A 57,671-nucleotide genomic window follows, 5' to 3' on the forward strand; every position below is an offset into this window, starting at 1 on the left:
CTGGTTCCACTGCGGGACCTCGCGGCCCTCGGCGCGTACGGAGACGCCCACCACCTCGAAGTAGCGGCCCTGCTCGTGCGCGATCGACCAGCGGTCGCGGTGCCAGCCGGTGACGGTCGCCAGCGGGGTCAGCTCGGCCCGTACGTCGCGCAGCGCGCGTTCCTCGGTGAACCAGGAACGGACCTCCGTGTCGGCGTGCAGGGCCGAGGCGGACTCCGGGGCGAAGGGGAGGCAGGCGATGACGGAGCGGGAGTCCATGTTGACCACGTCGTCGTGGCGCAGGAGTTCGCCGAGCTGGCCGAGCGTGAGCCAGAAGTACCCCTCGCGGAGCGGGACGTCGGTGCCGGCGGGCACCTCGACGACCATGTTGCGGTTGGTCTTGTGGAAGAACCAGGAGCCGTGTTCCGACTGGAGCACGTCGGCCAGGACGCGGCCGCGCGAAGGCCCCCTGAAGTGCTCCAGGTAGGCGACGTCACGGCCCCGGTGCACCTTGGTGTAGTTGCTCCGGGTGGCCTGCACCGTGGGGGAGAGCTGCACAAGGCCCGCGTTGCCCGGCTCCATCTTGGCCTGCATCAGGAAGTGCAGCACCCCGTCGGACTCCCGGGCGAGCAGGCCCAGGATGCCCACCTCGGGCTGGTGGATGACGGGCTGCTCCCAGCCGTGCGGCGCCGCCCCGCCGACCTCGGCGCGCAGGCCCGCCACGGAGAAGAAGCGGCCGCTGTCGTGCGCGAGGTCGCCGGTGCCGGGCGCGAACGACCAGCCGGACAGGTCGTCGAGCGGGACCCGGTCCACGACGTAGCCGCCGGAGCGGGCCCGCGCGGCCAGCAGGTCGGGCACCCGGGCCGTACGGACCCCGGAGCCGGTGCCCTCGCGGGCGAGGACGGAGAGGGCCAGGCGGTCGGCGAGGGAGGCGTTCGCGCGGGGGCGCAGGACGGGTGCGGGCGCGGCCTCGGCAGGCGGCAGCACCTGCGGTGCGGACGTCATGCGTGCCCTCCTCGGCCCGGCAGGCCCTCGTCCGTCGACTCGCCGCGCACGTAACGGTCGAGGAGTTCGTCAGGGTAGTCCGGGCCCAGGCCGAACCCCGCCGCCTCGGGGACGAGCGAGCACATCAGACGGGTGGAGATCCGCAGCGTCTCGGGCGGTACGTCGTGGAAGCGCCGGCGCGCCCTGCGGCCGAGCCGTGCCTCGACCCCGGCGACGAGCCGCTCGGCGGGCACGGCGGTCCCCGATGCCACGTTGACGACGCGGCCGTGCACGCCGAGCGTGAGCAACCGGTCCAGTACGACGAGGAAGTGGCGCACGTCGAGGAGGTCGCGGCAGGCGCCCCGGTGCACGGCGACCTCGCCCGACCTGATCTGGCGCACCAGCGACGGCACCAGCTGTCTGGAGTTCTGCTGGGTGCCGACGAGATGGCTCAGCCGCAGCGTCAGCCAGCGGGCACCCGAGTCGGCGACGACCCGCTCCATGGCGAGCTTGTGCCTGCCGTACGCCGAGAACGGCGCGGGCGGTCCTTCCTCGCGGCCCTCGCCCTCCCTGCCGTACAGGCCGCCCGCCGCTGAGGACAGGAACACCAGGAGCCGGTCGTCCTCTTGGCACCGCCGCGCCGTACGCCGGATCAGGAGTTCCTCGCGGTGGAAGCACTCCGGCGAGGTCTCCGAGGTGTCCGACACCCCGGCCGCTACCAGCGTCGCGCACGGGGCGTCGGGGCGGGCGCCGAAGTGCAGGACCGCCTGCCGGGCGACGAAGCCGCCGCCGATGACTTCCACGCTCAGGTCGGACGGCCCGGACAGCCCGGACGTGAGGTTCTCGCTCCTCTCGCGGACGTCGTTCACACCGTGCACTCCACGCGGGCCGTTCATGCCGTTCGCGTCGATCACTTCCGCCTTCATGACGTCGCGAGCCCGCGTTCCACCGCGTCGGCCGCGGCTTCCGCGCCGCGGAATCCCCGTATCTCCTCGCGCACCGCCCCGACCCGGGCGCGGACGCCCGCGTCGGAGTGCAGCCGCGCCACCGCGGCGCGCACCGCGTCGGGGGAGACCGCGCGCAGCGGGAGCGCCCCGCCGAGGCCGAGCTCCGCCAACCGCCTCGCGTTGCCTGCCTGTTCGCGGAGCCGGGGCACGACCAGCGAGGTCACGCCGTGGTGGAGGCACTCCATCACCGTGGCCATGCCGCCGTGGTGGACGGCCAGCGATGCGCGGTCCAGGACGGCCCGTTGCGGGACCCACCGGTGTGCCGTCACGCCGTCCGGCAGCGGCCCGAGTTCCGCCGGGTCGATCCGGTCGCCGACGGCCAGCACCGCCCGCCACTCCGTACCGGCGAACCCCTCGGCCACGGTCTTGAAGAACTCCGGGTGCGCGGTGTCGATCGAGCCGAGGGTGACCAGGGCGAGCGGGCGGCCGTCGGCGGGGGGCGGTGACCAGCCGTCCGGCGCCGGCGTCGGGAGCGGGGGGAGCGCAGGGCCCGCGAAGGTGAAGTCGGGGCCCAACTCGGCGCCGCCCGGCTGGAACAGCCTCGGCGTCAGGACGAGGCCGCCCGCGAGCCGGGCGGACAGATGGGCGCGCGCGCCACCGCGCACACCGTGCTCCGCGAGGAACGCGTCGAGCCCGGCGAGGAATTCGCCGCCCACCGGGTTGGCGCCGGGCGAGCCCGGCTCGGCGAGCGACCAGTGGGTGGGCGAGGCGGTGTACGTCCACACCTGCGTGACGGGGATGTGCCACGCCGCGGCGAGCACGCTGCCCGCGCCCGCCGGGTCCTCGGTGAGGACGAGGTCGGGACGGTCCCCTTCGAGGCTCCTGGCCAGCTCGGGGAGCGTGGTGCGGGCGTCGTCGAGGTAGAGCAGGGGCAGCCGGTGCACCTCGCGCGGCCAGTCGGCCGGGTCGGTGGGCAGCGAGGAGTGGAGGAGGACGGGCGTGGCGCCCGCGGAGCGCACCAGCGGGGCGAACTCCTCCGTGGTGACGTAGCTGACCCGGTGCCCGCGGCGCGTCAACTCCGTGACCACGCCGAGGAGCGGGCTGATGTGGCTGTGCGCGGCGGCGGTGCAGACCGCCACGTGCGCCGCCGCCCGGCTAGACCCGGCCACTGCTCTCCAGGGGGTCGGCGGGGTGGGCGGGCGCGGTGGGGCCGGGCGCTTCGGCGGGCGCGGGGGCCTCATCGGCACCGGGGGCACCGGCAGGACCCGCGTCCTGCCCCGCCATCCGTACGCGCAGCTCCTCCAGGCTCCCGAGGAGGCGCGGCAGCTGCACCGGCTGGTTGCCGTCGCGCTTGCCCGTGGTCATGCTCAGGCCGGTGACCGGCGGTACGACCACCACGTTGGAGCGTTCGGCGAGCGCGGCGCGGTGGCCGCGCATCGCGGCGCTCTCCCAGCCGCCGGGCGGCAGCGCGGCGGCGAGCGCGATGGGCGCCTCGGTGCACTGGAGGGCCATCACGGCCGGGGTGTCGGCGAGGCCGAGGGCGAGGCGCGCGATGAAGTGCATTCCGGCGGGATACACCGCCACCGCGTCGGGCCAGTTCGCCAGTTCCACATGGAGTTTCCGCGCCTGCGGCTCCTCGGACCAGGCGTCCTCGAATACGACACGATTGGTGAGCACGGAAAGGCCTTCGCGCGTGACGAAGCGCTGCGCGGACCGGGTGAGGACGATCCGCAATTCCGTCTTCGGGTAACTCACCTGGAACCAGTTGATCCAGAGCGGCAGGAAACTCGCATTGGAGGATCCGGTGCCGACGAGAAGGAGTCTCTTGATTCCCGTCTCGGGCGCCTGGGTGCCGGGCATTCCCCAGTCTTCTTCACGTGGCATGCCGTACTCCGGATCTCGGGAAGGAAGGGGCGAATGCCGCCCGGGGGGACCCGGGCGGCACACGCGGATGGACCTGCGTCAGCAGCCGCACCACGAGCAGCAGCAGGAGCAGAGGATGGCCTGCGCCTCGTTGTTGTCCGTGTCGTCCTTGAGGAGCTCGTCCTCGGTCAGGGCGTCCACGTCGAGCAGGTCATCGGCGAGCAGGTCAGCGATCGGCACGACTGTCTCCTTCACTGTGCAATGAGAACCGGGGAGCGGGACAGCTCACCGGGGCCACCGCGGTAGCCGGGTGGCCGCCCTCATGATGTCCGTGGCGAATTGTGAATTCTTCAGCCGCTCACCTGGTTTCTCGGACCCCGTTCAGGTGGGAGTCCCGCCGGGACCTCCTACTCAGGTGGGAGGCCGGGAACTCAACCCCTGGATGGGGTACGGGAAAAGGTGTACGGAGCAGTCGAACCGGCCTACCAGTACGGATAATTCCTTTGCTACGGTGCGGTTCTGAATTCCCCGCAAGTGTGGCTGCGAGCACTGTCCGTCCGGAGATAGCAGGTGGAACGATGTCCCATATCGCCTTCTTCAACATTCCTGGGGCCGGTCATGTCAATCCGACCGTAGGAATCGTCGAGGAGCTCGTGGCGCGAGGGCACCGCGTCAGCTATGCCGTGACGGCGAGCCAGGGCGCGGAGGTCGCCAAGGCGGGCGCCACGCTGGTGCCGTACGAGACGACGATGAAGCGCTTCCGGGCCACCATGACCAAGCTGGAGGACAACGACCGCTTCACGACGGGCGACTTCGTCCAGGTGCTGCGCGGTCTGCTCCAGGAGACCGAGGCGCTGCACCCGGCCCTCGACCGCGCCTTCGCCGACGACCGCCCGGACCTGCTGGTCTACGACGGCCTGTCCGGCTGGACCGGCCGGCTGCTCGCGGAGAGCTGGGGCATCCCCTCGCTGCGCAGCATCCCGACGCTCGCGACGAACGAGCACTGGTCGCTCGCGAGCGACGGCGAGTACGCGTCGTTCGACGGCGAGCACGCCGGGCTCAACGAGCTGTACCGGGACATCGGCGCGATGCTGGAGCGGCTCGGCGGGGGCCTCTCCACGCAGGAGTTCTTCGCCTCCAACGACCGTGGCCCCGCGCTGGTGTTCATCCCCAAGGAGTTCCAGTACCGGTCCGAGACGTTCGCCGACGACTTCCACTTCGTGGGGCCCGGCTGGAACGAGCGCAAGCTCGACGGTGACTGGCAGCGCCGTGGGGACGGTGAACGGCCCCTGGTCATGGTCTCGTTGGGGACGATCCACAACGACGACGTGGCGTTCTTCCAGGGCTGTGTGGACGCGTTCGCCGATGCCGAGTGGGACGTGGTGATGGCGGTGGGCGGTCAGGTGGACGTGGACCGTCTGGAGCGGGTGCCCGCGCACGTCGAGGTACGGCGCCACGTGCCGCTGCTCCAAGTGCTGCGCGAGGCAGATCTGTTCGTGACGCATGCGGGGATGGGCAGCGTGATGGAGGCGCTGTCGTTCGGTGTGCCGATCGTGACGGTGCCGCAGATGGCGGAGCAGCGGGCCAACGCGGACCGCGTCGTCGAGCTGGGCGCGGGCGTGCGGTTGCGCCGCGACGAGGCGTCGGCGGGGACGCTCCGGCGCGCGGCGGAGTCGGTGATGGGTGACGCGGGGTACGCCGAGCGGGCCGGGGTGCTGCGCGGGCACATCGAGCGGTCGGGCGGGGCGACGGAGGCGGTGGACGTGATCGAGTCGCTGCTCGGTACGGGAGGCACGGGCGGTGCGGATGCCGGTGCGGATGCCGGTACCCGTGCCGAGGCCGAGGCCAAGCCCGTGCAGGCCGGAGCCGGGCGATGAGTGAGGGGCGGCGCGCGGCGCACATAGCCTTCTTCTCGCTGCCCGGCAGCGGGCACGTGAATCCCACCCTCGGCGTCGTCGAGGAGCTGGTCGCGCGCGGCCACCGCGTGAGCTTCGCGGTGACCGAGCGGTTCGCGGGCGCCGTCGAGGAGGCGGGCGCCCGGCTCGTCCCGTACGAGTCGACGATGGACGGGCTCCCCGCCAAGGACGACCCCGCCGACCGCGCGGAGCGCTTCGGCAGCGGCGACCTGGTCAGGGTCCTGCACGACCTACTGCGCGAAACCCTGGCCGTACTGGGCCCGTTGGACCGCTTCTGCGCCGAGGAACGCCCCGATCTGATCGTGTACGACGACCCGTCGGGCTGGGGCGCCCGGATCGTCGCCGCGCGCCGCGGCATCCCCGCCCTGCCGTACCGGACCACGTTCGCCGCGGGCGAGGAGTGGTCGCTGGCGCAGCGGCACACGGACGTCGACGTGACCGACCCCGAGATCATGCGGATCTACCGGGGCATCGCCAAGCTGCTCGCGCGCGTCGGCGTCGAACTCCAGCCGCAGCAGCTGATGGCGGGCAGCGACAAGGGTCCGGCGCTGGTGTTCGTGCCCCGGGAGTTCCAGTACCGGGCCGAGACCTTCGGCGACGACTTCCACTTCGTCGGGCCGTGCCTCGCCCGGCGCGACTCCGAGGGCGGCTGGCGCCGTGAGTCCTCCGAACGCCCCCTCGTGTACGTCTCGTTGGGGACCATCCACAACGGTGACCTCGCCTTTTACCAACGGTGCGTGGACGCGTTCGCCGATGCCGAGTGGGACGTGGTGATGGCGGTGGGCGGTCAGGTGGACGTGGACCGCTTGGAGCGGGTGCCCGCGCACGTGGAGGTGCGGCGCCACGCGCCCCAGCTCCAAGTGCTGCGCGAGGCGGACCTGTTCGTGACGCACGCGGGGATGGGCAGCGTGATGGAGGCGCTGTCGTTCGGTGTGCCGATGGTGACGGTGCCGCAGATGGCGGAGCAGCGGGCCAACGCGGACCGCGTCGTGGAGCTGGGGGCGGGCGTGCTGCTGGGCCGGGACGAGGTGTCGGCCGACGCGCTGCGCGCCGCCGCGCGATCGGTTCTCGACGACGCCGGGTTCGCCGAGCGGGCCGGGGCGATGCGGGGGCACATCGAGCGGTCGGGCGGCGCGGGGGCGGCGGCCGCCGTGATCGAGTCACTGCTCGCCGCCGGGCCCGTCGGGAGCGGAGCAGCCACGGCCGCTGTCGGAGCCGGGACCGCAGCTGAGACCGCAGCCCGGACCGGAGCCGGTTCCGCAGCTGGTACCGGAGCTGGGGCCGCAGCTGAGACCGGAGCCGAGACCGCAGTCGGGGCCGCAGTTGGTACCGGAGCCGGGGCCGCAGCCCGAACCGCGGCCGGAGCCACAGCCGGTTCCGCAGCCCGGACCGGAGCCGGGCGATGACCGCTCCCGCCCGGATCGACCACCCCGCCTTCTTCGGCGACCAGCACGCCTACTACGAGCAAGTCCGCGACGGCGCCCCCGGACCCCGGCTGGTCCGCAACCCGCACGGACTCGAATACTGGCTGGTCACCCGGCACGCCGACGCCAAGGCCGTGCTGCTCGACGCGCGGTTCTCCAAGGAGCCCCGGCGGGCCGCGCGCGCCCTGAGCGAGGCGGGCTATCCGGACCAGGGGCCCGGCAGCTTCTTCCTGCCCCTGGTCAACAGCGACCCGCCGGACCACACCCGGCTCCGCGCGCTCGTCTCCGGCGCGTTCACCCCGCGCCGCGTCGCCGAACTGGCCCCGCGCGTCGAGGAGATCACCCATCAGCTCCTCGACGAGATCGGCCAACCAGCCGTATCCGAAGGGGAGTCAGGGGCCGTCGACCTCATGTCGGCCTTCGCCTTCCCGCTCCCCGTGCTCGTGATCAGCGAGCTCGTCGGCGTGCCGCACCGCAGCAGGGCCGCCCTGATCGGCTGGGCCACGCGGATGCTCACCGTCTCGGGGGCCGCGGGCGGCGGGCCGGGGGAGCGGACCCGGCGGCTGAGCCTCTGGTTCGCCTCGCTGGTCGCCGCGCGGCGGCCCGGCGTCCGCACGGACGTGCCGCCGGAGGAGCAGCCGGACCTGCTGAGCGCGCTGATCGCGGCGCACCACCAGGACGAGCGGCTCTCCGACGAGGAGCTCGTCAGCCTGCTCGTGCTGCTCCTGGTGGCCGGGCACGAGACGACCACCGGCATGATCGGCAACGCGGTCGACGCCCTGCTGCGCCACCCCGGCCAGCTCGCCCGGCTGCGCGCCGAGCCCGCGCTGCTGCCGGGTGCCGTCGAGGAACTCCTGCGCTACGAGACCTCGTTGGCGCGTACGACACTGCGCGTGGCCCGCGAGGACGTCGCGGTGGCGGGCGCCGTCATCCCGGCGGGCGCCATCGTCAGCGTGTCGCTCGCCGCCGCCAACCGCGACCCGGCCGTCTGCCCCGAGCCGGGGCGCCTCGACGTCACCAGGGAGCGCGCGCCGCACCTGTCCTTCGGCCACGGCATCCACTTCTGCCTGGGCGCGCCGCTGGCCAGGCTTCAGGTGGGCACGGCGCTCGGCGCGCTCCTCGACCGCTTTCCCGGAATCGCCCTCGCCGATCCTGACCAGCCGCAGCACTGGCGGCCCGTCGGCGACATGCGCGGGCTGCTCACGCTGCCGGTGCGGCTCGCCGCGGGGACCTCCGGAGCGAGCGCATGACCGAGCCCACCGGAGCGGCCGCATGATCGAAGTACGGTCCCTGCACAAGCGGTTCGGCGCGACGCCCGCGCTCGGCGGCGTCGACCTGAGCGTCGCGCCCGGCACCGTGTGCGGCCTGCTCGGGCCCAACGGCGTGGGCAAGACGACGCTGGTGCGGATCCTGGCCACCCTCGCGCGGCCGGACGCCGGCGGCGCGCGCGTCGCCGGGCACGACGTGGTGACCGAGGCCGCCGCCGTGCGCTGCCGGATCGGGCTCACCGGGCAGTACGCGTCGGTCGACGAACTCCTCAGCGGGCGCGACAACCTGGAGATGTTCGCCCGGATGTACCGGATGCGCGGCGCCGCCGTGCGCGGGCGCGCCACCGAACTCCTCGAACGCTTCGGGCTCCAGGACGCGGCCCGGCGCCCCGTGCGCACCTACTCCGGCGGCATGCGGCGCAGGCTCGACCTCGCGGTCAGCCTGATCGTCTCGCCCGCCGTGGTCTTCCTCGACGAGCCGACCACCGGCCTGGACCCGGAGAGCCGCGGTGAACTCTGGGACAGCGTGCGGGACATGGTGCGCGGCGGCACCACCGTGCTGCTCACCACGCAGTATCTGGAGGAGGCCGACCACCTCGCCGACCGCATCGCCGTGCTCGCCAACCCCGACGGGGGAGGCGGCCGGGTCGTCGCCGACGGCACGCCCGACGAGCTGAAGGCGTCGCTGGGCACCGAGCACATCGACCTGACGGTCCGCGACGCCCGCCAACTGGAGCTCGCGGCAGGCGTGTTGGAGCGAGCGGGCGGCGGCCGGCGCGCCGAGCTCAGGACCGAACTGCGCAGGGTGACCGTCGCCGCGGGCACCGGCGACGCCCCGGGGCGCGGCACCGCCGTGCTCGCCGCGGCGCTGCACGACCTCGCGGCCGCGGGCGTCGAGGTCGAGGACCTCGCGCTGCGCCGTCCCACCCTCGACGAGGTCTTCCTGCGGCTGCTCGGCGACGCGCGCCGCACCCAGGAGGTGGCACGGTGAACCGCACCGCAGTCGACGACCGGGCGCCCGCCGCGCCGCGCCCCGCGCTCGCCCCGCCACCCCCGGCCATCAGCGCCGACGAACCTTGGTACGTCCGGCTCCGCTGGTGCGCGGGCGACGCCGCGACCGTCACCCGGCGCTATCTCATCCAGCTGCGCGGCGCCCCCGAGCGCGCCGTCATGGCGCTGCTCCTGCCGCTCGTCTTCACCGTGCTGTTCGTGTACGTGCTCGGCAGCAACATGCAGTCCCCGGGCGGGAGTTCGTACGTCGACTTCCTGCTGCCCGGCATGCTCGCGCAGATGACCGTCTTCGGTGTCTCCGCGAGCGCGGGCGTCGTGGTCGAGGACAAGGAGAAGGGGGTCATCGACCGCTTCCACTCGCTGCCGATGAGCCGCGCCGGCGTACCCGTGGGGCAGTCGGTCGCCGAGATCATCGGCGGCGCGATCAGCCTGCTCGTCATGGCGGGCTGCGGACTCCTCGTCGGCTGGCGCCCCGACGGCTCGGCGGCCGGGATCACCGGGGGCTTCCTGCTCCTGGTCCTCGCCCGCTACGCCTTCAGCTGGCTGGGCATCTGGCTGGGCCTGGTGGTCCGCTCCCGCGCGGTCACCGACCTCATCGGCATGCTGACGTTCCCGCTCACCATGGTCTCCAACATCTTCGTACCGGCCGACGGGATGACGCCCGCGCTGCGCCTGGTCGCCGAGTGGAACCCGGTGAGCGCGATCGTCTCCGCGGCCAGGGGACTCTTCGGCGACCCCATGGCCGTGCCGCCCGACGCCGCCTGGCCGACCGCCCACCCCGTCGCCGCCGCGCTCGGCTGGTGCGCGGTGCTGCTCGCCGTCTTCGGGCCGCTCGCGGTGCGCGCCTTCCACACCCCGCGGTACTGAACGGAGCACGTCATGGCACACATCGGCTTCTTCAACATCCCCGGCTTCGGGCACGTCAACGTCACCCAGGGCCTGGTGGCCGAACTCGTCGCCCGCGGGCACCGGGTGAGCTACGCCGTGCCCGCCGCGTACGGGGCCGAGATCGAGCGCGCGGGCGCCCGCCTGGTGCCGTACGAGACCACGCTCACCGATCCCCGGGCCACCCTCGCGGCGACCGCGGACCCGGACCGGCTCACCACCGTCGACTACGTCCACAACCTGCGCGGACTGACCCGCGAGACCCGCGCGATCGTGCCGCCGCTGCGCGCCGCGTTCCGCGCCGATCCGCCCGACCTGATGCTCTACGACGGGGTCCTCGGCTGGGCGGGACGCGTCCTTGCCGACGGGCTCGGGGTGCCCGCGATCCGCTGCGTGCCGACGATGGCGGTCAACGAGCACTGGTCCCTCGCCGCTGCCGGGTACGCCCGGTTTGATCCCTCGGACCCCGAACTCGCCGCCGTCTTCCGGGAGATGGGCGCCCTCTTCACGGAACTCGACGCGATGGGGGCGGCGCGGGACTTCTTCGGGGGAGGCGACGGGGAAGCGCCGGGACCCCGCGCCGAGACCCTGGTGTTCCTGCCGCGCGCCCTCCAGTGCGCCGGAGACACCTTCGACACGAGCCACCACTTCGTAGGACCCTGCGCCGCGCCCCGCACCCTCGACGGCGACTGGACGCCGCCCGGCGACGGACGCCCCGTCGTCCTCGTGTCGCTCGGCACCGTGCAGAGCGGCAGGCCCGGCTTCTTCCGCGACTGCGTCGAGGCGCTGCGCGACACCGACTGGCACGTGGTGATGGCCGTCGGCGCGCACGACCCGGACGGGCTCGGGCCCCTTCCGCCGCACATCGAGGCGCACGTCCACGTGCCCCAGCAGGCGGTCCTGCGGCACGCCGACGCGTTCGTCACGCACGCCGGGATGGGCAGCGTCCTGGAGGCGCTGAGCAGTGCGGTGCCCATGGTCACCGTCCCGCAGATGGGGGAGCAGCGGGCCAACGCGGACCGCCTCGCGGAGCTCGGCATCGGCGTCCCGCTGCACCGTGACGCGCTCGACCCCGCCGTACTGCGCGACGCGGTCGCCAGGCTGCTCGGCGACCCGGTGGCGCAGGAGCGCGCCCGCGCCATGCGCGAGCAGATCCGCGCCGCCGGGGGCCCCGCGCGGGCCGCGGACATCGTGGAACGCCGACTGCCCGTCGCGCACACCGCACACGCCGCGCCCGTCGCGCACACCGCGCCCGCCCGTACGCGAACGGAAGGAGAGTCGTGAAAGCGCTCGTACTGGCGGGAGGCGCGGGGACGCGGCTGCGGCCGATTACCCACACCTCCGCCAAACAGCTGGTGCCCATCGCCAACAAGCCCGTGCTCCACTACGGCCTCGAAGCCATCGCGGACGCCGGGATCAAGGAGGTCGGCATCGTCGTCGGCGACACCGCCGCCGAGATCGAACGGGCCGTCGGCGACGGCTCCGCCTTCGGCCTCGACGTGACGTACCTGCCGCAGGAGAGCCCGCTCGGCCTCGCGCACGCGGTGCTTATCGCCCGGGACTTCCTCGGCGACGACGACTTCCTGATGTACCTCGGGGACAACTTCATCCTCGGCGGCATCACCCCGCTCGTGGACGGCTTCCGCGCCGAGCGGCCCGACGCGCAGATCCTCCTGACCCGGGTGGCCGACCCCAGCGCGTACGGCGTCGTCACGCTCTCGGAGACCGGCCGGGTCACCGGCCTAGAGGAGAAGCCGGAGCGGCCCAAGAGCGATCTGGCGATCGTCGGTGTCTACCTCTTCACCCCGCTCGTCCACCGCGCCGTACGCGCCATCGCCCCCTCGGAACGCGGCGAGCTGGAGATCACCGACGCCATCGAGTGGCTGATCGACGAGGGCAGGGACGTGCGCCCCGCCATGATCAGCGGCTACTGGAAGGACACCGGCAGCGCCGCCGACATGCTGGAGGCCAACCGGCAGGTCCTCGAACAGCTGGAGCCGTGCGTCGAGGGCGTGGTGAGCGACGACAGCGAACTCATCGGCCGGGTACGGATCGGTCCCGGCGCCGAGGTGCGCGGCTCGCGCATCGTCGGACCCGCCCTGATCGGCGCCGGGTCCCGCGTCGTCAACTCCTATGTGGGGCCCTCGACCTCCATCGCCGAGAACTGCCGCATCGAGGACAGCGAGATCGAGTTCTCCATCGTCCTCGGCGACTCCTCGATCACCGGGGTGCGCCGCATCGACGCCTCGCTGATCGGCTGCCACGTCGAAGTCGCCCCCGCCCCACGCCGCCCCGCAGCCCACCGCTTCATGCTGGGTGATCACAGCAAGGTGCACATCACGTCATGACCGTTCCGTACCTCGTCACCGGCGCCGCCGGATTCATCGGCTCGCACTTCGTCCACGACCTGCTCGGCCCCGGCTCGCCCGCCGACGCCGACGTGACCGTCCTCGACGCGCTGACCTACGCGGGCGACCGGGCCCGCCTCGGTGCGCTCGCCGACGACCCCCGGCTGCGCTTCGTGCACGGCGACATCACCGACGCGGCGCTCGTACGACGGCTGATCGGGCCCGGCACGGTGATCGTCAACTTCGCCGCGGAGACCCACGTCGACCGGTCGATCGCCGACTCGGGCGCGTTCGTGCGCAGCAACGTGCTCGGCACCCACACCCTCCTGGAGGCGGCGCGCGCGGCGGGGGCGGGCACCTTCCTGCACGTGTCCACGGACGAGGTGTACGGCTCCATCGACCACGGCGCCTGGACCGAGCAGTCGCCGCCCGACCCGAACTCGCCGTACGCCGCGTCCAAGGCCTCCGCCGACCTGCTGGCCCTCTCCTACGCGCGTACCCACGGCCTCGACGTCCGCATCACCCGGTGCAGCAACAACTACGGCTCGCGCCAGCACCCGGAGAAGCTCATCCCGCACTTCGTGACGACGCTGCTCGACGGCGGCTCAGTGCCGCTGTACGGGGACGGCGGCAACATCCGCGACTGGCTGCACGTCAGCGACCACTGCCGGGCGATCCGCCTGGTCGTCGAGCGCGGCGCGCCCGGCGAGGTCTACAACGTCGGCGGCGGCACCCAGCTCACCAACCGCGAGCTCACCGGCATGCTGCTCGACGCGTGCGGCGCCGACTGGAGCGCGGTGCGCCGCGTCGAGGACCGCAAGGCCCACGACCGCCGCTACTGCGTGGACGACACCAAGCTGCGCGGCCTCGGCTACCGCCCCCGCGTCCCCTTCGCGCAGGGCCTGGCCGAGACCATCGACTGGTACCGGGCGCGGCACGCCACCGCGCGGGCGGCCGACGCGTTCGACCCGGCCGACGCCCTCGACGCGGCGGGCGCACGATGAACGCGGAGAGCGCGCTGACCTCGCCGCAGCTCGGCGAGCGGCGCCTGGTGGAGGACGACTGCGACGCGGTCGGGGCCCGTTACGACGGGCGGCTCACCGGCACCTTCGGCGCGCTGTCCACCGTCAGCTTCTACCCGGCCCACCACCTCGCGATGGGGGAGGGCGGCCGCGTCCTCACCTCCGACCTCCAGGCGGCGCTCGGCCTCTCCCAACTCGCCGAGCCGGACGCCTTCGTGGCCGCCCGCAGGCGCAACTGGACGCGGCTGCGGCAGAGCCTGGACGGCGCGCCGCACCGGATCTCCGGCGGGCTCACCCACAGCGACATCGTCACGTCCGGGACCTTCTGGGCCGGCGTCTACCCGGGCCTGACCGACGAGATGCCCGACCACACCGCCGCCACCTTCAAGGAATTCCTCGCCGCCCGGGGCTGACCCGCCCCGCACCCCGGGCTGTCCGGCCCAGAAAGGAGCGCGTCCATGCGTGTCCTGTTCGTCGTCTTCCCCGCCACCGCGCACACCTTCCCCGTCGTCCCGCTCGCCTGGGCGCTGCAGAACGCGGGCCACGAGGTGCGCGTCGCCACCCATCCCGACATGACGCGCCCCGTCACGGAGGCCGGACTCGCCGCGGTGCCGCTCGGCCGGGGCGACGACCTCGACGAGATCGTCGCGTACAGCCGTGACCCCGCCCTCCTCGACGGCCTCTCCGGCGACCTCGCCGCCGACCCCAAGGACTGCCCGGACTGGGGCGAGAAGTGGTTCAGGCTGACCCGCCTCTTCGCCCGGCTCCGCCCGCTCCTCGAAGACCTCGCGGGCACCGCGGTGCGCTGGCGGCCCGACCTCGTCCTGTGGGACCCGTTCTGTCTGCCCGCGGCCGTCGCGGCCCGGCTCAGCGGCGCCGCGCACGCCCGGCTCCTGTGGGGCCAGGACACCATCGGCTGGCTCCGCGGGCGCTCGGTGCGCTACCGCACGGACCAGCACACCGCGGCCGCCTGGCCCGAGCCGCTCGAAGAGGTCATGCAGCAGCTCCTCGAACCGTACGGCCTGCCCTACGAGGAGGAACTGCTCCTCGGCCAGTGGAGCATCGACCCGATGCCGCCGGGCCTGCGCCCCTCGGTCGCCTCGGACCACCACTACGAGAGCATGCGCTGGATCCCCTACAGCGGCGGCGCGCAGGTGCCCGACTGGCTGCACGCGCGCCCCTCGCGGCCGCGGGTCTGTCTGACGCTCGGCGTCGGCGGCAGGGGACGGCAGTTGTTCCGGGAGAGCGGCGTGCCGGTCTCCGACGTCCTCGCCGCCACCGAGGGCCTCGGCGTCGAACTCGTCGCCACGCTCACCCCCGACCAGACCGAGGGCGCGGCGATCCCCGACCACGTGCGGGTCGTCGACTACCTGCCGCTCAGCCAGCTCCTTCCGGGGTGCGCGGCCGTCGTCCACCACGGCGGCGAGGGCACGTTCTCCACCGCCGCCGCGCTCGGCGTGCCCCAGCTGATCGTGCCGATGCCGTACTGGGGCGAGCGCGCCGCGGCCCGCTACGCCACCGAGCGGTACGCCGGACTCACCCTGGAACCCGCCGAGTTCAGCCCCGAGGCGCTGCGCGAGGCGCTGGGCAGGCTCGTCTCGGAGCCCCTGTTCCACAACGGCGCCGCGGTGCTGCGCCAGGAGCTCGCCGCGCTGCCGGGACCCGCCGACCTGGTGCCCGTCCTGACCGATCTGACCCGCAGGCACGCGCGTACCTCCTGACCTCGCGGCCGGGGGAAGTGAGGCGGAAACCCCCACCCGAGTCGGAGCCGGGACCGGAACTCCGTCCGCCGGGCGGACCCGAGAAAGCAGTCCAGGGACGGACGACCTGAGCACCGCCCGCTGGCACGATCACGAACACCGAGAAGAGGAGCGAGCCGTCATGCGGAGCGATGTCGCGGCCATGTGCCCGCGGATGAGGGCCGGGGTGTTCTTCACCCCGACCCCCGAGGGCGACGGGGTCCTGCTGACCAACGGCAGTGACGTCGTCACCTTCCAAGGGGCCTCCACCTACACCTGGCTGGAGAAGCTCTCCCCCCATCTGAACGGCGGCCACAGCGTCGGCGACCTCACATCGGGACTGCCGGCCCCCAAGCGCCAGATGGTCGAGCGGCTCGTCGGCGCGCTGCACGAGGCGGGCCTCGTCCGCGACGTGGGCGCGGACGAGCCGCACACGCTCTCCGAGGAGGCCGTCTCGGCGTACGCCTCGCAGATCGCGTTCGTCGAGGCGTTCCGCACCTCGCCCGGCCGCCGCTTCCAGCGCTACCGCGAGAGCGGCATCCGGGTGGTCGGCGCGGGCGCGGTGTTCACCGGGCTCGTCGAGGCGGTGCTGCTCTCCGGCGCGGCCCGGGTGACGGCACTGCCCACGACGGCGGACGCCGGGGACCGCGCGCGGCTCGACGCGCTCGCCGCGACGGCGGGGGACCGCGACTCCGGCCAGAGCCTGGCCGTGGAGCCGTTCGCCGGACCGGGCGGGTTCGATACGGCGGCCGCGGTCCGCGCGGCCGAGGGCGCCGACGTCCTGCTGGCCGCGACGGACCACGCGGACCCCGCCCTGTTCGCCGCCCTGGACGCGGCGTGCGCGGCGGCCGGGACGATGCTGATCACGGCGACGGTCATCGGCGACGAGGCGTGGATCGGCCCGGTCCGCGCACCGGACAGCGCGCCCGGCTCCGCCCGCTGGGGCAGCCTGTGGCGCCGGGTGGGCGCGGGCGACGCCACGGGCCGCTTCCTCACCGGGCCCGTGCCCGGCATCATCGCCAACCACTTGGCGTTCCGCGCCTTCGAGTACGTCACGGGGGTCGCCGACGACGCGGAGGACACCTCGGCTTCGGCCCGGGTGGTCCACCTCGACCTGGAGACCCTCCAGACGCGCACGCACACGCTGTCCCCGCACCCGGCCGAGGCAGCGTCCGGAGCCGTTGTTCCAACTCCCTTTGCTGATGAGGCAGTTGACGCGGCGGAGCTCGCGGAGCGGGTCGTCGCCGTGACCGACACCCGGCTCGGTGTGCTCGCGCCGGTGACCGAGGAGCACCTCGACCAGTTCCCGCTGCGCGTCGTACGGCTCGCCGTCGACGACCCGGGAAGGCCGGGCGGGCCCTTCGACGTCTGGGGCGCGGGAACGGACTTCGACGCGGCCAGGGACGCCGCCCTGCGGCACGGCCTCGCGGCGTACGCGGCGCGGGCCTCGGCCCCCGGGCCCACGCACGGCATCGCTCTCACCGACGGCGAGGGCCGGCAGGTGCCGACCCGGGACGAGTCGGGTGCCGTCGGCGTCGCGGCCGGGGTCACCTGGGCCGACGCCGTGGAACAGGGCCTGCTCGACCACGTCCTGCGCGGCGTCCCTGTCGGTACCGTCCCGGATTCGGCGGCCGAGCTCGACCCCGCCGGACTTCAACTCACCGACACCGCACAGCGGTTCCTCGGTCTGCTCACCGCGACCGGCGGCGACCTGCGCGTGTACGCGGTGGACGCCCCGGACGGCGCGTTCGTCCGCGCCGCGGCGCTGGACGGCCAACTCGTCACCCACGGCGCCGGGTTCACCGCCGACGAGGCCGTCGAGTCGACGCTCGGGCACCTGCTCCTGAGCCACCAGGCGGCCGCCGCCGACCAGCCCCAGTACGCCCCGTCGCCCGCGGTGCGCCTGCGGACCGGCGCCCGTGAACCGGGCGAGGGACGCTACGGCACCCTGGTCGAAACCCTGCGCGCGCGGGGCCAGGAGCCGGTCGCCGTCCCGCTGCACGGCGACGCCGCCGTCACCCGCGTACTCCCGCACCTGCTCAAGGTGGTGCTGCTCGATGACTGAGCCCATCCCGTCGACGCCCATCCCGTCGACGACTGAGCCCACTGCGCCCCGCCCCACCGTCGCCCTGGTCGGCGACGGGGGCCTCCTGGACGAGGCGGTCGCCTCCGTCGCAGCCCGCGTCTTCGACGTCGTACGCCCCGACGGCGCCGCCCCGGCCCTGCGCGGCCGCGCCGCGGTCCTCGTCGTCGGCGACGCGCCCCGTCCCGCGACCGTCGCGCGGGTGCGCGAGGCGGCCGGGTTCGCCGGGATCCCCTGGCTGCCCGTGTTCGCCGCCGCGGACGCCGTGCACGTCGGGCCGCTCGCCGGGACGCCCGACGGCGGCTGCCCGGAGTGCGCCGACTGGCGGCGCAGGCTCGCCCGCGACAAGGCGAGGGAGTACGAGGCGCTGCGCGAGCGGCACGGCACGGCGCTGACCGGGCGTCCTTCCGCGCTGCGCACCAGGGCCGCCGCCGCGGTGGCCGCCGAGCTCGCCGTCGACCTGCTCGCCAGGTCCCTCGCGGGTGAACAGGTCGTCACCGGACGGGAGTTCGCGGGCCGCAGGCCGGGCGACCGGTTCCTGCGCGTGGACCTCGCCTCGCTCGCGGTGGACGCGCACCGCTATCTGCCGCACGCGCCGTGCGAGGTGTGCGGCGGCCTGCCGCAGGACGCCCCGGACGACGCCGTGGTCACCCCGGCCGCGCGGCCCAAGCCCGCCCCCGACGTGTTCCGCGTGCAGGACGTGCTGGCCCGCGCGGAGGAGCTGTACGACCTGTACGTGGACGACGCGGCGGGCGTCGTGCCGTCCGTCGACGACGAGCGTTCCGGGCCGCTGCCGCGCGCCGTCGCGCCGCTGAGCTCGCTGCGCGGCAACAGCTCGCAGCACGGCTGGGGCCGCACCCTGGACTACCGCTCCTCGCGGATCACCGCCGTCCTGGAGGCACTTGAGCGCTTCGGCGGCGAGCAGCCGCGCGGCCGGCGCACCGCGGTCACCGCGAGCCACCGCGAACTGGGCGAACGGGCCGTGGATCCGCGTGCGTTCGGCCTCTACCCGGACGAGCGCCACGACCTGCCCGGCTTCCCCTACGTACGCTACGACGACGACCTGGTGATGCCCTGGGTCTGGGGCTACTCCTTCGGCCGCGGCGAGCCCGTCCTGGTGCCCGAGCGGTACGCGTACTACGCGGCGCACAGCCACGAGGAGCCGCGCTTCGTCTACGAGATATCCAACGGCTGCGCCCTCGGCGGCTGTCTGGAGGAGGCGATCCTGTGCGGCCTCCTCGAAGTCGCCGAGCGGGACGCCTTCCTGATGACCTGGTACGGCCGCATGCCGATCCCGCGGGTCGACCCGGACTCGGCGCGCGACCGCCGCATCCCGATGCTCATCGAGCACCTGCGCCAGCGCACCGGATACGGCATCCAGCTCTACTCCGCCACCCTCGAACAGGGCGTGCCGTGCTTCTGGGCGGTCGGCCTCGACGCGCTCCAAGAACCGGGCAGGCCGAAGGCGCTCTGCGCCGGAGGTTCCGGGCTCACCGCGGAGAAGGCCGTCCTCAACGTCCTGCACGAGATGGCGCACCTCCTCGAACACGCCAAGATCTACGACGCCGAGGAGCGCGAGCGGGCGGCCGCGATGGTGCGGGACCCCTCCCTGGTCAAGATCATGGGTGACCACTCGGTGCTCTACAGCCACGAGGACGCCTTCGACCGCTTCGACTTCCTGCTCTCGCCGCGCCCCGCCCGGCCGTTCGCCGACTTCGAAGCGGCCTGGAAGTGGCCCGAGCACACCGACCTGCGCGACGACCTGGCCGAGCTGGTGCGCCGCTACGCGGACCACGGCATGGACGTCCTCGTCGTCGACCAGACCACCCCCGAGCACCGGGCGGGCGGCTTCGCCTGCGTCAAGGTGATGGTCCCCGGCACGCTCCCGATGACCTTCGGCCACCGCAACCGCCGCGTCGACGGCCTGCCCCGGCTCCTCAACACGCCGTACGAACTGGGTTACGCCGAGCGCCCGTTGACCCCCGCCGACATCAACCCGCACCCGCACCCGTTCCCGTGAGGAGTCCCGCGATGACCCTCACCCAGGCGGCCGGGGGAGCCCCGCAGGGCGCCGCCCGCACCGTGGCCGCGTCACCCGGCGAGCGCTTCTGGCGGCGTTCGCTGTACGACTACGCGGCCATGACCGCCGAGGCGCCGGGCGGGAGGGAGGGCGGACCCGACGAACCCGAGCGGTTCCGGCGGTTCGGGTCGCTGCCCCGATTCCCGCTGCCCGCGCCTCCGGCGGCCCTGGCCCCGGCGGCCCCGGACCAGGCGGAGGGGCCGGGGAGCGTGCCGAGCGCGGCCTTCCACTCGGCGCTGCTGCACTACACCAACGGCGTGCTGCGCACGGAGTTCGGCCCGACCGCCCGCTGGCCCTACCACCGGGCCACCCCGTCGGCCCGCTGCTTCGCACCCGTCGACATCCACCTGTGGACACCGGGACACGCCGGGCTGCCCGCGGGGTTCTACTCCCACGACCCGGCCCACCACGCGCTGGTCCAGGTCAGGGCCGGTGACCACGGGGACGTCCTGGGCAGGGCGCTCGGCGCGCACCTCGACGGGGCCGTCGGCGTGCTGCTGCTCTCCACGGTGTTCTGGCGGACCGCCTTCCGCTACGGCAGTTACGCGTACCGGCTGTGCGCGCAGGAGACCGGACTCGTCGCGGGGAACGCGCTGCTCGTCGCCGACGCGCTCGGCGTACGGGGGCAGGTGCACCACCAGTTCGTCGACGGCGCCGTCGAACGGCTCATCGGCGCCCGCCCGCCGCAGGAGAGCGTCGCCCTCGCGCTGGCGCTGTACCCGGGGGCGGACGCCCGGCACCGTCCGGTACGCCGCAGGTCCACACCGGTCACCGAGGCCGAACTCGACACCGGGGCGCAGCTCGACACCGGCACCGTCGCCGCGCCGGACGGGCTCGAACTCTGCACGGAACTGGTCGAGTTGGACCGCTCGGCGCGCCTGACCGACACGGCGGCGTTCGGCGAGCTGCCCGCGGCGGAGCACCCGGACACGGCGCAGGCAGCCCCGCTGCCCGGCCTCGCCGAGGCGCTGCGCGACCGCACGTCGGGCAGCCTGGTGTTCCGCGCGCAGGGGCCGCCGGTCCCGGCCGCGACGGTGCGCGGGATCGCCGACCGGCTGCCGTACGCGTACGCCTCGGACGCACGGGCGCACGGCACGCCACCGCCGATCACCGCCCACCTGTGGGCGTCCCGCGTCGACGGCATGGCGGCCGGTGTGCACGAGCTGACGCCGCACGGGCTCGTGCACCGCGGGGCCGTGCCGCTGTCCCGGCTCGGGGTCGCCGCGCCCAACATCGACTACCGGTCCGTGCACGCGGTCCTCTTCCTCTCGGGCCCGCGCGAGGACGCCCAACGAGCCTTCGGCGACCGGGGGTTCAGGGTCCTGCACCACGAGGCGGGCGTGCTCGCGCAGCGCCTGTGCGTGCTGAGCGCGGCCGAGGGGCTCGCCGCCCGCGTCCACAACGGCTACGACGCGGCCGTCCTGTCCCGCGCCCTGTCCCTGCCCGCGGGCCACGAGCCGCTGTTCCAGATCGCGCTCGGCACCCCCGGGCCCGACGAACGCTGCCTGCTGCCCGTCCCCGGCCGGACGCCCACGGGGAGCCCGCACCCGGAAGGGGCCCACCAGTGACCGCATCCGTCACGGCCGCGCACGCCACCGGCGCCGCCGCGCTCCACTTCCTCACCACCGGGCACCTGCCGCCCGACGCCCTGCCCACCGCCGACACGGGCCTCCTGCCGCCGCTCTACAAGAGCTACCCGGCCGCCCAGCGCCACCCCCTGACCAGCCAGGGCGAGACGCCCGGAGCCACCTCGGGGGAGCGGCTCTCCTGGCTCCTGCGGCAGGCCAACGGGCTGACCCGGATGCGGTGGATGAGCGGCATCATGCCGACCGGACTCGCCACCGCCGCCACGGAGGCGGCACGCGAACGCCGGGTGATCCTCGCCCCCGGCCGCCCCGGCGCCGCCTCCGGATCCCGCTATCCCGTCGAGGTGTACGTCGCGCACGCCGACGTGGACGGCACGGCCCCGGGACTCTCCCACTACGACCCCGCGCACCACGCGCTGGAGCGGCTCAGGGACGGGGACGGGAGGGAACTGCTCCTCGCCGATCTCGCCGAACCCCCTTCCGCACCAACCGAGTTCGTCCTCCTCCTCAGCAGCGTGCTGTGGCGCAACTCCGCCAAGTACGGGTCGTTCGGCTACCGCCTCCAGAGCCTGGACTGCGGTGTCGCGGTCGCCCAGGCGGTGGCCGCCGCCGAGAGCGCGGGGCTGCGCGCCGAGGTCCATCTGCGCTTCGACGACCGGGAGTTGGACCGGCACATCGGTCTGGACGCGGCGGCGGAGAGCGTGTTCGCCGTGGTCACCGTGCACCGGCCCACGGACGGCGCCCGCCGGCCGGGACCGCCTGTGCCGGCCGCGTCCTGGTGGCGGTCCGACGTGCCCGCCGAGCGCCCCGCGCCCCGGCCGCTGACCGGCATCCCCGCCGTCGCGGACGCCGCCGCGCTGCATCAGGCCATCCTCGACGGACCCCGGGACGGCACCGGGGGCGGCACTGGGGAAGCGCCCGAATCCGGGCCCGCCGACCCGGCCCCCGAAGCCGCCTCCGCCATCAACCTGCCCGCCGTACACCCGGACCCCGCACGGGGATTCACCCGGCGCCGCACCGTCTACGGCTACCGGCCCGCGCCGGTCCCCCCGGAGGTCCTCGCCTCGCTGCTCGCCACGGCCACCGTGCCCGTACGCTCCGATCTGCCGCCCGCGCCGTCCGGCGCGGGGGAGCCGGTGCGGATCGCCGGGGTGGTGCGCGGCGTGCCGAGCGTGCCCACCGGGGCGTACCTCTACGACCGCGGGCCGCACGCGCTGCTGCCCACCCGGGGCGCCGACGCGGCGCGGGCCGTGCTGCACGCGGCCAAGAGCCCGATGCTGGCCGACGAGTGCCGCACCGCGACCGCGACCCTGGTGGTCTGCGGCGATCCGCACGGCGGGGTCCTCGCGCACGGCGACCGCTGGTACCGCATGCTCACCATCGCCGCGGGCACCGCCGTGCAGCGCGTCGCCCTCGCGGCGGCCGCCGCCGGTCTCGACAGCCATGTGCACTGCGACTTCGACCTGACGGGCACCGCGGACGCCCTCGGCCTGCCCGCGCCGCTCCGGCCGCTCGTCCTGGTGACGGTGGGGCGCGCGGCCCCCGACAGGACCGACCCGCAGCTGCCTCTGCGGGGCACGATCACGACCGAGAGGGACAGCGACTGATGGAGTCTTACGACGTGGTGGTCGTGGGCGCGCGGAGCGCGGGCGCCGCGACGGCGATGCTCCTCGCCAGGGCGGGGCACCGCGTGCTGCTGCTCGACCGCACCCGGTTCCCTGCCGACACGCTCTCCACCCAGCACATCCACCGCCCTGGGCTGCGGCTGCTCGACCGGTGGGGTCTCCTCGAACCGCTGAAGGCCGGGGGCTGCCCGCCGGTGCGCCACATCTCGTACGCGCTGGAGGGCGAGCTCAGGCTCGAAGGGCCCGTCCCGGTGGAGGAGCGCATCGACGCCGTGTACGCGCCGCGCCGCTACGTCCTGGACAGCCTGGTCGCCGACGCGGCCGTCGAGGCGGGCGCCGAGTTCAGGGACGGCTGCACGGTCACCGGGATACTGACCGGCGAAGGAGGCCGCGTCACCGGGGTCACCTGCCGGACCGACGGCGGTGCGACCCAGGAGGTCCGCGCCCGCCTGGTGGTCGGCGCGGACGGGATGCGCTCCACGGTGGCCCGCCTGGTCGGCGCCCGAACGGAGCGCGAGGACGCCCCGATGACCTGCGTGTACTACGGCTACTGGGCGGGACTCCCGGCGGAGTTCGAGGTCCATGAGCGCACCGGGCGGCTGATCGGCGTGGTGCCGACGCACGACGGACTCACGCTGGTCGCCGCCTACTTCCCGCAGGAGGAGTTCCCCGCCGTACGCCGGGATCCGGCCCTTGCGTACGAGGAGGCCCTGCGCAGCACGGCGCCGGACCTGGCCGAACGGGCCGCCGGCGCGCGCCGCGTGGAGCGGCTGCGCGGCACCGGCAGCCAGTTCAACTTCTTCCGGCAGGCCACGGGGCCCGGCTGGGTGCTCGTGGGCGACGCGGGCTGCCACAAGGACTCGATCACCGGCACCGGTATCAGCGACGCTTTCGAGCAGGCGGCGGCCCTCGCCGATGCGGTGGCCGAAGGGGCAGAGGCAGGAGTAGGGGCAGGGGCGGGAACGGAATCGGGGCCGGGCTTCGCCGACGAGGCGGCGCTCGACGCGGCGCTGCACGGCTACGCGGCGGCCCGCGACCGGCTGATGGAGCCCCGCTACCAGATGGCTCTGGACAGCGCGGGGCTCCAAGTGACCGACGAGAGAAGGGGGTTCCTGCGGTGGATCGCGAGCGACCCGGGGTCCACGCGGGCGTTCCTCTCGGTGGCCGTGAGTCATGTCGACGCGGCCCAGTTCTCCCCGGCGTGAACGGGCCCCGAGTGGTCGGGTCAGGCCGCGGGGCAGGCCCGGACGAGCCCCGTCTCGTAGGCGAGGATGACGGCCTGGGCGCGGTCGCGCAGGCCGAGCTTCTGGCAGAGGTGGTAGAGGTGCGACTTGACGGTCGCTTCGCTGAGGGACAGCTTCTGGGCGATCTCGCAGTTGGAGTGGCCGTTGGCCACCAGGGACAGGACGTCGCGTTCGCGGTGGGTGAGCCTGGACAGATGGGACCCGGGCACCACGGTGACCCCCGGCGACCGGCTGACCAGACGGTTGATGAGGCCCACGGCCGTCGGCGACTTGAGGAGCATGGCGCCCGCGGCGATCTCGCGGATGGCGGCGGCGAGCGTCAACGGGTCGCCGTTCACCGGAAGCACCCCGCGCACCCCGCCCCGGAGCGCCGAGAGCAGTTCGTCGTGTTCCAGGGAGTCGCAGAGCATCAGGACGCCCGCGCCCGAGGACGCCAACTCGGGGCAGGAGCCGAGGGCTTCGGCCACCGCGATGCCGTCCATGACGAGTGGATCATGGCTGACGACCACCACGTCGGGCCGTTCCGTACGCAAGGTCTGTGCCACGTCCGCCGCGTCCCAGACCTCCGCCACCACGGAGATGTCGGGCTCCCGCGCAAGGACTCCGATGAGTCCCGCCCGCGCCAGATGACGCGAGTCGCAAACGGCGATCCGGATACAATTAACAGGAGCTATTTGACGCATAGGCTGTCCCCCGCCTGATTGTTCACAGCTTTCTGGCCGCGCTTTTACTCAGTATTCACCCGCCGAGAGCGGGTGGAATTGAGGTCTTCGTGGGTGCCGACCCGTACGAACTCGTCCGAACTCGCGTCGACTGGTCTGGACCACGAGAGTGATCAGTACAGTACTCGACCGACCGGGGCTGGTCCAGATTGCTCAACGCTTTTGGCGACGGGTAACTCCCGGTGTACTTGTGATCGTTGATCTTCCGGTGCCGAGTGCGTCCCGTGGCACCCCGGTCGCGCTCGCACCGCCGTATCAGCATTCAACTGGCGGCCGCTATTCATTCTTTATCGGAGGTCCTGGCCACTCGCGGGGGCGGAGACGGGCGGCCCGTCTCAGCCCCCGGTCGGAGAGGCGATCCCCCGTTCCAGACGGACGACACGGGCCGCGCCCGGTGCGAAGGTGAGCCGGTCGGCCGGGAGCAGGAGAGACAGATCAGGAGATACGGATGCCGGTGCAGTCGCGGTCCGAACCGTTGGCCGGATTCAGCCCCTACGTCCTGCTAACGCGGCCCGCGGAGACGCACCGGCTCATCCGCGCCGAGCCACCCGTCAGGCTCGTCCGCGAGGAGAGCGGCTTCACCTACTTCCTGGTGTCGGGCCACGCGGAGGCCCGCCGGGCGCTGCGCGACCCGCGGCTCTCCAACGACCCGCGCCGGCTCGGCCACGCGTCCGGCGCCGCCGTCGCGCACTCGCCCATGGCCAACGACGATCCGCCCGCCCACACCAGGCTGCGCAGACTGGTCTCGCACGGCTTCACGCGCCGCCGGATCGCCGCCCTCGAACCCCGCATCGAGCGTGCCGTCGCCGAACTCGTCGACGCCGTGGCGCCCGTCGGACGCGCCGACCTGATCGCCGACTTCGCCTTCCCGCTGCCCGTCCTCGTCATCAGCGAACTCCTCGGCATCCCCACCGGCGACCGCGCGGCGTTCCGCACCTGGGCCGCGCGCACGCTCTCCGTGGAGACCGGGCCCCGTACCCGCGACGAGCGTTCGCGCAGGCTGCGGGCGTATTTCGGCGGGCTCGTCGAGGCGAAGCGGGCGGGCCTGCGGCACGACGTCCCGCCGGACGAGCAGCCCGATCTGCTGAGCGCCCTGCTCGTGGCGCGGGACGACGGCGGCCTCAGCGACGAGGAACTGGTCGGGCTCGCCATGCTGGTGCTTGTCGCGGGCCACGAGACCACCACCAACCTCATCGGCAACGGCCTGCTCACGCTCTTCGCCCACCCCGACCAGTTCAAGGAGTTGCGCGAGGACCCCGCGCTCCTGCCGGGCGCGGTCGAGGAACTGCTGCGCTTCGAGGGATCCGCCGGGCAGTCCGCACTGCGGGTCGCGGTCGAGGACGTGGAGCTCGGCGGGACGCTCATCCCCGCGGGGTCGGTGGTGAACGTCGGCCTCTCCCTTGCCAACCGGGACCCGGCGGCCTTCGGGGGAGCGGGTACGGAGCAGGAGGCGGGTGCGGATGAGGAGGCGCCGGCGGGCGCCGTCGCCGGTGCGGACCGATTCGACATCCGGCGCGCGCCCAACCCCCACCTCGCCTTCGGACACGGCATCCACTTCTGCCTCGGCGCGCCGCTGGCCCGCGCCCTCGCGTCGTACGCGTTCGCGGCGCTCTTCGCGCGGCTGCCGGGACTCGCCCTCGACGTGCCGCCGGAGGAACTGCGCTGGCGGCAGATCAGCATCCTCTGCGGCCTGACCAGGCTCCCCGTCTCGTTCCGTCCCGAAGTCCGCGTGGACGGCAGGCCCGAAGACCGGTCCGAAGGACGCCCCGACACCCGACCCGAAGAAACGAGCACCGCATGACCACGGCCAACGCACCCATGGAAGACCAGGCCGCCGCCTCCTCCGCCCCCGCCTTCGACCCCGGCGCCGCCGCGCACCTCTACCGGCTCGCCTTCGGCTTCGTACCCGCGCAGATGATCCACGTCGCGGTCCGCCTGCGCCTGCCCGACCTGCTCGCCGACCGCACCTGGAGCGCCGCGGAGCTGGCGGCGGAGGCGGGCGTCCAGGCGCAGGCGCTGCGCCGGGTGCTGCGCGGCCTCGCCTCGCTGGGCGTCGTGACCGAGACCGACGAGGGCGGCTTCCGCCTCGCGCCGGCCGGTCAGCTGCTCCGCTCGGACGTGCCGCACTCGCTGCGGCCCATGCTCCTTCCCTACTTCGACCAGGGCATCTGGGCCGCCTGGGGCGCACTCCTGGACGCCGTGCGTACGGGACGGCCGTCCATCGAGACGGTCACCGGCGGACCCGTCTTCGCGTACTTCGAGCAGCACCCGGAGCTGGGCGCCGAGTTCCACGCCGCCATGGCGGTCAGCGCGCAGGCGGAGGCGTGGGCCGTCGCGGAGGCGTACGACTTCTCGGACGTCGCCACCGTCGTCGACGTGGGCGGCGGCGACGGCACCCTGCTCACCGGACTGCTCACCCGGCACCCGCACCTGCGGGGCGTGCTCGCCGACACCGCGCAGGGCGTCGCGGCCGCCGGGGACAAGCTCGCGGAGGCGGGCCTGGGGGAGCGGTGCGAGGTGGTGGCCGGGGACTTCTTCACGTCCGTGCCCGACGGCGCCGACCGCTATGTGATCAAGAGCGTGCTGCACGACTGGGACGACGACCGGTGCGTCGACCTGCTGCGCAACTGCCGGAACGCCATGAGCGGGACGGGACGGATCATGGTCGTGGAGATCGTGGCGCCGCCGGTCGTGGACACGGGCACCGACCCGTTCCTCGCGGTCAGCGACCTCACCCTGATGGTGCTCACGCCCGGCAGGGAGCGCACCGCCGCGGAGTTCGACGAGCTCTTCCGGCGCGCCGGTCTCGAACTCGCCGCGCTGAGCGAGCCCCTGGGATTCAGCGGCTACCGGATCATCGAGGCCCGCAGTTCTCGGTGAGGCTCAGCCGGATGAGATGCGCCACGGTCGGCGCGGAACGCTTGTTCCTGATGCGCCGCAGATAGGTGCTCACGGTGTGCACGCTGATGCCCATGCGCCGGGCGACTTGCTTGTGGGAAAGCCCGGCCGCGATATGAGCGAGCACCTGACGTTCCCTGAGGGACAGGGCCGGTGCGCTCTCGGGACGACTGTGTGCTGGCATTTTCCCTCCGTGAGGGACTCTCAACTCCGCTGCGTTCATGACCGCGACTTGATCTAACCATGGTCACGAGCAAACACAAAGGAAACCTTGCATCCCGAGGGGTGAGACAGAGCTATTGACTCCCCGCCTAGTTGTCAAGTCACCAATTCGGGGGACTTTAGGTGTGGTTCGGCGCGAGTGAGTGTGAAGACGGTCTCGGCTGATGGCGGCCGTGCACGACCAGTGAGTGGCAGCCCATCAGCGGACCAGGGGGGAACGCTTGCGGCACTTTCGCCTGCTCGTCGTCGGCAACGGCGTCTCGGCGTACGGCAGTTATCTGAACATGGTCGCCCTCAACGTCTTCATCTACGAGGTGACCGACAGCGCGCTGGCCGCGGGACTCTTCATGGCCGTACGCCTCATGACGAGTGTCGTCTCCGGCTGGGCCAGCGGCCGCCTGGTCTCCGTGTACGACCGAAAACGGCTCATGGTCGGCGCGGATCTGACGCAGGGCGCCGCCATGGTGGCCCTGCTCGTCGCCCCCGACGGAGCGCGCGCCGGGCTGCTCTACATCCTCGCGGTCGTGACCGGATTCTGCTCCACCCTGTCGGGCGTGGCCCTGCGCAGCAGCATCCCCGAGATCGTCGGCGGCGACCTGCGGCTGCGGGCCAACGCGCTGCTCGCGACCGGGCGTTCCCTTGCCATGATCGCCGGCTTCGCCTCCGCGGGCGTCCTGGTCGCCCAGCTCGGCTACACCGCGGCCATCGCCCTGGACGCCGTCACCTTCGCGGTCTCCGCCAGCGTCCTGTTCTCGCTGCCGATCCGTACGAACGCGCGGCGGCGGGCCGAGGCGGCCGAGAAGGACGCGGGGGCGGGAGCGGCGGCCGACGGTGCGGAGGAGCGGGAGCAGGGGCCGAGCACCAGCTCGCTCATGCTGCTGCGCGCCGCCCCCGTGCTCGCGGTCATGATCGTGGTGCGGGCCGCCGACGGCCTCGGCTCCTCGTCGCACAACGTCGCCCTGCCCGTCTACTCCAGCGGCCTCGACCCGTCCCATCCGGCCACGTTCATCAGCCAGTTCTGGGCCACGTGGGCGATCGGCAACATCGTGGCGCAGCAGATCTGCAGCCGCTTCGCGGGGCGCGGCAGGTGGCAGGGGCCGGGGGAGCGGGCCTTCGCGATCGGGTCGTGCGTGATGTCGGCCGCGTTCATCGTGGTCTTCACCGGGCTGCCCACGGTCGCGGCGATCGCGGCCGCGCTGGTGGCGGGGATGGCCGACGGGCTCACCGAGACCGCGTACGTCACCCGGCTCCAGGCGGCCCCCGACGAGCAGCGCGGCCGCCTTTTCGGCCTCTCCGCGTCCGTCGAGAACACCGGCTTCGGCCTCGGGATGCTGGTCAGCGGCGCCCTCCTGGACCGCTACTCGCCGCTGCACGTCGTGGGGCTGCTGCACGGCGTGGCGATCGTGCTGTGCGCGGCGCTGTTCGTCGTCCTGGTGCGACAGGGACGGAATGCCGCCTCCGAGGTGTCCGCGCCACCCGCGCCACCCGCGCCACCCGCTCCACCCGCGGAGCGCGCGGAGAAGGAGACCCGATGACCGAGCACCCCGCGTCCGCCCCGCCGCCCGACGCCGTCGCCGTCGTCGGGATGTCCTTCCGGCTGCCCGGCGCGGACACCCCGGAGGAGTACTGGCGCACGATCCACGACGGCGCCGACCGCATCCGCCGGTTCACCGAAGCCGAACTGACCGCCGCAGGGGTGCCCGAAGAGCGTTACCGGGCCGCCGAGTTCGTCGGCGCGAGCGGCACCCTGGAGGGCATCGCGGGCTTCGACGCGGGCTTCTTCGGGATGAGCGCGCAAGAGGCCCGCATCACCGACCCGCAGCACCGGCTCTTCCTCGAGTGCGTGCACCACGCCCTGGAGGACGCCGGATACGCGGGCACCGCCGCTCAGGGCCACGACGGCACCGAGGTCGGCGTCTACGCGAGCACGGGCTACCACCTCTACTCCCTCCAGACGTACCTCCTCAACAACGTCCTGGAGGGCGGCGTCGACGACTGGGTCGCCGGACTCCAGGTCACCGTCGGCAACTTCACCGACTTCACCGCCAACCGCGCCGCCTACCGCCTCGGTCTGACCGGACCCGCCGTCAACGTGCAGACGGCGTGCTCCAGTTCGCTCACCGCCGTGCACCTCGCCGCGCGGTCCGTGGCCACCGGGGACTGCGACATCGCCGTCGCCGGAGCCACCGCCGTCCATGTGCCGCAGGTCATCGGCTACGAGTACGTCAAGGGCTCCATCCTCTCCAAGAGCGGCACGCTGCGGCCCTTCGACGCCGACGCGGACGGCACCGTCGGCGGCACGGGCGTCGCGGCCGTCGTCCTCAAGCGGCTCGACCGGGCCATGGCCGACGGCGACCACATCCACGGCGTGCTCCGCGGCTCGGCCGCCAACAACGACGGCGCGGGCAAGCGGACCTTCACCGCGCCGAGCGCCGAGGGTCAGCGCGCGGTCATCCGGCGCGCCCTGGGCCGGGCGGGTGTCGACGCGGGCACCGTCGGCTATCTGGAGACGCACGGCACCGGCACCTTCAAGGGCGACCCCATCGAGTTCGACGGCGCCACCGCCGCGTTCCGCGAGGACACCGACCGCACGAACTACTGCGCGCTCGGCTCGGTGAAGGCCAACATCGGCCACCTCGACGTCTGTTCGGGACTGGCCAGTTTCATCAAGGCGCTGCTCGTGCTGCGGCACGGCGTCATCCCGCCGATGGCCAACTTCCGCCGCGCCAACCCCGCGCTCGACCTCGCCGCGAGCCCCTTCCACATCCCCGAATCCGCCCGCCCCTGGCCCCGTGGCGACGTACCGCGCAGGGCCTGCGTCAGCTCCTTCGGGGTCGGCGGCACCAACGTCCACGTCGTACTCGAAGAAGCGCCCGAGCCCGCACCGCGCCCAGCTGACGCGCCCTCTCCCCCCGGCATCCTGCCGCTCGCGGGCCACACGCCCGAAGCGCTCGCCGACAACGCCCGCGCCCTGCGCGACCATCTGTGCGCGCACCCCGGCACGCACCCGGCGGACCTGCTGACGACGATGGCCCTGGGCCGCGCCCACCGCAGGCACCGGGTGGCGCTGCGGGGCGACACCGTCGGCGCGCTCACGGACGCACTCGACGCCTGGCTCGCCGCACCGGACTCGGGCGACGGCGGCACGGACGGCGCCGACACGGGATTCCTCTTCACCGGCCAGGGCAGCCTGCACCGTGGCGCGGCAGGCCCCCTGTACGAGCGCTTCCCCGTCGTACGGGAGGTCATCGATGCCTGCGACCGGCGGTACCGCGAGCTGACCGGCGACCCGACAGGCCTCCGCGACGTCCTGCTCGGCGATCCCGACCCGGCCGATACCGAAGAGATCCTGCCCACCGAGGTGGCGCAGCCCGCGCTCTTCGCCCTCCAGTGCGCGCTCGTCGCGCTGTGGCGGGCGGCCGGCATCACACCGCGCGTGGTGGCGGGGCACAGCGTCGGCGAGTACGCGGCGCTGCACGCGGCGGGGACGCTCTCCGCCGCGGACGGGCTGCGCCTGACCGTGCGGCGCGGGGAGTTGATGCGGCGGCACTGCCCGCCCGGCGCGATGGTCGCCGTGCCGCTCGGCGAGCGCGCCGCGCGCGACCTGGCCGCCGAGGTGCCGGGGGTGACGCTCGCGGTCGTCAACGCCGCCGACAGCCAAGTGCTCGCGGGCCCGGCCGACGCGATGGACCGACTGACGGACCTGCTCGGCGCGCGCGGGATCCCGGCCAGGGCGCTGCCGGTGCGGCAGGCGTTCCACACCGCCCTCATGGACCCGGCCCTCGACGGGCTGCGCGCGCTCTTCGAAGGGGTCGGAGGGGTCGGAGGGGTTGAACTCCGGCCCTGCGCCGTGCCGTTCGTCAGCGGGACCGACGGGCGCACCAGGGCGCCGGGCTGGCTGCCCGACGCCGACTACTTCGTACGGCAGGCACGTGAGCCGGTGCGGTTCGCCGACGTGCTCGCCGAGCTGGGCGCGGCGCACCCGGAGGCGGGCGAGCTGGTCGAGATCGGCCCGCACACCACGCTCAGCGGGCTCGCGCGGCGGACGCTGCCGGGCGTGCGGGCGCATCCGACCCTGCGGCGCGGCGCCGGGCTCGCACCGGTCTGGGACGCGGCCGCGGGTCTGTACCGGGCCGGGGCGCCGGTCGACTGGCGACCCTTCCTGGCCGGGACGGGCCGCAGGATCCCGCTGCCCGGCTACCGATTCCAACACAAGGACTACTGGACAGGACCGGAGAACTTCCTTCCCCGGTCCGTACGACGGGCAAGGGATGGGGCCGAAGTGGGACAGGACGAGGCAGCGGTCGAGCGCGTGCTCCAGCACGTCGTCAAGGTGACGGCGAAGCACCTCAGCTACGACACCAGCGAGATAGCCGAGGACGCGTCGTTCTTCGACCTCGGCGCCGACTCGCTCCAGATGATCGGCGTGCTCCGCGAACTGGAGGAGGAGCACCGCGTCAAGGTGTCGATGCGGGAGCTCTTCGAGGAGGCGGGCACGGCGCGGGGCCTGGCCGTGATCATCGTGGGGAAGGCGGGGGGCGGCGGGGCGCCGGTGACGCGGAGTCCCGCCGTGCCGTCGGCGCGCGAGCCCGAGCCGTTCCGGGTGTCCGAGCCGGTGGCCGCGCCCGAGCCCTACCGGGTGCCTGAGCCGGTGGCCGTGCCCGAGCCGCTCCGGGTGCCTGAGCCGGTGGCCGCGCCCCCGTCTGCGGTCGGTGTGCCCGCTCAGGCCGCCGCCACGGTCGAGTACGCCACCCGCCAGGAAGTCCAGGACCTCGTGCGCCAGGTCCACCAGCTCTCCCAGATGCAGCTCCAACTGATGGGTCAGCTCTCGCAGTTGCTCGCCGCCCAGACGGCCGGGAGGACGGACCGATGACCGGGGTCGACTCCCAGTCCTTCGCCGCCGCCGTCGACAAGGACCTCGCCGAGATGGCCGAGCTCTCGCGGCGCATCACCGAGCAGATGGGCGGCCCCGCGCAGACGGAGGCCGTGCCGCGCCCCGCCCAGCACGGCCCGCGCCTGGAGGTGGCCCGCGCTTCCGGCATGGTCCGCGGCGGCGCGTCCGACACCCAGCGCGCCCACCTCGACGACCTGGTCCGCCGCTACACCGCCAAGACGCCCACCTCCAAGCGGATCGCCCAGCGCTACCGGAGGGTGCTCGCCGACAGCAGGGCGGCGGTCGGGTTCCGCAGCAGTACGAAGGAGATGCTCTACCCCCTCGCGGGACGCCGGGCGCGCGGCTCGTGGCTGGAGGACATCGACGGCAACCGTTACGTCGACATCACCATGGGCTTCGGCGTGCTGCTCTTCGGCCACGAGCCCGACTTCGTCGCCGACGCCGTCCGCGAGCACCTCTCGCGCGGCATCCAGCTCGGCCCGCGCACCGTGGAGACCGGCGAGGCCGCCGAGCTGCTCGCCGACCTCACCGGGATGGAGCGCGTCGCCTTCGCCAACTCCGGCACGGAGGCGAACTCCGCCGCCATCCGGCTCGCCCGCGCCGCCACCGGACGCTCCCGCATCATCACCTTCGAGGGCGCCTACCACGGCCACAACGACAACGTCCTGGGCCGCTCCCCGCGCACCGGCGGCGAGGGCCTGACCACCGTGCCGATGTCCGCGGGCGTCCCGCAGAACGCCGTCGCCGACCTGCTGGTCCTGCCGTACGGCAGCGAGGAGAGCCTCGCCGTCATCGAGCAGCAGGCCGGGGAGATCGCGGCGGTCGTCGTGGAGCCCGTGCAGAGCCGCCACCCCGCCCTCCAGCCCGCCGCGTTCGTGCACCGGCTGCGCGAGCTGACCAGGCGGCACGGCATCGTGCTGCTCTTCGACGAGATGCTGACCGGCTTCCGGCCCGCGCCGCGCGGCGCCCAGGAGCTCTACGGCGTCACGCCCGACCTGGCCACGTACGGCAAGCTGCTCGGCGGCGGCTTCCCCATCGGGGCCATCGCGGGCCGCGCCGACATCATGGACGGCATCGACGGGGGCCACTGGAACTACGGCGACGACAGCTACCCTGCGGCCGACACCACGTTCTTCGGCGGCACCTACATCCAGCACCCGGTGTCGATGGTCGCCGCCCGCGCCGTGCTGAGCCACCTCAAGGAGCACAGCCCGCGCCTCCAGGAGCGCCTGAACGCGCGGACCGACGACATGGCCCGTACGCTCAACGCGTTCTTCGAGGCCGAGGAATTCGCCCTGAGCATGAGCCACTTCGGCTCGATGTTCCGCTTCGAGCACCGCGCCGACATGGAGCTCCTGTACCACCACCTCATGCTGCGCGGCGTGCATGTGTGGGAGTGGCGCAACTTCTTCCTGTCCACCGAACACACCGACGGGGACGTCGAGTTCATCGTGGACGCGGTGAAGGGATCGCTGCGGGAGCTGCGGGACGCGGGGTTCTTCCGGGGGACACCGAAGCGCAAGGCCGTGTCCGCACCCGTGCCTGTGTCGGCACCCGCACCTGTGTCCGCGTCCGAGCCCCGTCCCAAGCCCGTCGCCTGGAACGGCGCGGCGGCTGCCGTGGCCGCGCGACCGCGTCCGGAACCCGTCACCGCGGCGCCTCAGCCGGCCGCCCGCCCCCTCGACTTCGGCGTCTACTTCTTCGGTGACTACCCCCAGGACGGGAACGCGCCGCGCCGAGGCAAGTACGAACACCTCCTGGAGACCGCCCGGTTCGCCGACAGCAACGGCTTCCACTCGGTGTGGATCCCCGAGCGGCACTTCCACTCCTTCGGCGGCCTGTTCCCCAACCCGGCCGTGCTCGCCGCAGCGCTCGCCAGGGAGACGGAGCGCATCAGGATCAACGCGGGCTCGGTGGTGCTTCCGCTGCACGACCCGATCCGCGTCGCCGAAGAGTGGTCCATGGTCGACAACCTCTCCGGCGGCCGGATCGGCATCGGCTGCGCGAGCGGCTGGCACGCCAACGACTTCGTCTTCTTCCCCGGGCGCTTCGGCACCCACAAGGAGACGATGTACGAACAGGTCGAGCAGGTACGGCAGTTGTGGCGCGGTGACCCGGTGCGGCGCACCACGGGCGACGGCGAGGCGGAGCTGAGCCTCTTCCCGCGCCCGGTCCAGGACGCACCGCCCATGTACACGGCGGTGGTCGGCAACCCCGCCTCGTACGAGCTGGCCGCCCGGCACGACCTCGGCATCGTCACCAACCTCATGACGCAGGGCGTGGAACAGCTGCGCGAGAACATCGCGCTCTACCGCCGTACGCGCGCCGCGCACGGCCTCGACCCCGACGCCGGACACGTCGCGGTCCTGCTGCACACCTACCTGGCCGGCGACCACGCGGCGGCCCGCGCCGAGGCGCGCGATCCGCTCTCGCGCTACATGCGGGCCTCGCTGTCCCTGTTCGGCGGCGTCGCCAACAGCCTGGGCCACCAGGTCGACCTGTCGGCGATGTCCGACGACGACCTGGACGTCGTCTTCCGCCGCGCCTACGACCGCTACTGCGACCAGCGGGCCCTGATCGGCAGCCCGGAGAGCGTGCGGCCCGTCGTCGAGGAGGTGCGGGCCGCGGGCGCCGACGAGGTGGTGGCGCTCGTCGACTTCGGCGTCGAGCCCACCGCGATGCGCGAGGGCCTGGTCCGCCTGGACGAACTGCGCCGCGCCTGCACGTCTCCGACGGCGAAGGAACCGGTGGCGAACGAACCGGCGGCGAGGCAATCGGCGGCGAAGCGGCCGGCGACGAAGGAATCAGCTTCCGCCCCCGCCCCGGTCCGGCCCACCGCCCCCGCCGAGGTCTCCGGCGCGGGCGACCCGCTCTCACCCGGCCAGCAGCGCGTCTGGTTCCTGGAGCGGATGCTGCCGGGCCGTACCGCGTACAACGAGGTCAAGGCCATCGAGCTCGCGGGCCCGCTGGACGTCCCCGCCCTCCGCACCGCCCTGCGCGCCCTCGCCGCACGGCACGGGCAACTCCGCACGGTGTTCCGCGAAGTGGCGGGCGCACCACGGCAGTTCGCGCTGTCGCCGGGCGGCGACGTGGACTTCGCTGTCGTCGACGGCACGGGCCCCGGTGACGCGGTCGCCGGTCTCCTCGCGGCCGAGAGCGCGCGCCGCTTCGACCTGGCGGACGGGCCGCTCTTCATCACGCGCCTGGTCACGCTCGGCCCGGACCGGCACGTCCTCGTCCTGTCCCTGCACCACATCGTGATGGACGCGGCATCGGCCGGCGTGCTCGCCCGCGACCTCTCCGCCCTCTACCGCGCCGCACTCACGGGCGCGCCCGCGGCGGAACTCCCCGCCCTGCCCCACACGTACGCCGACCACGCCCGCGAGCAGCTCGCCGCCCTCGACGCCGCGAAGGGCGCGGAGGACCTGGCGTACTGGAAGAAGGCGCTGGACGGCGCGCTGCCCGTGCTCGACCTGCCCGCCGACCGCCCGCGTCCCGCCGTCCTCTCCTCGAACGGCCGAGCCCTGTTCCGCACGCTGGACCCCGAACTCTCCGACGGGGTACGCGCATTGGGCAAGCGGCGGCGCAGCACCCTCTTCATGACGCTGCTCGCCGGATACGCGGCCGCCCTGCACCGGGTCACCGGGCAGGACGACCTGGTGATCGGCACCCCGATGTCCGACCGCACCCCCGCGTACGAGGACGTGGTCGGCTTCTTCGTGAACACCCTGGCCCTGCGCCTCGACCTCTCCGGCGACCCGGACTTCGGCACGGTCCTCGACCGGGTGCGCGCCGTCGCCCTGGACGCGTACGACCACGCCGACGTGCCCTTCGAGGCGGTCGTCAGGGAGCTGGCGCCCGCGCGGGCGCTGGACAGGACCCCGGTCTTCCAGACGCTCGCCGAGTTCGAGACGGCGGACCCCTTCGTCTTCGACCTGCCCGGGGTGCGCGCCACCCCGCTCGACTCGGGGCCCGACAAGGCGCTGACCGACCTCAGCGTGTACTTCACCGACGGTCCTGACGGCATCCGCTGCCACCTGGAGTACTGCACCGACCTCTTCGACGAGGCCACCGTCGACGCGCTCTTCGGAACGTTCCGCGACGTGCTCGCCGCCGCCGTCCGCGACATCGGCACCCCCCTGTCGGGGCGCCGGACCCCGGCGTCCGACGAGTCCGAGGCGTGGTGCGCGGGCCCGGTCAGGGCGCGCACGCGGAGTACCGTCGACGCCCTGACGGCGCGCTGGGCCGAGGCAACCCCGCACCGCACGGCCGTCCGGTGCGGTGAAGTGACCATGAACTACCGGGAGTTGGACGAGCGGGCCGAGCGGCTCGCCGCCGTGCTCCAGGCGTCCGGCGGCGGCACCGACGTCCCCGTCGCGCTGTGGCTGCCGCGCGGCACGGACCTCGTCGTCGCCATGCTCGCGGCCCTCAAGTCGGGCCACGGCTATGTGCCGTTGGACCCGGCCATCGGCCGGGCCAGGGGCGCGGCCGTGCTCGCCGAGTGCGGGGCGCGGATCCTGGTGACCGACGACGGGCGGGCCGACGTGCCCGCGCTGCCCGCCGGGACCAGGGCGGTCGACGTCCACGCGGTACCGGACGAGACCGACGGAGCCACGCCGCCCGCCGCCGCCCCCGGCCCCGATTCGCTCTGCCTGGCGATCTACACCTCCGGCAGCACCGGCACCCCCAAGGGCGTCGCGCTGCCGCACCGCGCCGTCGTCGACCTGTGCCAGTGGCACCACGAGCGCTTCGGGTTCACCGCGGACGACCGCGCCGCCGCCGTGTGCAGCCAGGGCTTCGACGCCGCCGTCCTGGAGATCTGGACCGCGCTGACGGCGGGTGCCACGGTCGTCGTCGCCGACGACGAGGTCCGCAGGGACCCGGCGGCGCTCGCCCGCTGGTACGCCGAGCAGCGGATCACCTTCTCCATCCTGCCGACCGCGCTTGGCGAGGGCGTCCTCGCGCTCCCCGACGGCCAACAGCCGCCGCTGCGCCACCTGTTGCTCGGTGGCGACGTCCTGCGCACCCGGCCGCGCGCGAGCGCCCCGTACGAGACCGTCAACGTCTACGGGCCCACCGAGGTGACCGTCCTGTGCACCACGCAGACGGTGACGCCCCTGGCGCCGGGCGCGGACGACGCCCCGATCCCGATCGGCCGGCCCGTCGACAACGTGACGCTGCGGCTGCTCGACGCCGAAGGCCGTGAGGTCCCCGCGGGGGAGCGGGGAGAGCTGTACGTCGGCGGGCCCGGAGTGGCCACCGGGTACCTGGGCCGCCCGGACCTGACCGGCGACCGCTTCGTACGCGATCCCCTCGACGCCTCGGGCGGGCTCATGTACCGCACCGGCGACCTGGTGCGACGGCGTGACGACGGTGCCCTGGAGTTCCTCGGCAGGTCCGACGACCAGGTCAAGATCCGCGGCTACCGGGTCGAGCCCGAGGAGGCGTCGCGCGCGCTCAACGGCCTTGCCGGGGTGGCGGACGCGGTCGTCCTGCCCCGCCGCGACCGGCGCGGGGACGCACGGCTCGCCGCGTACGTCGTCGCCGCGGACCCCGCCGCGGGGCGCGCGCAGGAGCTCGCCGACCGGCTGACGGCGGAACTGTCCCTGCGGCTGCCCGACTACCTGGTGCCGCACGCCTGGTCGGTGCTGCCCGAGCTCCCGCTCTCCGGCAACGGAAAGCTGGACAGGGCGGCCCTGCCGGAGCCGACACTGATCACCGCGACGACAGCCGTACCGCCCGCACCGCCCGAGCCGGCGCAGCCCGCGGCGGGCGCCGTCGCGGCGCGCCTCGCGCGGCTGTGGGCCGACGAGTTCGGCGTGGACCCGGCCGGGATCGCCCCCGACGCCTCGTTCTTCGACCTCGGCGGGCACTCCATCACGGCGATCCGCCTGGCCAACAGCGTGCGGGAGGAGTTCGGCACGGAGTACCCGATCGCCCGCTTCTACGAACAGCCCACGCTGGGTGCCATGGCGGCGTTCCTGGGGGCGGAGCCCGAGGGCGAAACCGCCGCCGAACGGGACGGCGCGCACGGCCCCGGCGAGGACGGCCCCATCGAGGACGGCACCGGCCCGGACACCTCCGCCCCGGACTCCTCTGCCCCGGACACCCCCGCCGTACTCGGCCGCGCCCCCGTCACCGCCCAGCAGAAGGCCTTCATCGACCGGCACCGCACCCACCCGCGCCCGCAGATCTACAACGTGGCGATGCGGCTCACCCTGACCGGCGACCTCGACGTACCGGCCCTGCGCGCCGCGCTGAGCCAACTCGTCGCGCGCCACGAGGCGTTGCGCACCCGCTTCGTCGAGGACGGCGGCGAGTGGTGGCAGGAGGCGCTGCGGGCCAGGCCCGTGGAGCTGCCCGACGAGGATCTCCTCGCGCGGTGCGGCACGGCCGACGAGGCGTTGGAGGAGGCGGAGCGCATCGGCGCGGGGACGGCCGCCACGCCGTTCGACATCGAGGCCGAACTCGCCCCGGTGTTCCGCCTGTTGCGTACTGGGCCCGACCGCAGGGTGCTGCTCTTCGTGCTGCACCACGCCGCCTGCGACGGCTGGTCGGTCAGCATTCTGCTGCGTGAACTGGCAGCGCTGTACCGGGCGGCCGTCACCGGGGAGCCGCACGGGCTCGCGGAGAGCGTGCCGCAGCCGGGCGAGTACGCGCGCTGGCAGCGCGAGCGGTCCCGTACGCAGGACAAGGGCCGCCTGGTCGACCACTGGGCCGAGGAGCTTGCGGGTGCCCCCTTCGGGCTCGCGCTGCCCCTCGACAGGCCGCGCCCCGAGGAGCTGAGCGGCGCCGGAGACGTCGTCCTGTTCACGGTTCCCGCGGCGGTCCGCGCCGACGTCGAGGCGCTCGCGCGGCGGCACCGTACGACGCCCTTCGTGGTGACGGCCGCGGCGTTCGCGCGGCTCGTCGGGGACCTGTCGGGGCAGCCCGACACGGTGCTCGCCATCTCCTACGCCAACCGCGAGCGCCGCGAGTTCGAGGCGCTCGCCGCCTGCACGGTCTCCTCGTTCACGCTGCGGGTGCGCGGTGGCGAGCCGTCGTTCGGCGCGCTGGTCGACCGGGTGGCGCGCAGCGCCGTGGCGGCGATCGACCACGCCGCGCCGATCCGCGCGGTGGCCGCGGAGCTGAGCGCCGTGCTCGGCACGGAGGTCCCCGACCGGCTGCCGCTCGGCTTCCAGTACCAGAGCTCTCTGGAGACGGACATCGATCTGCCCGGGGTGACCACGGCGGTGGAGGACCTCGCGGTGTCGGGCGCCCGTTCGGAGTTCAACTTCGGTCTGATTCCGACGGGGGACGTGCTCTCCGGCTACCTGGAGTACTCCAGCGACCTGTGGGACCGGGCGACGGTCGAGGCGTGGACCGCCGCGTACGTCGAGCTGCTGACGAAGGAGGCGGGGGCCGCTCTGTGACATGGGCGGGGTGTCCGTCCGTGTCACGGGTGGGGGCCCGTCTGTGACACGGGCGGGGGACCGTCACGGCACGACCGGTTTTGGTCGTGACATGTCAAGAATCCCGGGGTCGGCCTTGCCGTCCCCGGGGCCCTGTGCCTCAATGGGCAGCGATCCGGAGTGCTGACGAACCGTCAGGACGAGGGTCGGGCACCCGCGTCCCGCACCTCCACCCCCCATCGGAACCCGCGCCGGAATCCCCACCTGAACCCGTCATCGGAACCCGCACCGGAATCCCCGTCGGAACCCGCCACCGGATCGATCCCCACCGGCTCGGCCCTCACCCGATCAACCCCCACCTGTTCAACCCCCGCTTGATCCCCCCACCATGAAGGCAGGTCCTCCATGCGACACGGCAGATTCGGCACGGGCACCACAGGCACCACAGACACCCCGGGCACCACACGCACCGCACGACGCGCGGCCCGCACCGGCGTGGGCGCGGCACTGGCCGCGGGCGCGCTCGCCGTCGGCGCCCTCGCCATGGCTCCCGCTGCGGGTGCGGTCGAACCGCAGTCCGCCACCCTCTCCTTCGACTGCGGCTCCTACGGATCGGGAACGGCGACGCTCACCGCCTCCCAGGACGGCACCAGCGCGACCATAGAGGTGTCCACCTCCGCGATCACCGCCCCCATCGACATCGGCGCGGGCTCCGTCAACTCGACGCTCACCCTCACCAAGAACGGCAGCGGCACGACCGACTTCACCGGCAACTCCAACCCCGCCATCCCCGCGGGCGGCGCCGTCTCCACCGGGCCGCTCACCGGGACCGTCGCTGCGGGCGACAGCCTCGAAGGCAAGTCCCTGACGATCGTGGTCCTCGGCATCACCGTGACCTGCAACGGCACGTCGGCGCAGACGCCGGGACCGTTCGTGTTCTGACCGGCACGTCTTGACCGGCACGTCCTGACCCGCGCGCTCCGACGCGCACGCCGGGCGGCTCCCCGGGGACGGGAGCCGCCCTCCGTCATGTCCCGCGGCACACCGCGCGGGCGCCGGTCACGCCCCGGTGACCAGCGCGCGCCAGTACTGGTCCTTGCCCTCGTCCCGTACGACGTAGCCGAGGCCCCGCGCCAGCTCGGCCAGCTCCCGTGCGTCCCTGCCCTTGTCCCGCTTCAGCGCGCCCTTCCGCGCCGCGAGCAGCGCGTGCATCTCGGCGGGCAGGCCGGGGGCCTCGGGGATCCAGCGGTGGAAGAGCGCGGCGTACGGGTCGCCGTCCCGCCACGGGTAGCCGTGCGCGCGGAACGCGGCGGCGACGTCGGCGGCGCGCGGCGCGTGCCCGCCGCGCAGGAGTTCGGCGGAGTCGGTGCCGAGCAGCACGAGCTGCTGGCCGTCGATGAACACCGCCGAGACGTCGGTGCGCGCGAACGCCCGTGTCTCGTCGCCCCGTTCGGTGCGCACCTCCGTGTCGGTCAGCTCCAGCGTCATGTCCTCCGCGAGCGCCATGAAGGAGAGGACGACGCCCGCCACCAGCCCGACCGCCATGACGATCCCCGTCTGCCAGAGCGCGTCGAGCCCGCCGACGAACTCGACGGCCTGCCGCCACGGCAGCACGGGGGACCCGGACGCCCAGCGGGCCAGGCGGGGCAGCGCGAGCCCGAGCGCCAGGCCCGCGGCCGGCAGCCCGACGAGCAGCAGGAGCAGGTCGCCGCGCGGGTGACCGAGCGCGGTGGTCCCGCCCCGCGCGTCCGTCCCGGTGCTCAGCCGCCCCTTGCGGAACCGTTCGTCCAGCATCTCGTGGTGCTCCGTTCGTCCCCGTGGGCGCGCCGCCGTCGACCGCCTTCCCTCAGGACGTTAGGAGCGCGAGGCTCTCCGTCGCTGCCGCCGAAAGTCGGTCGCGGGCCTACTTCGGTAGCGCGTACGGTGCCGTTCATGCTGCCTGAGGTGACCAGCGAAGAGGACTGGGACCGGGTCGTCCCCGACGAAGCGGTCATGCGCCCCGGCGCCGCCGACCTCTGCGCCGGGCTGGGTCTCGCGGGGGCGCCCCTGATCCGCTATCCGGAGGGCTCCCAGCCGGTCTACGCCGTCGGCGACGAGCACGTCCTGAAGCTGTTCCCCGGCACCGCGGCGCAGGACGGCATCACGGAGGCCCGTGTGCTGAGCCACGTCGAGGGCAGGCTCCCCGTCCCCACGCCCCGGGTGCACGCGGCGGGAGCGTACGAGAACGGCTGGCGCTACGTCCTGATGTCCCGCCTGCGGGGCGAGGGCCTCGCCACCGCCTGGCCGCGCCTGCCGCGCGCCGACCGGGAGCGGGTGGTCACCGAGGCCGCCGAAGCGCTCGCCGCGCTGCACGCCCTCGACCCCGCGCGGCTGGCCGACGTCCTCGGGCCCGGCGACTGGGGCGCGTTCCTCGACCGGCAGCGGGCCGCCGCCGTCGAGCGGCAGCGCGGGCGCGGGCTCGCCCAGGAGTGGCTCGACCAGATCCCCGGCTTCCTGAACTCCGTCACGCTGCCGTGCGCCACCGGCGACGGCACGCCGCCCCGATCCGCCCTGCTGCACACCGAGTTCATGCGCCAGCACCTGCTCGTCGACCCGGCCGCCGCCTGGCGGCTCACCGGACTCTTCGACTTCGAGCCCGCCATGATCGGGGACAGGGCGTACGACTTCGTGGGCGTCGGCCTCTTCGTCACCCGCGCCGAGCCGGGGCTGCTCGGCCGCTTCATGAAGGCGTACGGCAGGACGTACGATCCGCGCCAACTCCTCGCGTACACCCTGCTCCACGTGTACAGCAATCTGCCCTGGTATCTCCGGGAACTGCCCGCCCCGCCCGAACCGACCCTAGACGCGCTGGCGGAGACGTGGTTCGGACAGGGCACGTAGATCTTCCGGCCCTCCTGTGGTGTCAGTCGGCGACCGGCACCAGGGTCAGATACGCGATGCCGAGCACGCCCCGGTAGCCGCGCAGCCAGCTCGAACGCTGGGCGTCGACCTTCGTGCGCGTCTCCTCGGCCAGCGGGTGGCCGGGGTGCGCGGCCAGCCACTCCTCGGTGTCGGAGCGGTAACCGGACTCGAACTCCTCCCACTCCTCCTCGCTCGCGGCCTCCACCCACAGCGGGCGGAACCCGGCGGTGATCGCCGCGTCCACCAGGTCGCCCAGGTACAGATGGTCGTCGGCGCGCGCGTCCGGCCACATCGCGGCGAGTTCGGCGGCGGTCGGCGTGCGCTGCCAGAAGCCCTCGCCGAGCACGACGCGGCCGCCGGGGTTCACCAGCGCGCGCAGGGCACGCAGCGCCTCCACGGTCGCCGTGGCGGGTTCGCCGGAGCTGAGGGCGTGGCTCGCACCGAGGCAGAGCACCACGTCGGCGGGACCGCGCGCGGTGTCCGTCGCCGACTCCTCGACGAACACGACCCGCCCACCGAGCCCGCGCTCCTCGGCGTTCGCACGCCCCCTGGCCAGATCGGCCCCGTTCAGATCGACCCCGACCCCAGTGGCCTCAGGCACATCGGCGAGCACCCGCAACATCAACTCCCCCCACCCACACCCGAGATCAAGCACGCTGAGCGGCCCACTCCCCGCGATCCGCTCGACCAGCCGCCCCGCGCGAGCCTCGGAGAGAGGCCCGTGAAAGTCGAGCCGAGTGAGCCGGGGCGGCCCGTCCGAAGCGGTGGTGGGTGCGGGGCTACTGGGTGCGCCGGAAGCGCCGGATTCCATGGTCATGACCGCGAACGCTAACTGGCCGCGGGCCCCGGGGGACAGCGAATTTGTTTCTCGGCGGGTGGTGTTGAGCTTCCCGGCCCGCACTGCCGTGGGCTTGCCTGCGCGGCGCGGGCGGCGGTGTTGACCCCGTGGGGCGCGCACTGCCGTGGGCTTGCCTGCGCTGCCTGGGCGGCCGCGCTGGTCCCTCTGCCTCCGTGCCGCTGCGGGCCCACCTGTGCTGCCCGGACGGCCGCCTCGCCCCCTCCACAGCCGCGCCCCATGCCCCGCCTACCCCGCCTACCTCACCCCCTCCGCCCCCTCCGCCCCCTCCGCCCCTTCCTCCACCGTCCTCTTCCTCGCCCCCAGCGTCGCGAGTACGCCGATCGCCGTGCCCGCGAGGGCCGCGGGGGCCATCCAGGTGCGGTTGAGCGTGTGGCCCAGGGCGTGGTCCGTGGAGTAGCGGCCGGGGCCCGTTACCGCGAGGGATGCCGCGGTGAGGCCCAGGAAGGCCGGGTACTCGTAGCCGCCGGCCTGGCTGAAGAAGCCGTTGGGTGCGTGCACGGCGGTGGCGCCCGCCATCGCGCCTGCCGCCGCCGCGCCCGCCGCGGGTGTCGCCAGGCCCAGCGCGAGCAGTACCCCGCCACCCATCTCCGCGACCCCCGCGACCAGGGCGTTCAGCTTGCCGGGGGCGTATCCGACGGACTCCATGAAGGCGCCGGTGCCCTCGATGCCTCCGCCGCCGAACCAGCCGAACAGCTTCTGGGCGCCGTGCGCGGCGAGCACCCCGCCGGTGCCCGCGCGGAGCAGCAGCAGGCCGAGGTCACGGCGGTCCAGGCACGAGCAGGTCATGGGAACTCCCGGGTCTCTCCGAGGGCGGTCGGGTCCGCTCCCACCGTCCGTCGGGGCGGCGCCGCACACCCTGTCCACGGGGCCGTACGGGTGACGCGGAGGGCCCGGCACCGGTGGCGCGGCGGGCGGCCCGGTGTGACGGTGGGCCCATGAGCATCCAAGTGAACCGGCTCGCCGACCCCGCGGTCCGCGCCTTCGTCACCGCCGTGAACGCCCACGACAAGGACGCCTTCAACGGCCTGCTCGCGCCCGGCGCGACCATGTCCGACGACGGCTCCGACCGGGACGTCGCCGACTGGACGGAGCGGGAGATCTTCTCCTCCAACGGTCATATGGACATCGAGTCGGAGTCGGACGGCGGCCGCACGCTGCTCGTCTCGTACCGCAACGACACCTGGGGCGAGATGCGCACGAAGTGGGGCTTCAGCGTGGACGACGGGGGGAAGATCTCCCGCTTCGAGACCGGTCAGGCCTGAGGGACGAGAGGGGTGGGAGGGGTGGGCTGACCGTCAGGGTGTGGACGGGATCCGTACCGCCGAACCGCTCACCCGCACCCGCGCGTCCCCGTCCCGCAGCACCACCTTCAGTACGCCGGGCCTGCCCATGTCCGCGCCCTGGTACAGGGTGAGTTCCGCGTCGGCGGGCACCAGGCCGAGTTCGCGGGCGTAGGCCCCGAAGGCCGCTGCGGCCGCGCCCGTCGCCGGGTCCTCCACGACGCCGCCGACCGGGAACGGGTCGCGTACGTGGAAGACGAAGTCGCCCTCGCGCCACACCAGTTGGGCCGTGGTCAGGTCCAGGCGGCGCATCAGGGCTTCGAGGCGCGCGAAGTCGTACGAGAGGTCGGCGAGCCGCGCCCGGGTCGCCGCGGCGAGCACGAGATGGCGGGCGCCCGCGTACGCGATGCGCGGCGGCAGGGCGGCGTCCAGGTCGCCCGCGTCCCAGCCGAGCGCGGCGAGCGCCTCGGTGACGTCGTCGTCGGCGGCGTCCTCGACGGAGGGGGCGACGCTGGTGAGCGTGGCCCGCAGGGCGTCCGCGTCGCGGGCGACCGTCACGGGGACCGTGCCCGCCTGGGTCGCGAACACGAACTCCCCGGCCCCGTCCCGCTCGGCGAGCGCCACCGCGGCGGCCACGGTGGCGTGCCCGCAGAAGGGCACCTCGGCCTTGGGGCTGAAGTAGCGCACCGCGTAGGCCCGTTCGGCGCCGGACGGGTCCGGGGTGAGGAAGGCCGTCTCGCTGTAGCCGAGGTCCGCCGCGATCGCGAGCATCGCCGCGTCGTCGAGGGCCGCCGCCTCCAGGACGACCCCGGCGGGGTTGCCGCCCGCGGGGTCGGTGGCGAAGGCCGTGTAGCGCAGCACGTCGGGGGCGCTGTCAGGGGAGTTCGTGGCGCTGTTCGTCGTCATGTCGCAGGGCAACCACTCCGCGCCCCGGGAGATTCCCGCGGCCCCAACCGCGGGTTCCGGTCTTTCGCGGAGCGGTCGCCCTGCCCCCTCCCCTTCGCGATGGTCAGTGGCAGCTCTTGTGCCCGGGGTCGCTGCGCTTCCAGGAGCAGGAGTCCTGGAGCGAGCCGCTCGGCTTGAGGAGGCGGGCCTTGTCGCCCGTGTTGTTCCAGACGTAGCTGCCGCGGCCCCAGTAGCGCACGCCCGAGGCGTTGGAACCCTTGCCGGTGCGGACCTTGACGGTCTTGCCGGCGCCGATCTTGTAGCTGCCGAAGGTGTACGTGTAGCCGGTGTTGTCCTTCAGCTTGTAGCCCTTGAGCTGGACCGCGGAGCGGGAGCTGTTGTGGATGTTGACCCACTCCGCGTTCAGCGAGGAGTTCGAGCGGGTGTCACGGCCGGGGCTGTCGTACTGGATGTAGCCGAGGTGCAGTCCGCCCTGGTGCCGTGCGGCCGCCGCGGACGCGGGCGAGGCGGCGAGCAGCGACACCGAGAGGGTGGCGGCCGCGAGGACGGCGGGGGCGGCGGTGCGTATGCGCAAGGGGTGCTCCAAGTGTGAAGTTCTCGTGGAGAGAAGCTGAGCATACGGGGTGCGCTGAACGGGATTGAGGCGGTAGGTCCGATTCCACTTGTGGAGGTTTCCGTCACGTCGGCGCGCCACCACACGCCACCCCGGCCGCCCCGGACACCCGCCGCGCACGGCCGTGCCGCGTCAACCCCGCCCGACGTAGGGCATGTTGGTCGCGAGCACCGTCGCGAACTGCACGTTCGCGTCGAGCGGCAGCTCCGCCATGTGCCGCACCGTGCGCGCCACGTCGGCCACGTCCATCACCGGCTCGGCCGCGAGCTCGCCGTTGGCCTGGAGGATCCCGGACTGCATGCGCTCGGTCATGTCGGTCGCCGCGTTGCCGATGTCGATCTGGCCGACGGCGATCCGGTAGGGGCGCCCGTCCAGCGAGAGGGACTTGGTCAGACCCGTCAGGGCGTGCTTCGTCGCGGTGTAGGCCACCGAGTGCGGGCGCGGCGCATGGGCGGAGATCGAGCCGTTGTTGATGATCCGCCCGCCCCGCGGCTCCTGCTCCTTCATCTGCCGGAACGCGGCCTGCGCGCACAGGAACGCGCCGTTGAGGTTGGTGTCGACGACGTGGCGCCAGGCGTCGTAGGGGAGGTCCTCGACCGGGACGCCGCCGGGGCCGAACGTACCGGCGTTGTTGAAGAGCAGGTCCAGGCGGCCGAAACGCTCGCGCACGGCCGTGAAGAGCGCGGCCACGTCCTCGGGCAGCGCCACGTCGGTGCGCACGCACAGGGTGGCGCCGTCCTTCGCGGCGGCGCGGGCGGCCGTCTCCTCCAGGGTCTCCACGCGGCGGCCCGCGAGCGCCACCGACCACCCCGCGGCGAGCAGTTCGAGGGCGACGGAACGGCCGATCCCGGAGCCCGCTCCGGTCACCACGGCGGTCTTCGTCGGTGCAGTTCGCTCAGCGTTCATGGCCCCGCAGCGTACGGGAGGGCTGTCCACGCGGACATCATCCGCCCGCCATACGGCTGTTGTGTACGCGACAGTCGGCCGTCGTCCCCCGCCACTTCCATGCCCCTGACACCAATCGTCAGGGGAGGGTCCATGACCACCGAAGGCCAGCACCACGCACCCGAACTCAAGGCCGCGGCACGCCACTTGGGGCGCCGCAGGTTCCTCACCGTCACCGGGGCGGCCGCCGCGCTCGCCTTCGCCACCGAGCTGCCGACCGCGGGCGTCGCGAGCGCCGCCGAGCTGGACGCGCGCCGGATCAAGGACGACCCCTTCACCCTCGGCGTCGCGTCCGGCGACCCGCTGCCCGGCTCCGTGCTGCTGTGGACCCGGCTCGCCCCCGCCCCCTACGAGCCGGGCGGCGGCCTGCCCAAGGAGCGCGTCACCGTCCAGTGGGAGCTCGCCCACGACGCCCGCTTCCGGCGCATCGCCAGAAGGGGCACGGTCACCGCCCACCCGGAGTTCAACCACTCCGTGCACGTCGAGGCCGACCACCTCGACGCGGGCCGCACCTACTACTTCCGCTTCAAGGCGGGCAAGTGGATCAGCGGGACCGGCCGCACCCGCACCGCGCCGCCCACCGGCAGCCGCCCCGGCGCGCTCACCCTCGCCGCGGTGTCCTGCCAGGCGTACCACGACGGCTACTTCACCGCGTACAAACACCTGGCGCAGGACGACGTCGACGTCGTATTCCACCTCGGCGACTACCTCTACGAGTACGCGGTCAACGCGGTCGGCGGCGCCCGCAACTACACCGACCGCACGCTGCCCGCCCACTACAACAAGGAGACCCAGACCCTGGAGGACTACCGCCTGCGGTACGCCCTCTACAAGTCCGACCCCGACCTGATCGCCGCCCACGCCGCGCACCCCTTCGTCGTCACCTGGGACGACCACGAGGTCGAGAACAACTACGCGGACGACCTCGACGAGAACGGCAACCCGCCCGCCGGGTTCCTGCTGCGCCGCGCCGCCGCCTACCGCGCGTACTGGGAGAACCAGCCGCTGCGCCGGGGGCAGCTGCCGAGCGGTCCCGACGCGCAGCTCTACCGCCGCCTGAACTGGGGACGCCTCGCCCAGTTCGACATCCTCGACACCCGGCAGTACCGCTCCGACCAGGCGTACGGCGACACGGCCCACGCGCCAGGACCGGAGTCGGACGACCCGGCGCGCACCATCACCGGCGCCACCCAGGAGCGCTGGCTCATCGACGGCTGGCACCGCTCGCGCGCCCAGTGGAACCTCGTCCCGCAGCAGGTCACCTTCTCCCAGCGCAAGCTCGACCTCACCGCGCAGGCGAAGCTCTCCATGGACGCCTGGGACGGCTACCGGGCCTCGCGGCAGCGGGTCCTCGCGGGCGCGAAGGCGGCGGACCTGGAGAACCTCATGATCCTCACCGGTGACGTGCACGTCGGCTACGCCTTCGACATCAAGGCCGACTTCGACGACCCGTCCTCCAAGAACCTCGGCACGGAGATCGTCGCCACGTCGATCGCCAGCGGCAAGGACGGCGCGGACAAGCCGGCCAACTGGGACACCTACACCAAGGCCAACCCCCACCTGAAGTTCTACAACGGCCGCCGCGGCTACGTGACGGTCGCCCTGGACAGGGAGGCGGCCCGCGCCGACTTCAAGACGGTCTCAGCGGTCACGACGCCGGGTGCCCCCGTCAAGACGGCGGCGTCCTTCATCACGGAGTCGGGCAACCCGGGACTGAAGCAGATCTAGCCCCTCCGGCGTTTGAGGAGCGGGGTCTGGGGCGGCGCCCCAGGAAACGGCGCCGCGCAGGAAAACGGTCTGTACCACCCACCCAGAGCTGGGACCATGGAGGCAACGGAACCACTGGGAGGGGCGAGATGCCTGAGCGCGGGCAGACCACGGAAGAGCACGAGATACCGACGGCGACGGGGCCGAAGAACCCCGTCGCCGTCCGCCGCACCGGGGCGCTCGTCACCCTCGTCCTCGGCGGCCTCACCGCCGTCCCCCCGCTCTCCATGGACATGTACCTGCCGGCCCTGCCGGAGGTCACCGACGCGCTGAGCTCACCCGCCGCGACCGTCCAGCTGACCCTCACCGCCTGCCTGATGGGCATGGCGCTCGGCCAGCTCGTCGTCGGCCCGATGAGCGACAAGTGGGGGCGCCGCCGCCCGCTCCTCATCGGCCTGCTGGTCTACATCGTGGCCACCGCGATCTGCGCCTTCGCGCCCACCGCGGAACTCCTCATCGGCTTCCGCCTCCTGCAAGGACTCGCGGGCGCGGCCGGCATCGTCATCGCCCGCGCGGTCGTGCGTGACCTGTACGACGGCGTGGAGATGGCCCGGTTCTTCTCCACCCTCATGCTGATCTCCGGCGTCGCCCCGGTCGTCGCGCCCCTGATCGGCGGCCAGGTCCTGCGCTTCACGGACTGGCGGGGCATCTTCGTCGTGCTCACCGGCGTCGGCATCGCGCTGACCGCCCTGGTGTGGCGCTGCCTGCCCGAGACGCTCGCCCCCGAGAAGCGGCACGGCGGCGGCACCATGGAGGCGCTGCGCACCATGCGGTCGCTGCTCGCCGACCGCGTCTTCACCGGCTACATGATCGCGGGCGGCTTCGCGTTCGCCGCCCTGTTCGCGTACATCTCCGCGTCGCCGTTCGTGATCCAGGAGATCTACGGCGCCTCCCCGCAGACCTTCAGCCTGCTCTTCGGCGTGAACTCCGTGGGCCTGATCGTCGTCGGCCAGATCAACGGCAAGGTCCTCGTCGGCAGGATCAGCCTGAACAAGGCGCTCGCGGCCGGCCTGACCGTGATCACCCTCGCGGCGACCGCCCTGCTCCTGATGACGACGGGCGTCTTCGGCGACGTCGGCCTCATTCCGGTCGCGGCCGGACTCTTCGTCCTGATGTCCGCGATGGGCCTGGCCATGCCGAACACCCAGTCCCTCGCCCTCATCCGCACCCCGCACGCGGCCGGTTCCGCTTCCGCGCTGCTCGGCACCTCCTCCTTCCTCATCGGCGCCATCGCGTCGCCGCTCGTCGGCATCGCGGGCGAGGACACCGCCGTCCCGATGGCCGTCGTCCAACTGGTCTGCGCGCTGGCGGCCATCGCCTGCTTCGTGGGACTGTGCCGCCCCTGGCAGCACAGGACCACGGAGGGAGTGGACCACTGACCGCACCACGGCTCCTGCGCACCGGTACCCCGGACCGCGCGGGCCTCGACCCCGACGAGATCGGCCGCCTCGTCTCCGAGGTGCGCGGCCTGACCCGCGGCCCGCGCCCGTGGTGCGCGGGCGCCGTCGTCCTCGCGGGCCGCGGCCCGGTGATCGCCGCCGAGGAGGCCGCGGGCTGGGCCGTGCGCTACGCCTCGTACGACCCGGAGACCGACGCGGGCGTGGAGCTGCCCCGCGAGTGGCGGGTGCCGATGACCACGAGCACGCCCTTCGACCTGGCCTCGCTCACCAAGCTCTTCACCACCGTCGCCGCCGTGCAGCAGCTGGAGCGCGGCACGCTCGGCATCGACGCGCTGGTGGGGGCGTACGTCCCGGAGTTCACGGCGGCCGCGGCGCACGGCATCACGGTGCGCCAGCTGCTCACCCACACCTCGGGGCTGCGGCCCGAACTGCCGCTGTACGACTGCCCCGACGACACCGCGCGCCGCATCGCCCTGCGCACGGAGGCCCCGGTCACCGAGCCGGGCGCGTACGTCTACTCCGACCTGAACATGCTGCTGCTCCAGCAGGTCCTGGAGCGCCTCACCCGCCGCCCACTCGACGTCCTCGTGCGTGAGGGCATCACCCGGCCCCTGGGCATGACCGCCACCGGCTTCGGCCCCCGCCCGGAGGCCGCGGCCACCGAGGACCAGCGCAGACCCTGGGCGAAGGCCGACCGGGGCATGCTGCGCGGCACCGTCCACGACGAGAACGCGTGGGCGCTCGGCGGCGTCGCCGGGCACGCCGGGCTCTTCTCCACCGCCCGTGACCTCGCGGTGTTCTGCCGGGCGCTGCTGTGCGGCGGCTCGTACGGCAGGGCCCGCATCCTCGGCCCCGACTTCGTGGAGCTGATGCTGACCGCGCCGGGGCTCGGCTTCGGCATCGACCAGCGGTGGTTCATGGGGGAGCTCGCGGGCGGCGGAGCGGCCGGGCACACGGGCTTCACCGGCACGTCCCTGGTCCTCGACCCGGTGACGGACACGTTTCTCGTGCTGCTCGCCAACACGGTGCATCCGCGGCGCCGGGCCGCGGACAGTGCGCCGCGGGCGGCGGCGGCCACGCGGGTCGCTCGTGCGGCGCGTGGGCGGTAGCGCGGCGCGTGGGCGGTAGCGCCTGGGCGTCTGCCGGGTGGCGGTTGCTTGGCGGCCGCGGGTGCTTCTTTGGTTGCTCGCGCAGTTCCCCGCGCCCCTTATGGGGCGTCCCCTAGGTCGTTTCTGATGGTTCTTGGACGACGTCGCGGAGCCAGATGACCATTGCTGTGACGGTCAGTGTGCCGTTGAAGGCGTAGGCGCGTTTGTCGTAGCGGCTGGCGACCGCACGGAACTGTTTCCACTTGCTGACACAGCGTTCGGCGGCACTGCGGCGCCGGTACTGATCCGTGTCGAAGGCCGGAGGTCGGCCGCCGCTCCGGCCTCGCCGGCGACGGTGTTCACGCTGGTCATCGGGCTGGGCGATCGTCGCTTTGATGTGCCGCCTGCGCAGGTAGGCGCGGGTGTCACGGCTGGAGTAGGCCTTGTCGCCGCGGAGTCGGTCCGGGCGGGTGCGGGGGCGTCCGGGCCCGTGCCGGTAGACCCGCAGATGCTCCAGGACGGGCACGAGCATGGGGTTGTCGCCCCGCTGGCCAGGTGAAGTCTCCCAGACCAGCGGCCGGGCCGTCATCGGCCAGAAAGTGGACCTTGCTGGTCAGTCCGCCCCGGGAACGTCCGAGGGCCTCGCGTCCATCTGCCTCCACACGCGCCCCGCCCCCTTTTGCGGGAAGTCACGCGGTGGCCGGTGCCGGGCCCCGGCCGCATGCTGATGAGCACGGCAGGAGGTCGAGTCGATGTTCACCGCCCACTCGGCCTCTTTGTCTGCGGACCGGGCGAGGGCACCATCCGGGTCACCTGCATCGGCGTCGATCTGCAGCTCGGTCAGGATCCGCTGCCAGGTCCCGTCCGCCGACCAGCGCCGATGGCGCTCATAAACGGTCTGCCACGGCCCATATCGCTCTGGGAGATTCGGCCACGGCACCCCCGTGCGGGCCCGGAACAGCACACCGTTGATCACCCGCCGGTGATCCGCCCACTGCCCGCCCGGGCCGCCGTTCCCTGGCAGCAGCGACTCGATCCTCCGCCACTGCGCGTCAGTCAGTTCATGACGTCGCACCATATGACCCACGTGCCCGGCGCCGGCACTGATCCACCCAACCCAGCAAGAGCCATCAGAAACGACCTAGAGGTCCCTGCGGAAGCAGACCCTGTCGAAACCGGGGCCGTCGTAGTCGCCGTGCACCGGCAGTCCGTCGATCTCGCGGTCGCCCGGTTCGAGGGTGAAGCCCAGGGCCCGGTGGAAGGCGACGGAGCGTCGGTTGTGCGGTGAGGTGACCGAGCGCACCTCCTTGCGCCCGGCACCGGCCGCCCGCCGGAAGAACTCCTCGTACAGCTCGCGGCCCACGCCCTGCCCGCGCAGCCCGGGGGCGACGCCCACGAAGTGGATGTACGCGCCGTGGTCGTCGTCACCGGAGTGCAGTCCGATCAGGAAGGCCCGGATCTCCCCGTCCCGCTCGACCACCAGGCTGGTGCGCGCGAAGAACTGCAGGAACAGCTTGGGCAGCAGCAAGGACAGCTCGCGTGACTGTTCCGCGGAGTGGGTGTCGCCCCACCAGGTCCGCACGCGATCGAGGATCGCGGGATGGTCGGACACCCGGGCCTGTCGTACCTCTGTGATCATCGCGCTCCCTCCGCACCGTTCACCGCCGACTCCTGCCTCCTTCCTACCCCCGTAGAATCACGGGGTGAACGCCCCGATCTCCCCGGCTTCCCCAGCCTCCCCGGCCGATACGCTGCGCACCGCGCTCGCCGGGCTCCTCGACGGACTCCCGCCCAAGCAGGCCGCGCAGGCCGTCGACCGGCTGATCGCCAACTACCGGGGCCGCACGCCGACCGACGCGCCGATCCTGCGCGACCGCGCGGACGTCGCCGCGTACGCCGCCTACCGCATGCCCGCCACCTTCGAGGCGGTCCGCTCCGCCCTCGACGCCCTCGCGGACGCGGCACCCGAAGGCTGGGCGCCGGGCAGTCACGTGGACGTGGGCGGCGGGACCGGGGCCGCGACCTGGGCGGCCCAGTCGACCTGGCCGGGCGAGCGCCCCGTCACCGTCCTGGACTGGGCGGAGCCCGCGCTCGACCTCGGCCGTGAACTGGCCGCGGCCTGCGGCCCGCTGCGCCCGGCCCGCTGGCAGCGCGCACGGATCGGTGCGGCGCTCACCATCGAGAGCACCGATCTTGTCACGGTGTCGTACGTGCTGGGGGAGCTGACGGAGGACGACCGCCGCTCGGTCGTGGACGCGGCCGCCGCGGCGGCGACACAGGCCGTCGTCGTCATCGAGCCCGGCACCCCCGACGGCTACGCGCGGATCATGGCGGCGCGCGACCGCCTCACGGCCGCCGGCTACCGGATCGCCGCGCCCTGCCCGCACAGCGCGGCCTGCCCCATCGAGCCCGGCACCGACTGGTGCCACTTCTCGGCGCGGGTCAGCCGCTCGTCCCTGCACCGCAAGGTCAAGGGCGGCTCACTGGCGTACGAGGACGAGAAGTTCAGCTATGTCGCGGCGGTCCGCTTCGACCCCGCCCCGCCGCCGTCGCGGGTGGTGCGCCGCCCCCAGATCCGCAAGGGCCAGGTCCTCCTCGACCTGTGCGGGGCCGAGGAGGAACTGCGCAGGGAGACCGTGACCAAGCGCCACGGCCCCCTCTACCGCGCGGCGCGCGACGCGGACTGGGGCGACGCGTGGCCGCCCCCGTCCGCGGACTGACCGCGGGACTTACGCGGGGCCCCAGGTCCCCTGGTTGACGGCGCACTGCCAGCCGGTGCCGCGCAGGGTGAACTTCGCCCCGTACGACCGGGTGTTCAGGAGCCGCGTCTTGACCTTGAAGCCGAGCTTGGCCTTGCCCGAGAAGGTCTTGTCGTAGACGGAGACGGTCTTCGACGTGCGGTGGGTGATCTTGCCGCCGGTCGGCTTGGCCGTGCTGAACCGGAGGTTCTTGACGTTGGTCACCGTGAAGGTGACCTTCTTGATGCTCTTCGTGCTCTTGTTCTTGATGCCGAAGTACAGGCCGCCGTTGGTCACGTTGCCCCGCGCGTCGTAGGAGAAGCGCTTGGGGTAGACGATGTCGATCGGGCAGCCGGTGACGGCGCTCGGCGCCGCCTTCGGAGCGGCCTTCGGGGCGTGCTGGCCGACGGCCGCGGACGCGGGTCCCGCGATGCCGAGCTGTACGGCCGTGAGTGCCCCCGCGGTGGCCAGGACGGCTGCGGACGTGCGCATACGGTTCACTGCGCTGATACCTCTTCTTCCCCCGGGGTCCGTGCTGGACCCAACTGTTCGGTTGTGGTGACGCGTTCGCACAGAAAGGTCCGTGACTGTGCGTCCGTATTGTTAGCACGCCGTCGGCCGGGTGGCTGAATCGGGTCGCTTCTCAGCGGTTCTTAAGACGTTCTTAGAACCGGTGACTATCCACGTCCCATGCCCACCAAGATCAGTTCTCCAGGCCATGCCCGCAGGCGGTCGGAGACCCGTTTCCTCGCCCTGTCCGTCGCGCTCGCCGTCACCGCGGCCGGTGCCACCGCCTACGCGTTCACCGCGGGCGCCGAGCAGCCGCACGGCAGCCGCGTCGAACTCGCCGTGCACGGCGGCACCGCGGTCGTCGACACCGCCACGCTCGCCGTCCGCGCCCGCACCCGGGACGGCCGCGACCTCACCCTCTCCGCCGCCTCGGGCACCGACCTCGGCGCCCCGGGCCCGGTGACCCGCACCGGCGGGGACCGCGCCCGCTGGAGCTACCCCGAGCGCGGCATCGACGTCAGCGCCCGCACCGACCACGGCCGCCTCTCGCTGCGCCTGAAGGCACACCGCGACACCTCCGTCAGCTGGCCCGTCACCGGCACCGACGCGGGTGCCTCCGCCCTCCAACTGCCGCGCGGCGAGGGCCTGGACGTCCCCGTCGACGACGCCTTCTGGACCACCGGCAAGGGCGCGCTGGGCGGCAGCACCCTCGACATGAGCGAGGGCCTGACGCTGCCCCTGTGGGGCTACTCCCTCGGCACCGGGACCGGCGTCAGCTACCTCACCCCCACCGACATCGGCACGACCCTCGGCTTCAGCACCCCGGGCGGCCGGCTGCGCACCACGGCCGAGCACGCCTTCGACGCGGGCGAAGGCACCCGCGACTACGCCGTCAGCTTCGCCCTGACCGACGGCAACGCGGTCGCGCCCGCCGCCGACTACCGCTCCTACCTCGCCGAACGCGGCCAACTCGGCAGCCTCAAGCGGAAGATCGAGAAGAATCCGGCCACCGGGAAGCTCCTCGGCGCCTTCCACGCCTACACCTGGGGCGAGGCCCGCACGGCACAGGGCGTCGAACGGCTCAGGAAGCTCGGCGTCGACCGGATGTGGCTCGGCTACGACGCGGGCCCCGACCCCATGGACAAGGCGGCGGTGAGCGCCGCGCGGCGCGCCGGATACCTGGTCGGCCCCTACGACTCCTTCGACAACGGCCAGCCCGAGGACGACGCCGACAACCCGGCGTCCGCCTGGCCCGGCACCGTCTACCCGGACTTCTGCGTCCGCCGCGCCGACGGCACGCCGCAGACCGGCTTCGGCGGCCGCGGCTGCTACTTGAGCTCGCAGGCGTTCGAGCAGGCCGAGAAGGAGCACCACTACCTCGCGGACCGCACCCGCTCCGTCGTCTCGAACGGCGCCGACAGCTACTTCCTGGACGTCGACGCCACCGGTGAACTCTTCCGCGACGCCGCGAGCCACCCCATGACCAAGGCGGGGGACAGGAAGAACCGGCTCGCGCGGATGAAGCGCATCGCGGAGTACGGCGAGGACGGACTCGTCCTCGGCTCGGAGACCGCCCAGCCCTGGGCCAACAAGGCGATCGCCTTCGACCACGGCGCGGGGACACCGGCGGCCGACGGCCTGTGGGCGCTCCAGAAGGACCGCGAGAAGTGGGGTGCCTACTACCCCGAGACCGGCCCCAAGTTCTTCTTCAAGCCCGTCGAGCTTCCCGCCGACCTCGCCAAGGCGATGTACGACCCGCGCTACCGCGTCCCGCTCTACGAGACCGCGCTGCACGGCTCGCTGGTCAACACCGAACGCTGGGAGATCGGTTACGAGAAGCTGCCGGACCAGAAGAAGGACCGCGCGCTGCTCGCGATGCTCTACAACACCCCCCTCAACTACGTCCTGGACGGCCCGTCCCTGAAGGCACACGGCGCCGAATTGGCCGCGCTCCAGAAGTACTTCGAGCCGCTGCACAAGGCGTCGGGCACCGAGCCCCTGACCTCCTACCGGCGGCTGAGCGCGGACAGCGCGGTCCAGCGCACGGTGTTCGGCAGGGGCACGCTGACCGTCACGGCCAACTTCGGCACCAAGGCGTACGAAGGACTGCCCGGCGGCTGCGTCGACGCCCGCCTCAAGGGCGACGACGCACCGCGCAGGCTGTGCCCCGCGGAACTCGGCTAGGGCCCTTCGGGCCCTAGCCCCGCAGCTCCTGCGTGCAGCACTTCACGCTGCCGCCGCCCTTGAGCAGCTCGCCGAGGTCGAGGCCGATGGGTTCGTAGCCGCGTGCGCGCAGCGGCTCGAAGAGGCCGATCGCGGCCTGCGGGAGCAGCACGTGGAGCCCGTCGGAGACGGCGTTGAGCCCGAGCGCCACGGCGTCGGGCTCCTCGGCGATCAGCGCGTCGGGGAAGAGCCGGCGCAGGACGGCGCGGCTGCCGGGGGAGAAGGCGGGCGGGTAGTACATGACGTCGTCCGCCGCGTCGTCCAGGACCGCGAGCGCGGTGTCCAGGTGGTAGTAGCGGGGGTCGACCAG

43 protein-coding genes and 2 pseudogenes (2 of these 45 cut by a window edge) are annotated in these 57,671 nt (G+C 73.4%); 28 read left to right on the forward strand and 17 right to left on the reverse strand.

Annotated features, from left to right (window positions below):
• The 5 genes from ACIO9J_RS18720 to ACIO9J_RS18740 form a co-directional block, all read right to left on the reverse strand.
• Positions 1–984, reverse strand: the 5' portion of a protein-coding gene (locus ACIO9J_RS18720; protein WP_402000158.1) for an NDP-hexose 2,3-dehydratase family protein. Its footprint begins 456 nt before the window's first position; the window shows 984 of its 1,440 coding nt (coding positions 1–984); its start codon is at positions 982–984; the stop codon falls past the left edge of the window.
• Positions 981–1,877: an NAD-dependent epimerase/dehydratase family protein gene (locus ACIO9J_RS18725; RefSeq protein WP_402000160.1), complete on the reverse strand. Its 897-nt coding sequence runs from the start codon at positions 1,875–1,877 to the stop codon at positions 981–983. Before ACIO9J_RS18725 ends, ACIO9J_RS18720 begins: the two co-directional genes overlap by 4 nt.
• An 8-nt stretch (positions 1,878–1,885) precedes the next feature.
• Positions 1,886–3,079 (reverse strand): macrolide family glycosyltransferase, encoded by a 1,194-nt coding sequence (locus ACIO9J_RS18730; RefSeq protein WP_402000163.1) that lies wholly within the window; start codon positions 3,077–3,079, stop codon positions 1,886–1,888.
• Positions 3,066–3,794: a flavoprotein gene (locus ACIO9J_RS18735; RefSeq protein WP_402000166.1), complete on the reverse strand. Its 729-nt coding sequence runs from the start codon at positions 3,792–3,794 to the stop codon at positions 3,066–3,068. Before ACIO9J_RS18735 ends, ACIO9J_RS18730 begins: the two co-directional genes overlap by 14 nt.
• 78 nt (positions 3,795–3,872) lie before the next feature.
• A complete protein-coding gene (locus ACIO9J_RS18740; RefSeq protein WP_157877745.1) occupies positions 3,873–4,013 on the reverse strand; it encodes a hypothetical protein in 141 nt (46 codons plus the stop codon).
• 338 nt (positions 4,014–4,351) lie between these two features.
• Here ACIO9J_RS18740 and ACIO9J_RS18745 point away from each other — a divergent pair, with 338 nt between their 5' ends.
• From ACIO9J_RS18745 to ACIO9J_RS18815, 15 genes and pseudogenes are all read left to right on the forward strand, one after another.
• The gene (locus ACIO9J_RS18745; RefSeq protein WP_402000169.1) at positions 4,352–5,650 is read left to right on the forward strand and encodes a macrolide family glycosyltransferase; all 1,299 of its coding nucleotides are present in this window, start codon (positions 4,352–4,354) and stop codon (positions 5,648–5,650) included.
• Positions 5,647–7,095, forward strand: a complete 1,449-nt coding sequence (locus tag ACIO9J_RS18750) for a macrolide family glycosyltransferase (protein WP_402000172.1) — start codon at positions 5,647–5,649, stop codon at positions 7,093–7,095. The genes ACIO9J_RS18745 and ACIO9J_RS18750 overlap by 4 nt, the downstream gene beginning before the upstream one ends.
• The gene (locus tag ACIO9J_RS18755) at positions 7,092–8,363 is read left to right on the forward strand and encodes a cytochrome P450 (protein WP_402000175.1); all 1,272 of its coding nucleotides are present in this window, start codon (positions 7,092–7,094) and stop codon (positions 8,361–8,363) included. The genes ACIO9J_RS18750 and ACIO9J_RS18755 overlap by 4 nt, the downstream gene beginning before the upstream one ends.
• Before the next feature lie 22 nt (positions 8,364–8,385).
• Positions 8,386–9,372: an ATP-binding cassette domain-containing protein gene (locus ACIO9J_RS18760; RefSeq protein WP_402000178.1), complete on the forward strand. Its 987-nt coding sequence runs from the start codon at positions 8,386–8,388 to the stop codon at positions 9,370–9,372.
• Positions 9,369–10,259 carry an ABC transporter permease gene (locus tag ACIO9J_RS18765; RefSeq protein ID WP_402000181.1) on the forward strand — a complete coding sequence of 297 codons (891 nt, stop codon included), beginning with the start codon at positions 9,369–9,371 and terminating at the stop codon, positions 10,257–10,259. The genes ACIO9J_RS18760 and ACIO9J_RS18765 overlap by 4 nt, the downstream gene beginning before the upstream one ends.
• A gap of 12 nt (positions 10,260–10,271) precedes the next feature.
• Complete coding sequence (locus ACIO9J_RS18770; protein WP_402000184.1) at positions 10,272–11,561, forward strand: macrolide family glycosyltransferase; 1,290 nt, start codon at positions 10,272–10,274, stop codon at positions 11,559–11,561.
• On the forward strand, positions 11,558–12,625 hold the full coding sequence (locus ACIO9J_RS18775; RefSeq protein WP_402000187.1) for a glucose-1-phosphate thymidylyltransferase: 1,068 nt from the start codon (positions 11,558–11,560) through the stop codon (positions 12,623–12,625). Before ACIO9J_RS18770 ends, ACIO9J_RS18775 begins: the two co-directional genes overlap by 4 nt.
• Positions 12,622–13,629, forward strand: coding sequence for a dTDP-glucose 4,6-dehydratase (gene rfbB, locus ACIO9J_RS18780; protein WP_402000190.1), 1,008 nt, complete (start codon positions 12,622–12,624; stop codon positions 13,627–13,629). Before ACIO9J_RS18775 ends, rfbB begins: the two co-directional genes overlap by 4 nt.
• Before the next feature lie 44 nt (positions 13,630–13,673).
• Positions 13,674–14,060, forward strand: a pseudogene (locus ACIO9J_RS18785) (DegT/DnrJ/EryC1/StrS family aminotransferase); the annotation flags it as partial.
• A gap of 45 nt (positions 14,061–14,105) precedes the next feature.
• Positions 14,106–15,368 carry a nucleotide disphospho-sugar-binding domain-containing protein gene (locus tag ACIO9J_RS18790; RefSeq protein WP_402000192.1) on the forward strand — a complete coding sequence of 421 codons (1,263 nt, stop codon included), beginning with the start codon at positions 14,106–14,108 and terminating at the stop codon, positions 15,366–15,368.
• Between the two features lie 160 nt (positions 15,369–15,528).
• The gene (locus ACIO9J_RS18795) at positions 15,529–17,451 is read left to right on the forward strand and encodes a hypothetical protein (RefSeq protein ID WP_402000194.1); all 1,923 of its coding nucleotides are present in this window, start codon (positions 15,529–15,531) and stop codon (positions 17,449–17,451) included.
• The gene (locus tag ACIO9J_RS18800; protein ID WP_402000196.1) at positions 17,444–19,489 is read left to right on the forward strand and encodes a TOMM precursor leader peptide-binding protein; all 2,046 of its coding nucleotides are present in this window, start codon (positions 17,444–17,446) and stop codon (positions 19,487–19,489) included. The genes ACIO9J_RS18795 and ACIO9J_RS18800 overlap by 8 nt, the downstream gene beginning before the upstream one ends.
• A gap of 11 nt (positions 19,490–19,500) precedes the next feature.
• On the forward strand, positions 19,501–21,117 hold the full coding sequence (locus ACIO9J_RS18805; RefSeq protein WP_402000198.1) for a hypothetical protein: 1,617 nt from the start codon (positions 19,501–19,503) through the stop codon (positions 21,115–21,117).
• The gene (locus ACIO9J_RS18810; protein WP_402000200.1) at positions 21,114–22,742 is read left to right on the forward strand and encodes a SagB family peptide dehydrogenase; all 1,629 of its coding nucleotides are present in this window, start codon (positions 21,114–21,116) and stop codon (positions 22,740–22,742) included. The genes ACIO9J_RS18805 and ACIO9J_RS18810 overlap by 4 nt, the downstream gene beginning before the upstream one ends.
• Positions 22,742–23,965, forward strand: coding sequence for an NAD(P)/FAD-dependent oxidoreductase (locus ACIO9J_RS18815; RefSeq protein WP_402000202.1), 1,224 nt, complete (start codon positions 22,742–22,744; stop codon positions 23,963–23,965). The genes ACIO9J_RS18810 and ACIO9J_RS18815 overlap by 1 nt, the downstream gene beginning before the upstream one ends.
• A 20-nt stretch (positions 23,966–23,985) precedes the next feature.
• Here ACIO9J_RS18815 and ACIO9J_RS18820 read toward each other — a convergent pair whose 3' ends face one another.
• Positions 23,986–24,576, reverse strand: coding sequence for a DNA-binding response regulator (locus ACIO9J_RS18820; protein ID WP_402000205.1), 591 nt, complete (start codon positions 24,574–24,576; stop codon positions 23,986–23,988).
• Positions 24,577–25,174: 598 nt separating this feature from the next.
• Between ACIO9J_RS18820 and ACIO9J_RS18825 the strand changes: the two genes are divergently transcribed.
• Both ACIO9J_RS18825 and ACIO9J_RS18830 read left to right on the forward strand, forming a co-directional pair.
• Positions 25,175–26,527: a cytochrome P450 gene (locus ACIO9J_RS18825; RefSeq protein ID WP_402000208.1), complete on the forward strand. Its 1,353-nt coding sequence runs from the start codon at positions 25,175–25,177 to the stop codon at positions 26,525–26,527.
• A complete protein-coding gene (locus tag ACIO9J_RS18830; protein WP_402000211.1) occupies positions 26,524–27,606 on the forward strand; it encodes a methyltransferase in 1,083 nt (360 codons plus the stop codon). Before ACIO9J_RS18825 ends, ACIO9J_RS18830 begins: the two co-directional genes overlap by 4 nt.
• Here ACIO9J_RS18830 and ACIO9J_RS18835 read toward each other — a convergent pair.
• Entirely contained in the window at positions 27,581–27,808 is a 228-nt protein-coding gene (locus ACIO9J_RS18835) for a response regulator transcription factor (protein ID WP_098242163.1), read from the reverse strand. The two genes, ACIO9J_RS18830 and ACIO9J_RS18835, sit on opposite strands and share 26 nt — an antisense overlap.
• A gap of 259 nt (positions 27,809–28,067) precedes the next feature.
• On the opposite strand from ACIO9J_RS18835, the gene ACIO9J_RS18840 reads away from it, so the two are divergent.
• The 4 genes from ACIO9J_RS18840 (at position 28,068) to ACIO9J_RS18855 (ending at position 41,073) form a co-directional block, all read left to right on the forward strand.
• A complete protein-coding gene (locus ACIO9J_RS18840) occupies positions 28,068–29,381 on the forward strand; it encodes an MFS transporter (protein WP_402000214.1) in 1,314 nt (437 codons plus the stop codon).
• A complete protein-coding gene (locus tag ACIO9J_RS18845) occupies positions 29,378–32,719 on the forward strand; it encodes a type I polyketide synthase (RefSeq protein WP_402000217.1) in 3,342 nt (1,113 codons plus the stop codon). The genes ACIO9J_RS18840 and ACIO9J_RS18845 overlap by 4 nt, the downstream gene beginning before the upstream one ends.
• Positions 32,716–40,152: a MupA/Atu3671 family FMN-dependent luciferase-like monooxygenase gene (locus ACIO9J_RS18850; RefSeq protein WP_402000220.1), complete on the forward strand. Its 7,437-nt coding sequence runs from the start codon at positions 32,716–32,718 to the stop codon at positions 40,150–40,152. The genes ACIO9J_RS18845 and ACIO9J_RS18850 overlap by 4 nt, the downstream gene beginning before the upstream one ends.
• A 522-nt stretch (positions 40,153–40,674) precedes the next feature.
• Complete coding sequence (locus ACIO9J_RS18855) at positions 40,675–41,073, forward strand: hypothetical protein (protein ID WP_402001106.1); 399 nt, start codon at positions 40,675–40,677, stop codon at positions 41,071–41,073.
• A gap of 117 nt (positions 41,074–41,190) precedes the next feature.
• On the opposite strand, the gene ACIO9J_RS18860 is transcribed toward ACIO9J_RS18855, so the two are convergent.
• A complete protein-coding gene (locus tag ACIO9J_RS18860; RefSeq protein WP_402000223.1) occupies positions 41,191–41,925 on the reverse strand; it encodes a hypothetical protein in 735 nt (244 codons plus the stop codon).
• Between the two features lie 138 nt (positions 41,926–42,063).
• Between ACIO9J_RS18860 and ACIO9J_RS18865 the strand changes: the two genes are divergently transcribed.
• Complete coding sequence (locus tag ACIO9J_RS18865; RefSeq protein WP_402000226.1) at positions 42,064–43,011, forward strand: aminoglycoside phosphotransferase family protein; 948 nt, start codon at positions 42,064–42,066, stop codon at positions 43,009–43,011.
• Between the two features lie 22 nt (positions 43,012–43,033).
• Here the strand turns inward: ACIO9J_RS18865 and ACIO9J_RS18870 are convergent, their stop codons facing one another.
• Positions 43,034–43,849: an SAM-dependent methyltransferase gene (locus tag ACIO9J_RS18870; protein WP_402000229.1), complete on the reverse strand. Its 816-nt coding sequence runs from the start codon at positions 43,847–43,849 to the stop codon at positions 43,034–43,036.
• A gap of 276 nt (positions 43,850–44,125) precedes the next feature.
• On the reverse strand, positions 44,126–44,677 hold the full coding sequence (locus tag ACIO9J_RS18875) for a DoxX family protein (RefSeq protein WP_402000232.1): 552 nt from the start codon (positions 44,675–44,677) through the stop codon (positions 44,126–44,128).
• 149 nt (positions 44,678–44,826) lie between these two features.
• Between ACIO9J_RS18875 and ACIO9J_RS18880 the strand changes: the two genes are divergently transcribed.
• Positions 44,827–45,153: a nuclear transport factor 2 family protein gene (locus ACIO9J_RS18880; protein ID WP_402000234.1), complete on the forward strand. Its 327-nt coding sequence runs from the start codon at positions 44,827–44,829 to the stop codon at positions 45,151–45,153.
• A gap of 33 nt (positions 45,154–45,186) precedes the next feature.
• Here the strand turns inward: ACIO9J_RS18880 and ACIO9J_RS18885 are convergent, their stop codons facing one another.
• The 3 genes from ACIO9J_RS18885 to ACIO9J_RS18895 all read right to left on the reverse strand — a co-directional run bounded on the left by ACIO9J_RS18885 (position 45,187) and on the right by ACIO9J_RS18895 (position 47,596).
• Positions 45,187–46,077 (reverse strand): PhzF family phenazine biosynthesis protein, encoded by an 891-nt coding sequence (locus ACIO9J_RS18885; protein WP_402000237.1) that lies wholly within the window; start codon positions 46,075–46,077, stop codon positions 45,187–45,189.
• 103 nt (positions 46,078–46,180) lie between these two features.
• On the reverse strand, positions 46,181–46,651 hold the full coding sequence (locus ACIO9J_RS18890) for a lamin tail domain-containing protein (RefSeq protein WP_402000240.1): 471 nt from the start codon (positions 46,649–46,651) through the stop codon (positions 46,181–46,183).
• 171 nt (positions 46,652–46,822) lie between these two features.
• A complete protein-coding gene (locus ACIO9J_RS18895; RefSeq protein ID WP_402000243.1) occupies positions 46,823–47,596 on the reverse strand; it encodes an SDR family oxidoreductase in 774 nt (257 codons plus the stop codon).
• Between the two features lie 132 nt (positions 47,597–47,728).
• Here ACIO9J_RS18895 and ACIO9J_RS18900 point away from each other — a divergent pair, with 132 nt between their 5' ends.
• From ACIO9J_RS18900 to ACIO9J_RS18910, 3 genes are all read left to right on the forward strand, one after another.
• Positions 47,729–49,363: an alkaline phosphatase D family protein gene (locus tag ACIO9J_RS18900; protein ID WP_402000246.1), complete on the forward strand. Its 1,635-nt coding sequence runs from the start codon at positions 47,729–47,731 to the stop codon at positions 49,361–49,363.
• A gap of 128 nt (positions 49,364–49,491) precedes the next feature.
• Positions 49,492–50,781, forward strand: coding sequence for a Bcr/CflA family multidrug efflux MFS transporter (locus ACIO9J_RS18905; protein ID WP_402000249.1), 1,290 nt, complete (start codon positions 49,492–49,494; stop codon positions 50,779–50,781).
• Complete coding sequence (locus tag ACIO9J_RS18910; RefSeq protein WP_402000252.1) at positions 50,736–51,911, forward strand: serine hydrolase domain-containing protein; 1,176 nt, start codon at positions 50,736–50,738, stop codon at positions 51,909–51,911. The genes ACIO9J_RS18905 and ACIO9J_RS18910 overlap by 46 nt, the downstream gene beginning before the upstream one ends.
• A gap of 112 nt (positions 51,912–52,023) precedes the next feature.
• Here the strand turns inward: ACIO9J_RS18910 and ACIO9J_RS18915 are convergent.
• Positions 52,024–52,968: pseudogene (locus ACIO9J_RS18915) on the reverse strand (IS5 family transposase).
• A 63-nt stretch (positions 52,969–53,031) separates the two neighbouring features.
• Positions 53,032–53,529 carry a GNAT family N-acetyltransferase gene (locus ACIO9J_RS18920; RefSeq protein WP_402000255.1) on the reverse strand — a complete coding sequence of 166 codons (498 nt, stop codon included), beginning with the start codon at positions 53,527–53,529 and terminating at the stop codon, positions 53,032–53,034.
• Between the two features lie 64 nt (positions 53,530–53,593).
• Between ACIO9J_RS18920 and ACIO9J_RS18925 the strand changes: the two genes are divergently transcribed.
• Positions 53,594–54,610 (forward strand): small ribosomal subunit Rsm22 family protein, encoded by a 1,017-nt coding sequence (locus ACIO9J_RS18925; RefSeq protein ID WP_402000258.1) that lies wholly within the window; start codon positions 53,594–53,596, stop codon positions 54,608–54,610.
• 9 nt (positions 54,611–54,619) lie between these two features.
• Here the strand turns inward: ACIO9J_RS18925 and ACIO9J_RS18930 are convergent, their stop codons facing one another.
• Positions 54,620–55,120, reverse strand: coding sequence for a hypothetical protein (locus ACIO9J_RS18930; RefSeq protein WP_402000261.1), 501 nt, complete (start codon positions 55,118–55,120; stop codon positions 54,620–54,622).
• Positions 55,121–55,318: 198 nt separating this feature from the next.
• Here ACIO9J_RS18930 and ACIO9J_RS18935 point away from each other — a divergent pair, with 198 nt between their 5' ends.
• The gene (locus tag ACIO9J_RS18935) at positions 55,319–57,322 is read left to right on the forward strand and encodes a glycoside hydrolase (protein WP_402000264.1); all 2,004 of its coding nucleotides are present in this window, start codon (positions 55,319–55,321) and stop codon (positions 57,320–57,322) included.
• Positions 57,323–57,335: 13 nt separating this feature from the next.
• Here ACIO9J_RS18935 and ddaH read toward each other — a convergent pair whose 3' ends face one another.
• Positions 57,336–57,671: the 3' end of a dimethylargininase gene (ddaH, locus tag ACIO9J_RS18940; protein ID WP_402000267.1), read on the reverse strand. The gene runs 498 nt beyond the window's last position; 336 of the gene's 834 nt are visible here — the last part of the coding sequence; the start codon falls outside the window, past its right edge; its stop codon occupies positions 57,336–57,338.

This window comes from Streptomyces sp. NPDC087300, from assembly GCF_044744425.1.
Lineage (GTDB): Bacteria > Actinomycetota > Actinomycetes > Streptomycetales > Streptomycetaceae > Streptomyces.

Coding starts and splice junctions, on each gene's coding strand:
- ACIO9J_RS18750 (WP_402000172.1), top strand. CDS start 5,647: ATGAGTGAGGGGCGGCGCGCGGCGCACATAGCCTTCTTCTCGCTGCCC.
- ACIO9J_RS18880 (WP_402000234.1), top strand. CDS start 44,827: ATGAGCATCCAAGTGAACCGGCTCGCCGACCCCGCGGTCCGCGCCTTC.
- ACIO9J_RS18760 (WP_402000178.1), top strand. CDS start 8,386: ATGATCGAAGTACGGTCCCTGCACAAGCGGTTCGGCGCGACGCCCGCG.
- ACIO9J_RS18770 (WP_402000184.1), top strand. CDS start 10,272: ATGGCACACATCGGCTTCTTCAACATCCCCGGCTTCGGGCACGTCAAC.
- ACIO9J_RS18895 (WP_402000243.1), bottom strand. CDS start 47,596: ATGAACGCTGAGCGAACTGCACCGACGAAGACCGCCGTGGTGACCGGA.
- rfbB (WP_402000190.1), top strand. CDS start 12,622: ATGACCGTTCCGTACCTCGTCACCGGCGCCGCCGGATTCATCGGCTCG.
- ACIO9J_RS18850 (WP_402000220.1), top strand. CDS start 32,716: ATGACCGGGGTCGACTCCCAGTCCTTCGCCGCCGCCGTCGACAAGGAC.
- ACIO9J_RS18825 (WP_402000208.1), top strand. CDS start 25,175: ATGCCGGTGCAGTCGCGGTCCGAACCGTTGGCCGGATTCAGCCCCTAC.
- ACIO9J_RS18865 (WP_402000226.1), top strand. CDS start 42,064: ATGCTGCCTGAGGTGACCAGCGAAGAGGACTGGGACCGGGTCGTCCCC.
- ACIO9J_RS18885 (WP_402000237.1), bottom strand. CDS start 46,077: ATGACGACGAACAGCGCCACGAACTCCCCTGACAGCGCCCCCGACGTG.
- ACIO9J_RS18920 (WP_402000255.1), bottom strand. CDS start 53,529: ATGATCACAGAGGTACGACAGGCCCGGGTGTCCGACCATCCCGCGATC.
- ACIO9J_RS18870 (WP_402000229.1), bottom strand. CDS start 43,849: ATGACCATGGAATCCGGCGCTTCCGGCGCACCCAGTAGCCCCGCACCC.
- ACIO9J_RS18900 (WP_402000246.1), top strand. CDS start 47,729: ATGACCACCGAAGGCCAGCACCACGCACCCGAACTCAAGGCCGCGGCA.
- ACIO9J_RS18830 (WP_402000211.1), top strand. CDS start 26,524: ATGACCACGGCCAACGCACCCATGGAAGACCAGGCCGCCGCCTCCTCC.
- ACIO9J_RS18855 (WP_402001106.1), top strand. CDS start 40,675: ATGGCTCCCGCTGCGGGTGCGGTCGAACCGCAGTCCGCCACCCTCTCC.
- ACIO9J_RS18905 (WP_402000249.1), top strand. CDS start 49,492: ATGCCTGAGCGCGGGCAGACCACGGAAGAGCACGAGATACCGACGGCG.
- ACIO9J_RS18735 (WP_402000166.1), bottom strand. CDS start 3,794: ATGCCACGTGAAGAAGACTGGGGAATGCCCGGCACCCAGGCGCCCGAG.
- ACIO9J_RS18815 (WP_402000202.1), top strand. CDS start 22,742: ATGGAGTCTTACGACGTGGTGGTCGTGGGCGCGCGGAGCGCGGGCGCC.
- ACIO9J_RS18835 (WP_098242163.1), bottom strand. CDS start 27,808: ATGCCAGCACACAGTCGTCCCGAGAGCGCACCGGCCCTGTCCCTCAGG.
- ACIO9J_RS18935 (WP_402000264.1), top strand. CDS start 55,319: ATGCCCACCAAGATCAGTTCTCCAGGCCATGCCCGCAGGCGGTCGGAG.
- ACIO9J_RS18795 (WP_402000194.1), top strand. CDS start 15,529: ATGCGGAGCGATGTCGCGGCCATGTGCCCGCGGATGAGGGCCGGGGTG.
- ACIO9J_RS18745 (WP_402000169.1), top strand. CDS start 4,352: ATGTCCCATATCGCCTTCTTCAACATTCCTGGGGCCGGTCATGTCAAT.
- ACIO9J_RS18875 (WP_402000232.1), bottom strand. CDS start 44,677: ATGACCTGCTCGTGCCTGGACCGCCGTGACCTCGGCCTGCTGCTGCTC.
- ACIO9J_RS18845 (WP_402000217.1), top strand. CDS start 29,378: ATGACCGAGCACCCCGCGTCCGCCCCGCCGCCCGACGCCGTCGCCGTC.
- ACIO9J_RS18860 (WP_402000223.1), bottom strand. CDS start 41,925: ATGCTGGACGAACGGTTCCGCAAGGGGCGGCTGAGCACCGGGACGGAC.
- ACIO9J_RS18755 (WP_402000175.1), top strand. CDS start 7,092: ATGACCGCTCCCGCCCGGATCGACCACCCCGCCTTCTTCGGCGACCAG.
- ACIO9J_RS18800 (WP_402000196.1), top strand. CDS start 17,444: ATGACTGAGCCCATCCCGTCGACGCCCATCCCGTCGACGACTGAGCCC.
- ACIO9J_RS18790 (WP_402000192.1), top strand. CDS start 14,106: ATGCGTGTCCTGTTCGTCGTCTTCCCCGCCACCGCGCACACCTTCCCC.
- ACIO9J_RS18805 (WP_402000198.1), top strand. CDS start 19,501: ATGACCCTCACCCAGGCGGCCGGGGGAGCCCCGCAGGGCGCCGCCCGC.
- ACIO9J_RS18930 (WP_402000261.1), bottom strand. CDS start 55,120: ATGCGCACGTCCGCAGCCGTCCTGGCCACCGCGGGGGCACTCACGGCC.